Below are 57671 nucleotides of genomic sequence, written 5' to 3' on the forward strand. Positions count from 1 at the left end.
CACGTGGCCGACCTGGTCGCCAGGTACGGCGAGCACTCCGCCGCCGTACCCGACGAACTCACCGACTACATCAAGGCCCGGGAAGGCTACGACTACTCCCACCACGGCCGCGCCGACAACCCCGACACCCGGTTCGTGCCCGACGAGATCGTCGACCGCTTCTGCCTCGTCGGCCCGGTGGACAAGCACATCGAGAAGCTGAACGCGCTGCGCGAGCTGGGCGTCGACCAGTTCGCCCTCTACGACATGCACGACGCGCAGGAGGCCGTCATCGACGCCTACGGCTCCCGGATCATCCCCGCCGTCAACGGCTGACCCGCAGCCGACCGTCTGCCCGCCGTCGACGGCTGACCCACCGTCAACCGTTTGTCCGCCGTCAACGCTCTGCCCGCCGTCGACGGCCGACCTGCCGCCGGACCGGACGCCGGCCCGCCGGCTCCCCTCAGGACTCCCCCTCCCCGCCGTCCGGGGGAGGGGGACCGGGCGCCTTCCCGCGCACCCCCCCTCGGTACCGCCCGCACGGCCTCTCCCGTCCCACCTCGTCCGCGGGTGGGAGGAGCCCCCCCCCGGCGCCCCGTTCCGGCCGGGGCTCAGTTCACCGCGGCGGCCCTCAACGAGGCGACCGCTTCCTTCGCCGCCCTGATCGCGCCCTTGTTGATCTCGTCGGTGCCCGGGGCCTTCTTCGACTCGAAGTCGCTGCCGTTGTAGGTGACGACGACGAGCGCGTTCGCCACCCGCGCGACGACGGTGCCCTCACGGGTCTGCTGCTTGTCCTCCGTGGTCAGGTTCACCACCGAGTAGCCCTCGTCCCCGAGCCCCGGAACGGCCCCGCCGCCGTCCTTCTCCGTCGTGCGGTCCTCGTACGACGTCGCGGCGGCCTCGTCGGACTCCAGCAACTCGAAGGAGACGTCCAGCCAGCGGTATTCGTAGCCCTTGAGCGCGTTCCAGGAGCAGGTGCGGCGCAGGGAGGTGTCCGTCGACGGGATCTCCTTGCCCGCCGTCTTCGCGGCCGGCACCAGCGAGCTCACCGTCTTGGCGGCCACGCTCGTGCAGGGTGCGGGAGCGGCGCCGTACGTCTTCGTGACCGCCGTCGAGGACGGCGCCGACGACTCCGCCTCCGACGACTCCGAGCGGGACTTCTGCGTGTCCCCGGCCGCGGCGGTCTTCCCGGGGTCGGAGGGACCGGACGACAGCGCCCAGCCCGCGCAGGCGAGCACGATCACCGGGGTCAGTCGCGCGGTGAGGGCGAGCGGCAGGGGGAGAGAACGCACGGCGCACTTTCGTGGGAGACGGTGCGGACGGGGACGTCAGTTTCACACGTCTCCCTGTGGGGCGGAAGTGCGAACTCGCTCCGTGGTGGCGCGGTGACGGCGGAGGGAAGGATTTCCGCCACGCCGGCCGGTACGGCCCTCCCGGCCGGGAGCCCGCGGCGATCCCCTGACCGAGCCCGCGGCCCCGGCCCGCAGGGCCGCTCCGGCCTTGCAGCCGCTGCCGACCGACGGCTGCCGAGGACGGTCTTCCGCACGTCGTCGGCAGCTGTCGGATTCCTTCGTCCGGGCGGGCGGGGGCGGAAACCGGCCGGCCGGAAAGCACCGTCCGCCGCGGTCGCGGGGGCGGGAGTAACATCCGGGCGCCGGTCCACCCGTTGTCGCGTCGACGAAGAGGTGAGAAGTGCCGTTCACCACCCGCCCCACCCTCCAGGGCACCTTCGGCATGGTGTCCTCCACCCACTGGCTGGCCTCCCAGTCGGCCATGGCCGTCCTGGAGGACGGCGGCAACGCCTACGACGCCGCGGTGGCCGGCGCCTTCGTGCTGCACGTCGTCGAACCCCACCTCAACGGTCCCGCCGGGGAGGTGCCGATCCTGCTCGCCCCCGCGGGCGGCGAGGTGCGGGTGCTGTGCGGGCAGGGCGTCGCCCCGGCCGGCGCGACCGTCGCCCACTACCGCGGACTCGGGCTGGACCTCGTCCCCGGCACGGGGCCCCTCGCGGCGGCCGTGCCCGGCGCCTTCGACGCCTGGCTGCTCCTCCTGCGCGACCACGGCACCAAGTCCCTCGACGACGTCCTGAAGTACGCCGTCGGATACGCCGAGCACGGGCACGCGCCCGTGGAGAACGTCGGCGCGACCGTCGAGACCGTGCGCGAGCTGTTCGAGACCGAGTGGACGTCCTCCGCGGAGGTCTACCTGCCCGGCGGCCGGGCGCCCCGCCCCGGCCGGCTGCTGCGCAACCCCGCGCTCGCCGCCACCTGGAGGCGGCTGCTCGCCGAGACGGCCGGCGCCGGGGGGCGGGAGGACCGCATCGACGCCGCGCGGGAGGTCTGGCGCAGCGGATTCATCGCCGAGGCCCTCGTCCGGCAGGCCGGGCGCCCCACCCTGGACACCAGCGGCGAGCGCCACGCCGGCACGCTCACCGCCGCCGACCTCGCCGGCTGGTCCGCGTCCTACGAGGCGCCGGCGACGTACGACTGGAACGGCTGGACCGTCTGCAAGGCGGGTCCCTGGAGCCAGGGCCCGGTCTTCCTCCAGCAACTCGCCCTCCTCCCGCCGGAGCTGCCCGCCCACGGCTCCGCCGACCACGTCCACCTCCTCGTGGAGGGCTGCAAGCTCGCCATGGCCGACCGCGAGGCCTGGTACGGCGACGCGGCCGGGGTCCCGCTGGACGAGCTGCTCTCGGCCCCGTACAACGCCGGCCGGCGCGCGCTGATCGGCGACCGGGCGTCGTACGAGCTGCGGCCGGGCCGTCCCGGCGGACGCGAGCCCCGGCTGAGCGCCCACGCACGCGTGGTGACCACGGACGAGCCCGGCCACAGCCCCATGGGCGCCGGTGAGCCGACCGTCGCCAAGGGCCCGGCCTCCCCGGTGCCGGGGGAGCCCGCGACCGCCGCGGACGGGGCCGTCCGCGGCGACACCTGCCACCTCGACGTCGTCGACCGCTGGGGCAACATGGTCGCCGCCACGCCCAGCGGCGGCTGGCTCCAGTCCAACCCGGTCGTGCCCGAACTGGGCTTCCCGCTCGGCACCCGGCTGCAGATGACCTGGCTGGAGGAGGGCCTGCCGAACTCCCTCACCCCCGGCCGCCGCCCCCGCACCACCCTCACGCCTTCGATCGCCCTGCGCGACGGCGTCCCGGTCCTGGCCTTCGGCACCCCCGGCGGCGACCAGCAGGACCAGTGGCAGCTGCACTTCTTCCTGGCCGTGGCCCTGCGCGCGCGGGTGCGCGGCGGCCTGGACCTCCAGGGCGCGATCGACGCCCCGAACTGGCACACCGACGCCTTCCCGGGCTCCTTCTACCCCCGCGGCATGCGACCGGGCAGCCTGACCGTGGAGTCCCGCATGCCGCCGCCCGTCGTCGAGGACCTGCGCGGACGCGGCCACGACGTGACCGTCGCCGACCCGTGGTCCGAGGGCCGGCTGTGCGCCGTCGCCCGCGACCCGGAGACGGGCGTCCTGTCGGCGGCGGCGAACCCGCGGGGGATGCAGGGGTACGCGGTGGGACGCTGAGGCAGGGGCAGGGGCAGGGGCAGGGGCCGGGGCCGGGCCGAGGGGCGCCCCCTGACCTCTTCGGCTTCGGCTTCGTCCTCACCTTCACCTTCACCTTCATCCCGATTCCACCGGGTGTGCACCGGCGCGGCGGGGATTGTCAGTGGGACGTGTTCTGATGGAGGGCATGATCGGAGACACGGAAACCATCGACGAGTTTCTCGCCCACCACGCCGGTGACGTGGCGGACGCGGTCCGTGAGGCCGCCGCCGCGGAGATCCTGCCACGCTTCCGGCAGCTCGCCGCGCACGAGGTGGACCAGAAGACCGGGCCGCACGACCTGGTCACGGACGCCGACCGCAATGCCGAGCTGTACCTCACCAAGGCCCTCGCCGCCCTGCTGCCCGGCTCGGTCGTCGTCGGCGAGGAGGCGGTGCACGCCAACCCGGCCGTCTACGAGGCGATACGGGGCGACGCCCCGGTGTGGATAGTCGACCCGGTCGACGGCACCCGGCAGTTCGTGCACGGCGACGACGGCTTCTGCACCCTGGTCGCCCTCGCCCGGCACGGCGTCGTGCACGCCTCCTGGACGTACGCCGCCGCCCGCGGCCGGCTGGCCACCGCCGTGCGCGGCGGCGGCGCCTTCCTGGACGGTGAGCGGCTGTTCGCCGGCCCGCCCGCACCCGGCCGCGACCTCACGGTGGCGACCTCGCACCCCGACTACACCACCGACGAGCAGAAGCGCGCCCTGCTCGGCCTGTGGACGGACGGCGTCGCCCCGCGCGCCTGCGGCTCGGCGGGCCTGGAGTACCTCGCCGTGGCCCGGGGCGAGTTGGACGCCACGGCCTTCTCCTGGGAAGCGGCCTGGGACCACGCGGCCGGACTGCTGCTGGTCGAGGAGGCGGGCGGCGCCCATCTCACCCTCGGCGGCGAGCCGTTCAGGATCACGGGCGGCAACTCCCTGCCGTTCACGGCGGCCCGGGACGCGGCGACGGCCCGGCGGGTGACCGGCCTGCTGTCCGGGACTCGCCCCTGATCCCGCCCTCCCGCCCTCTCGGCCCCGGGCCTCCGCCCCCCCGGCCCGCCCGTCCCCACTCCCTCCCGGAGCTTCGCCCCGGGCCGTGACGGCGTCCGCGCCGGCGGCGGCCCGCCCCGCGTCCCACCGCGCCGCCTACGCCGTCGTACCCCCGGCATATCCTGATCCCGGAGGCCGCCGGCTGACGAAGGGGTCCAGGTGTCGTCGATGCTCGATGTCGTCGTGGTGGGAGCGGGGCCGAACGGCCTGACGGCCGCCGCGGAACTGGCCCGCCGCGGCTTCTCCGTGGCCCTCTTCGAGGCGAAGGACACGGTGGGCGGCGGCGCCCGCACCGAGGAACTCACCCTCCCCGGCTTCCGCCACGACCCGTGCTCCGCCGCACACCCCCTGGGCATCAACTCGCCCGCCTTCCGCGCCCTGCCCCTGGAGCGGTACGGCCTCGAGTGGCTCCACTCCGAACTCGCCATGGCGCACCCCTTCCCCGACGGCAGCGCGGCCGTGCTGTCCCGTTCGGTCGCCGAGACGGCCGCTTCCTTCGGCCCCCGTGACGCGGGCGCGTACCGCAGGCTGGTCGAGCCGTTCCTGCCCCGGTGGGACGTCCTGGTCCGGGACTTCATGTCGCTGCCGCTGACGGCACTGCCGCGCGATCCCCTCACCCTCGCCCGTTTCGGACTGGCCGGCCTGCCCCCGTCCACCTGGCTGACGCGCCGCTTCCACGACGAGAAGGCCAAGACCCTCTTCGCCGGACTCGTCGCCCACGTCATGGCCCCCCTCGGCGGCTTCGCCACCGGCGCGGTCGGCCTGGTCTTCGCGCTCGCCGCGCACGCCCGCGGCTGGCCGGTGGCCCGCGGCGGCTCCCAGGCCGTCTCGGACGCCCTGGCCGCCTACCTGGAGGACCTCGGCGGCGCCATCCACACCGACTACGAGGTCAAGCGCCTCGACGACCTGCCCCCGGCCCGCGCCTACGTCTTCGACACCTCGCCCACCGCCCTGGCCCGCATCGCCGGCCTCGGCCGCTTCTACGAGCGCTACCGGTACGGCGCCGGCGTCTACAAGATCGACTACGCGCTCGACGGCCCGGTCCCCTGGACCGCCGACGAGGCCCGCCGCGCCACCACGGTCCAGATCGGCGCGGACAGCGCGGAGATCGGTGCCGCCCTGCGCGCCGCCTCCCGGGAGGGCCGCCCCCCGCGGAAACCCTTCATGATCACGGTGCAGCCCGGTGTCGTGGACCCCACCCGGGCCCCGGCCGGCAAGCAGGTCTTCTGGGCCTACGCCCATGTGCCCAACGGCTGGACCGGCGACCTCACCGACACGATGGAACGCCAGCTGGAGCGCTTCGCACCGGGATTCCGCGACCGCGTCCTGGCCCGCGCGATCGCCGGCCCCGCCGAGCTCGCCGCCCGCAACGCCAACTACGTCGGCGGCGACATCGGCACCGGCGCGGCGTCCGGCCTCCAGCTCCTGCTGCGTCCCAGACTCTCCCTGTCCCCGTACTCCACCCCGCACCCGGCCGTCTTCATCTGCTCCTCGGCCACCCCGCCCGGCCCCGGTGTCCACGGCATGTCGGGCCACAACGCGGCCAAGGCGGTCTGGCGCAGGCTGCGGCAGCAGCCGTAGCACCGCTGTCACGCCACCGCTGTCACGGCACCGTCGTCACCGCGTCGCCGTCGCCGCACCGCCGTCGCCGCACCGCAGATCCCGCCTTCGCGGAGAGAGGCCGAGCCGCCATGACCGCCGTCACCTTCGTCCGGGGCGACATCACCACGGAGTCCGTGGACGCCGTCGTCAACGCCGCCAACTCCTCGCTGCTCGGCGGCGGCGGGGTCGACGGCGCCATCCACCGCCGCGGCGGGCCCGCCGTCCTGGAGGAGTGCCGCAAGCTCCGCGCCGGACATCTGGGCAGGGGACTGCCCACCGGCCGGGCCGTCGCCACCACCGCCGGCCGGCTTCCCGCCCGCTGGGTGATCCACACGGTCGGCCCCCGCTACAGCGCCGAGGAGGACCGCTCGGAGCTGCTGGCCTCCTGCTACCGCGAGTCCCTGCGCGTCGCCGACGAACTCGGCGCCCGCACCGTCGCCTTCCCGGCCGTCTCCGCCGGCATCTACGGCTGGCCCGTGGACGACGCCGCGCGGATCGCGGTGCGGACGGTGCGCGCGGCACGGACGTCGGTCGAGGAGATCCGTTTCGTGCTCTTCGACGAGCGGGCGTACGAGGCGTTCGCCGCGCAGCTCCGCTGACCGAACCGCGCTTCGTGCGCCCGGACGGGTCCGGCCCGGGTGGTGGGCGCCGGTGCGCCCTACTCGCCGATCCGGGTCCGGGCCCACGACAGCAGCTCGCCGTCGGCCAGGCTCGCGACCCACAGGTCGGCCTTCCCCGCCACCGGCCCCGACGGGGACGCTCCGACGCCGAGGACGCGAAGGCCCGCCCGGCGGGCCGACTCCATGCCGGTGAGCGAGTCCTCCACGGCCAGGGCTTCCCCGGGAGGTACGGCGCACAGACGCGCGGCCACCCGGTACACGTCGGGTTCCGGCTTCGGCCGTACGTCCCCCTCGGCGACCACGACGTGACCGAAGAAACCGAGGAGGCCGGCCCGGTCGAGGCACGATTCCACCACCTCCCGGGGGCAGTTGCTGGCCACCGCGAGGGGGAGGTGGCGAGCGGCCAGCCGGACCAGCGCGGCGGCCCCCGGCATGGTGGCGGGATCCTGGTCGACGAGGGCGCCGAAGGTGTCGAGGAGCGTGTCCGTCAGGTCCTCCACGAGGTCCGGCTTTCCGGTTTCCTCGGCCATGAGCGCGCCGCACTCGGTGTAGTGCATGCCTTTGGCGCGGTCGGCGAACCCGGCCGGCGGTGTGAGGCTGAACGCCCGGAAGGTGGCGTTCCGAGCCTCCTGCCAGTGCCGTTCCGTGTCCATCAGGGTTCCGTCGCAGTCGAAGACGAGGGCGGAGGGGGACCAGGAGAGGATGCGATGAGCTGTCATGTGAGTGCCGTTCTGGGAGGCTGCGCCGGCCGGTTCGGAGCACGGGCGCAGACGGTGCCGGGACAGGGGCGGTCCACTCGCGGAAAGGAGCGGAAACGGGTGATGCCGCACGGACGCCCGTGGCCGCGTGGCCTGACCGGGCGCTCCGTGGGTGCCTCATGGCGGGCGCGACGGGTTGATTCCGGCCGCGCCGAAAACATCGTGGTCATTACGTTAATTTCGCTTCCGCGTTTTCCACAATCACCGATTCGAGTGCATGTGAATGTCCCGGCCGAATCCGGTGGACTCCGGGAAGCGGAGGGGCGGGGAAGGGGGAGGTGCCCGCAATACCGCCAAGAGGCCTGATGAAAGGCCCTTTCGGAGCCGGTGCGATACCGCTCGGCGCGGTTCTCGCGTCCGTCCGCGACGAATCCGCACGGCAGGGAGGTGTGTTGCGTGCAGTCACCCGTGCGGCGCACACGACCCATGAATAATAAGATCTTCGCGCGCCGCGGCCCTGCCTCCGGGGTGCTCGGACTTTCCTGTCGTGGCGTTGGCGCGTTTGAGCGAAGGTGGAACACAAGTGCAGGACAGGGCGCGGGAAACCCGCAAGGTACTGCTGGAATCAGCGGCACACATGTTCGTCGAACGGGGTTATGCGGGCACGAGCGTCAATGGCATAAGCGACCACTCCGGGAGGACCAGCGGAGCGATCTATTTCCACTACTCCAGCAAGGAGAAGCTGGCGTTGGCCGTGGTCCGCGAGCAGTTCGCCACCTGGCCCCAGCTCACGGCCGCCTACACCGCGCGCGGAGTTCCTCCGCTGGAGAAACTGGTCGGCCTCAGCCTCCGTGTCGCGCAGTCCCTCAGCGAGGACGTCGTGGCACGTGCCGGTGCCCGCCTGTGGGCGGAGCGCCGCGCCATCGAGTCCGCCGTGCCCGCACCGTTCGACGCCTGGTCGGTGGCTGCCACCCGGCTTCTCGCCCAGGCCCGTGCGAGGGGCGAGCTCGCGGAAGGGATCGAGCCGTCGACCGCGGCCGTGACGCTCGTCAGCGCGTTCTTCGGGTTCTGCACCCTGATCGACGAGATGCCGGGCGGGCGGTGCTGGAGGGAACTGCTGGAGCAGTGGTGGACCTTGACGCTGCGGTCCCTCCAGGCCGACCCGGACCCGGCCGCCCTCCTGGCCCGCGTGCGGGCGAGGAGCCCCGCGCGGAGGGGGAGCGCGGCCCCGTGCCCCACCTGACACGGCCCGCCCGCCCGACGGGGGCGGGTGGGCGACGGACGGGCCGACGGGACCGCGGAGGTCCCGCGCCCCGGTGCCGTACCGCTGTCATCGCGGGTTCGGGGGTGTGGTCGCCGAGGGGACGGGGGCGTGCGGTGCGTGGGGGAACACGTCCAGCAGGAACGGCTGTACGCCGGCGACGATCATCGCTCCGACACCGGTGGCCAGAGCGACGGCGACGGAGGACCACCAGGCCGTGATGAAACCGAGGTTGTGGATGTCGACCAGGCGAGCAGGCCTCATGCGGTTCTCCCCGAGCACCGAGGCGTCGGCCCAGAACCCGAGTGTCATGGTGAACGCGAGGGCCTGGAACGCGTACAGCAGGGTGCCGGTCCACGATGCCCAGTGGGCGGGATCGCGTGAGGTGACGGTCTGGAGAGCGGCGGGGACGACCATGGCGCCGCACATCCACAGGGCCTTGGCGAGACCGGTCCGACCCCGCAGCAGGGGAAGGAAAAAGCCGTACAGCAGACCGAACCCGGCCCAGGTCAGGAGGCTGGGAACGACGTCCGCGAGGAGGGACAGGACCGGGTGGGAGGCATGGGCGGCCGACGTGCGAAGGGTCCCCCCGGCGAGGGACAGCAAGGTCCACGGGGACCCGATGAGGGCGGCCGGGCCGGCGGCCCGCAGCCCGCGCCTCCAGGGAGTGCCGCCGACGAAGGCGCCGAACGCGAGTTCCCGGGTGGTGACGTCGTCGCGCCCTCGGACGGGCCCCGCCGCGAAGGACATCCGCTCGACCGTTCTGAGCCGGCCCTGGGCGGCCTCGTAGGGCTTCGTCCCTTCGACGATCCTCTCGCGGGCCGCCTTGCGCAGGGTGGGCAGGGCCCGGCGGGCGGCACCCGACCGGACACTGGCCAGGACCGCGCTCCCGCGCTCCCGCGTGTTCTGCCCGAGCACCACGGCGGCACGTCGGATCTGTTCGTGGGGGAAGACGAACCAGACCGCGACCGCGGAGGCGACCACCACCACGGGGGAGGGCCGGTTCAGCAGGAGGAAACCGTGCGTCGCCATGGTGAAGGTGAGCACCATGCCCAGGGTCCGGTGTCCTCGCAGGACTCCCGGCGCCGTCACTGGGGCGCGTCCGAGCACCTGCAACGCGCGCACGGCCGCCGCGAGGGCCACCAGGCCGAGGAGGGCGTCCAGGTTTCGGGTGAGGCCGATCAGGTCCCACCAGCCGGGAGCGGCCGTCCCGTCGCGGTTCCAGGGAACCGCCAGTGCCGCCGCGATCGGGAAGACCAGGAACAGCGCCTTGGCGTCGGGCCGGGACCGGGCCGCGCCCCACCAGGCCACCCAGCCGGTCGCCAGTACGGCGAACGCGCCGGCGACCAGCGGACCGGACCAGCGCACCACGACGGGCAGCATGCCTCCCTCCCCGTGGATCACCGCGGCCACGGCGAGCACGGGCGTGCACGCGCTCACCCACAGCAGGGAGGACAACCGCAGGTGCCACTTCGCCCGACGGGCGACGAACGCGCCGGCCGCCGAGAGGACGGCCAGGACCGCGAAGAGCAGCGCCGGCATCAGATACGCCACGAACCCGGCTTCCCCGTTCCCGTCCCGCGCGTACCGCTGCTGGTACCCGGCGAGTTGCGAGAGCGCCACCCCCGCGGCGACCAGGGCCGCCGCGCAGAGCAGGGGGAGAGCCGCCCACCGGAACGTACGCCGGCCGGGTGCGGACGCGCCGCCGCCTCCTCCGCCGGTCCACGCCGTGTCCCGGGCGAGCGCACGGACCGTCCTCGGCAGCACGACCAGACCCGCGGCCGTCATCAGGACGACCGATCCGAAAACCGGCGGGAACCCCATGACGTCCCAGCCCAGCAACCGGTGCCAGGAATCCCTGAAGTGCGGGCTCGTGGTGGTTCGGACGACTTGTTCCGGCACGAAGATCCAGGGAGCCACCAGGACGGTGACATGCGCCAGCAGCACGGCGCCGACGACGCGGACGAGCCGGCCCGGTTGTCCGCCGGTGTCCAGGCAGTCGAGTCTGTGGTCACGGTGGGCCAGCAGCAGCGCCCACCACCCCGCCGCCGACAGCAGCGCCCACCACCCCGCGGCGAGGATGTTCTCGATCCAGCCCGCGTACCGGTCGATGCGCGGCCACCACTGCATGACCAGTGAGTCGCCGGGATAACCCGCCTGGGACACGGCGGATCCCGCCGGAACCACGGTCACCCGCACACTGCCGCCCTGCCCGCCGGTCCGGGCGGAGAGCGAGTCGGGTCCCTGTGCGGTGACGCGCCACGTGGTCTCCACCGCCCGGAAGCGCAGGGAGGGCAGCGTCATCCGCATGGTCGTCGGCCCCTCGGAGAACAGGGTCACGGTGCCCGGCCGAACGGGCACCCGGCCGGTCACCACGATCTCGGCCCGCCGGTGCGCCGGGGTCAGCGAGTACTCGGGAACGTTCCACTCGGGCCAGTGTCCCGAGAACAACGGCACACCCCATACCGCGTCGACGAAGGGCTGCACCTCGTCGGCCGCCTCCCCGTTGCGGACCTTCGTCGCGAACGTGCTGTCCGACGGCACGGCAACGCTCAGACGGACACGGGCCGAGCCCTTCTCGGTTTCCCTGACGTCCACCACGCGTGTGAGGGGGACGGCGGACCGGTCGGCGGCGCCGGGGACCGGCCCGCCCAACTCCCGCTGCCACACGCACACTCGCCTCTGGTATTCGGAGACGCGCAACAGGACCTGTGATCCGTCAGCGGTGCCGTCCGCGGTCGAACAGCCGTATCCGGACACGTAGGGGCCGAGGAGCAAGAAGGTGTCCGTGGCGAGTGAGGCGAGACAGCCCAGAACGACGAGAGCCAGCACCCACACCGTCTGCCCGACGCCCAGAACCCATCGCCTCAGCAGCACCGTTCCACTCACTCCGTCACCTTGCCACGGGGTCCGCGGGCGAACCGGGCCATTCACCCGCGCGCGGTTCGCGTGTCCCGCGACGACCGGTCCCGAGGGCACCGCCCGGCACGGGCGTGCGGCCTCCGACGGTGAGGGCGGGGCCGGGCACCGGCGCGGCCCGTTCGCCGGCTTCCCGGGGGAGCGCCGGGCGCGCGGCCACCGGGCCCCGGCCGGCGCCCGCCTCCGCGGCCGCGGGGACGCCTCCCGCACGGCCGGGGGCACCCACGAGGCCCCGCGGGACATCGCCGTCGTCCACGGCGGTCCCGGGAGCAGGGGCGGCCGCGTGCGCCAGGCGGGCGGTGGCCGGCGAACGGTACGTACGCGACGTCCACCGACCGCCGGTCACCCACGGTGATCTCCGTCAAGTCGGGTTGCGCCGAGTTGAGTTGATATTGAGCCAATATCGGCGCGCCCCTGTTCGGTTTGTCAACACCGACGGACAAGATCTGACACGCCCTCCGTCCCGTGCAGCCGCACGGTTCGCCCCGAGGAAGGTCGTGGTCATGCCGCACCCGCACGTGTCGTCCATGGACCGGCCGGACCGCCCCCCGCGGGCGGTCGTCAGCCGTCGTCGTCTCCTCGAGGGATCGGCCGCCGTCCTCGGCGCGCTCGCCCTCTCCGCCCCCGCCGCCGACCGCCGCGCCGCCGCCGCGGAGGCGGCCCCGGAGACGGCCCCGGAGTGGAACGGCCGGATCGACGTCTTCCGGCTCGGCACCGAACCGCCCCACACCACCCTCATGCCGTACGCGGACCTCACCCAGGCCCTCGCCGCCGACCGCACCCGCTCCCCCTACCGGATCGGCCTGGACGGGACCTGGAAGTTCGCGTACGCCGACCGCCCCGACGACCGCGACCCCGACTTCCACCGCACCGACCTGGACGACAGCGCCTGGGACACCGTCCCCGTCCCGTCGGTCTGGCAGCTGCACGGGTACGACCGCCCGATCTACCTCAACATCACCTACCCGTACTGGGGGCCCAACGGCCACGGCGAGAACCCGCAGCCGCCCGCCGCGCCCACCCGCCACAACCCCGTCGGCCAGTACCGGCGCACCTTCACCGTGCCGGCGAACTGGGCCGGGCGACGGACGTTCCTGCACTTCGAAGGGGTCAAGTCCGCGCACTACGTGTGGATCAACGGCCGGCTCGTCGGCTACCACGAGGACTCCTGCACGCCCGCCGAGTACGACATCACCGACCACCTGAGGCCCGGCACCAACCAGATCGCCGTCGAGGTGTACCGCTACTCCGACGGCGACTGGCTGGAGGACCAGGACATGATCCGGCTGAGCGGCATCTTCCGCTCGGTCCACCTCTTCTCCACCCCGGCCGTCCACCTGCGCGACTTCAAGCTGGACACCCCGCTCGGCGCCGGCCACACCACCGCGGAGCTGGCGGTGACGGCGAGCGTGCGGGACTACGCCGGCGGGTCCGGCGGGCGGTACACTGTCGACACCATGCTGTACGACGCCGACGGGCACCCCGTCTGGTCCCGGCCGCTGCGGCAGACCGTCGACCTCGACTCCGGCGGCGAGACGACCGTACGCGCCGCGAGAGCCGTCCCCTCGCCCCGCCTCTGGTCCGCCGAGGACCCCTACCTCCACACCGCCGTCCTGCGCCTGCGCGACCCCGCCGGAAAGGTGATCGAGACCCTCTCCCACCGGGTCGGCCTGCGCGAGTTCGCCATCAGGGACGGGCTGATGCGCATCAACGGCCGGCCCGTCTCCTTCCGCGGCACCAACCGGCACGAGATGCACCCCGCCCGCGGCACCGCCCTCACCCGCGCCGACATGGTCGAGGACATCAGGATCATCAAGCGGCTGAACATGAACTCCGTCCGCACCTCGCACTACCCCAACAACCCGCAGTGGTACGAACTCGCCGACGAGTACGGCCTCTACCTCGTCGACGAGACCAACCTCGAGACCCACGGCATCCGCGACCGGTACCCCGGCGACCACCCCGACTGGACGGCCGCCTGCGTGGCCCGCGCCCAGAACATGGTCCACCGCGACAAGAACCACGCCTCGGTCGTCATCTGGTCCCTCGGCAACGAGGCCGGCGGCGGCAGCACCTTCACCGCCATGCACGACTGGATCCGCTCCTACGACCCCACCCGCGTCATCCAGTACGAGGGCGACGACCGCCCCGGCGTCAGCGACATCCGCTCCGAGATGTACGACAGCCCCCAACGCGTCGAACAGCGCGCGAAGGACACCGCCGACACCCGGCCGTACGTCATGATCGAGTACAGCCACTCGATGGGGAACTCCACCGGGAACTTCAAGAAGTACTGGGACCTCGTCCGCCGCCACGACGTCCTCCAGGGCGGCTGGATCTGGGACTTCGCCGACCAGTCCCTCCACTGGCCCACACCGGCACGCACGTTGTTCACCGAGACCGGTCCCGCCCGGCTCCGCGGTGAACTCATGGCGGCCGGCGGCACCTTCGACCGCGCCCGGGGCGTCCGCGGGGCCACCGTCTTCGCCCGCGACCCCGGCCTCGACCTCACCGGCTCCCTCACCCTGGAGGCCTGGGTCACCCCCCGCTTCACCGGATACCACCAGCCGATCATCGCCAAGGGCGACACCCAGTACGCCCTGAAGCAGAACGACCGGACCCTGGAGTTCTTCATCCACGGCGGCGGCCAGTGGATCGCCGCCAACTGGACCGTCCCCGAGGACTGGACCGGCCGCGAACACCACGTCGCGGGCGTCTTCGACGCGGACGCCGGCACCCTCACCCTGTACGTCGACGGCGTGGTACGGGCCACCCGCGCCACCACCCGCCGCCCGGACGTCAACACCGCGCCCCTCGCCCTCGGCAACGACACCGACAACCCCACCCGCGAGTTCAGCGGCAGCATCCGCCGCGCCCGCGTCCACGCCCGCGCGCTGACCGCGGCCGAGCTCGCCGACGACGACCGGGGTCCCGACGGCGACGGCGTGCGGTTCTGGTTCGACGCGGCGACCGTCGCCGTCGAGGAGGAGCAGCCGCGCGCGAAGACCTTCCTCGCCTACGGCGGCGACTGGGGCGACCTGCCCAACGACGGGGCCTTCGTCGCCGATGGCATCGTCACCGCCGACCGCGGCCACACCGGCAAGGCCGCCGAGGTCAAGCGCGTCCACCAGGCCGTCCAGGTCGCGCCGACACCCGGCGGCGTCCCCGGCGCGGTCACGCTGACCAACGAGCACCTCTTCACCAACCTCCGTGCCTTCGACGGAAGCTGGGCTCTCGTCACCGACGGGAAGGTCACCCGGAAGGGCAGGCTGACGCGTGCTCAGCTCGACGTCCCGCCGCTGACCCGCAAGGACGTCACCGTCCCCCTGAAGCTGCCCACCGCCCCGGCGCCCGGCAGCGAGCACTTCCTCGAACTGTCCTTCACCCTGCGGGAGTCCACCCCCTGGGCCGAGGCCGGCTTCGAGGTGGCGCGGCAGCAACTCCCCCTGGACGCGGGCAGTCCGGCCGTCACCCCCGTCCCCCTGCGGAACGTGCCCGCCCTCACCCACGAGGACGGCGACACGACGGTCACCGTCACCGGCCGGGACTTCTCCGTCACCGTCGACAAGCGCACCGGCGTCATCACCTCCTACGAGGCGGACGGCGCCGCCCTTCTCACCTCGGGCCCCGCGCCCAACTTCTGGCGGGCGCCCACCGACAACGACCTCGGGAACGGCCAGCACACCCGCAACCGCACCTGGCGCGACGCGGGCACCCTCCGCACGGTCACCGGGGTCGGGGTGCGGGCCCTGCGCGACCGGGCCGTGGAGATCGAGGTCACCGGCACCCTGCCGACCACGACCCCGTCGGCGTACACCACCACCTACACCGTGTTCGGGAACGCCGAGATCAAGGTCGACCACACCCTGCACCCGGGCGCGAAGGACCTGCCGTACATCCCGGAGGTCGGCAGCATCCTGTTCCTGCCGGCCCGTCTGGAGCACGTGCACTACTACGGCCGCGGCCCCGAGGAGAACCACTGGGACCGCAACGACGGCACCGACGTGGGCCTGTACTCCGGGACGGTGAGCGGCCAGTGGACGCCGTACATCCGCCCGCAGGAGAACGGCAACCGGACCGACGTGCGCTGGATCGCCCTGACCGACCGCCACGGCGCCGGCCTGCTGGCGACCGGCGAACCCCTGCTGGAGGCCAACGCCTCCCACTTCACGCCCGAGGACCTGTCGGTCGGCGCCCGCCACGACCACCAGCTCACCCCGCGCCCCGAGGTCGTCCTGCGCCTGAGCCACCGGCAGATGGGCGTCGGCGGTGACAACAGCTGGGGCGCGCACACCCACGACGAGTACAAGCTCCTCGCCGACCGCGACTACGCCTACACCTACCGGCTGCGTCCCCTGCGCCGCGTCGCGGACGCCACGGCGGCCTCGCGCCGGCCGACGGCGACGGAGTAGGCGCCGGACCCGCACCCACCGCGGACGGGGCCCGTCGGCAGCCGTCGCCGACGGGCCCCGTCCGCAGCGGCCCCACCGGGGCCTCACCGGGGCCTCACCGGGGCCTCACCGGGGCCCCACCGCGGCCTCACCGGGGCCCCACCGCGGCCCCACCGCGGCCCCGCGGCGGCCCCGCGCCGGCCCGCAGCGATCCGGCACCGATCCCGCAGTGATCCGACAGCGATCCCGGACACACCGAGACGATCTCTGTGGCGGCGGGCGCGGGGGAGCGGAACAATCCCTCACGGAAAGGGTCATGCCGAGCAAGGACGAGCAAGGAAGAGGAACCTCCCATGGTGGAGCAGGACGAGCACTTCGACGTCGTCGTACTCGGCGCCGGGCCCGGCGGCTACGTCGCCGCGGTGCGCGCGGCCCAGCTGGGCAAACGCGTCGCCGTCGTGGAGGAGAAGTACTGGGGCGGCGTCTGCCTGAACGTGGGCTGCATCCCGACCAAGGCCCTCCTGCGCAACGCCGAACTCGCCCACATCTTCACCCGTGAGGCGAAGACGTTCGGGATCAAGGTTGACGGAGAGGTCTCCTTCGACTACGGCGAGGCCTACCGCCGCAGCCGCAAGGTCGCCGACGGGCGCGTCAAGGGCGTCCACTTCCTCATGAAGAAGAACAAGATCACCGAGTACGACGGCCGCGGCACCTTCCTCGACCCGCACACGCTCCAGGTGGCGGGTTACGACGGCGAGACCCGCACCATCGGGTTCACGCACTGCATCGTCGCCACCGGCGCCACCCCGAAGCTGCTGCCCGGCACCAAGCGCAGCTCCCGGGTGGTGACGTACGAGGAGCAGATCCTCGCGGAGGACCTGCCGGAGTCGATCGTCATCGCGGGAGCCGGCGCGATCGGCATCGAGTTCGCCTACGTCCTGCACCACTACGGGGTGAAGGTCACGATCGTCGAGTTCCTGGACCGGATGGCGCCGCTGGAGGACGCCGAGGTCTCCGCCGAACTGGCGAAGCAGTACCGCCGGCTGGGCATCGACGTGCTCACCTCGACGCGCGTCGACGCGATCGACGAGTCCGGCCCGCGGGTCCGGGTCACCGTCACCGGCAAGGACGGCGCCGAGCAGGTGCTGGAGGCCGACAAGGTCCTCCAGGCCATCGGCTTCGCCCCGAACGTGACCGGTTACGGCCTGGAGAACACCGGCGTGCGGGTCACCGAGCGCGGCGCCGTCGACGTGGACGGCCGCTGCCGCACCTCGGTCCCGCACATCTACGCCATCGGTGACGTCACCGCCAAGCTGATGCTCGCGCACGCGGCCGAGGCAATGGGCGTCGTCGCCGCCGAGACGATCGCCGGCGCGGAGACCATGGAACTCGACTACGCGATGATCCCCCGCGCCACCTTCTGCCAGCCCCAGATCGCCAGCTTCGGCCACACCGAGGCCCAGGCCCGTGACCTCGGGTACGACGTCAAGGTCGCCAAGTTCCCCTTCACCGCCAACGGCAAGTCGCACGGGCTCGGCGACACCACCGGCTTCGTGAAGCTGATCAGCGACGCCAGGTACGGCGAGCTGCTCGGCGGCCACCTCATCGGCCCCGACGTCACCGAACTGCTGCCCGAGCTGACCCTGGCCCAGCAGTGGGACCTCACCGTCCACGAGGTCGCCCGCAACGTCCACGCCCACCCCACCCTGAGCGAGGCCGTCAAGGAGGCGGTGCACGGCCTGGCCGGACACATGATCAACATGTGAGGAGGGCGGCGGGTCCGTTCACCCGGACGGCCCCGCCGCGCTCGCCCTCGCCGCGGACCCGCGGTGTCCTGGCAACCGGCGGACCGCGCCGGCGGACCGCATCGGCGGACCGCGTCCGCGGACGAGGGAGGGCGCCATGGCGGACGGCGGCACCCCGCCGGGAGACACGGGCCGCTCGGCCGGCACGGGTGGTGAGGGGGGGACGGGCGGCACGAGCGCCGCGGGTGGTTCGGGGGGCGAGGGCGGCCCGGGAGGCGCGGGCCGTGAGCGGGCCGGGCGCGGGCGGGCGGGGCGCGAGCCGCCGCCGGAGGACCGCCCCCGGGGCGGCCCGCCGGGTGAGATCGGCACCGCCTGGTCCGTGCCGCGCGGCGGACCCCGCCCGCCCGACGGGCCCGTCACCGGGACCACCGACCGGCTCCGCCCGCCCGACGGGCCCGGTGACGGGACCAGCGGTCCGCCCGGCACCCGCGTCACCACCACCGGCGGCGTGACCCGCGCGGGCACCCTGCTGCTGTGCGGCGGATTCCTCGCCCTCCTCCAGGGCGTCGCCGCGATCGCCGGGGACGACGTCCACGCCGACGTCGGCTCGTACGTCTACGGACTCGGCCTCACCGGCTGGGGGTGGATCCACCTCGTCCTGGGGGTCCTGGCCGCCGTCACCGGCGCGAGCCTCCTCCGGGGCTCCTCCCGGGCCCGCGTCCCGGGCGTCCTCCTCGCCTCGCTCGGCCTCGTCGCCCAGTTCCTCTTCCTGCCGTACGAGTTCCTGCCGTACGAGCCCGTGCGGTCGGCGGTGGTGATGGCGGTCGACGTGCTCGTGATCCGGGCCCTGGCGTCCTGACGGGCAGTGAGGACCGGCTGACGGGGGAGGGGCCCCGGGGCCCGGTGGCGGACGGGGGTCAGGTCACTCGGAGGTGTCGCTGATGCCCAGGCGCAGGTGCTCCACGTGGTAGACGGCCTGGTCGAGGAGTTCGGCGACGTGGTGGTCGTGCAGTGCGTAGACGACCGAACGGCCGCGCCGCTCGCCGACCACGAGGCCCAGGTTGCGCAGCAGCCGCAGCTGGTGCGAGCACGCGGACTGCTCCATGCCCACCGCGGCGGCCAGCTCCGTGGCCGGGAGGGGACCCTCACGCAGGCGCGCGAGGATCAGCAGCCGGGAGGGGGTGGAGAGGGCCTGGAGGGTGGTGGCCACCTTCGCCACGTTGTCCGCGTCCAGGCGCACGCGCTCGGTGGCTGTGGTGGTGACGGCTCCATGACCCATGCGGGTATCTTACCCACGCGTCATGAACGAATGAACGAGTCTTCATGTGTTCCTGTATGGTGAGGCGGGTGTCCACGACCCTCACCTCCCCCGCCACCGCCGCGCGTCCGGCTGCACCCCGCCGCCGCACCCGCCTCCTCGCCCTCCCGGAGGCCCGCTGGGCCCTCGCGGCCACCGTCGCCTTCCTCGTCGGCCTGGGATGCGACGTCGGCGGCGCACCGCCGTGGGTGTACGGCACCCTGTACGCGGTCGCCTACGCGACGGGCGGCTGGGAACCGGCCCTCGAAGGCCTGCGGGCCCTGCGCGAGAAGACCCTCGACGTCGACCTGCTGATGATCGTCGCCGCGCTCGGGGCGGCCGCGATCGGGCAGGTCCTCGACGGAGCCCTGCTGATCGTCATCTTCGCCACCTCCGGCGCCCTGGAGGCGCTGGCCACCGCCCGCACCGCCGACTCCGTCCGCGGCCTCCTCGACCTGGCCCCGGACACCGCCACCCGTCTCACCGACGACGGGGAGGAGACCGTCCCGGCCGCCGAACTCCGCGTCGGCGACCTGCTGCTGGTCCGCCCCGGCGAACGCATCGGCGGCGACGGCCGCGTCGTCGACGGGGTCAGCGAGGCCGACCAGGCGACCGTCACCGGCGAACCGCTGCCGGTGGTCAAGCGTCCCGGCGACGACGTCTTCGCCGGCACCCTCAACGGCACCGGCGCCCTCCGCGTCCGCGTCGAACGCGACCCCGCCGACTCCGTCGTCGCCCGCATCGTCACCCTCGTCGAGGAGGCCTCCCGCACCAAGGCGCCGACGCAGTTGTTCATCGAGAAGATCGAGCAGCGCTACGCCGTCGCCGTCGTGGCCGCCACCCTCGCCGTCTTCGCCCTGCCGCTCGCCTTCGGCGCGGACCTCACCGGCGCCCTGCTCCGCGCGATGACCTTCATGATCGTCGCGTCGCCGTGCGCGGTCGTCCTGGCCACCATGCCGCCGCTGCTGTCCGCCATCGCCACCGCCGGCCGGCACGGCGTCCTGGTCAAGTCCGCCGTCGCCATGGAGCGCCTCGGCGAGATCGACACCGCCGCCCTCGACAAGACGGGCACCCTCACCGAGGGCGCGCCCGAGGTCACCGACGTGCGCCCGCTGCCGGACTCCGGCCTCGACGCCGACGCCCTCCTCGCCCTGGCCGCGGCCGCCGAGCACCCCAGCGAACACCCGCTGGCGCGGGCGGTCGTGGGAGCGGCCCGCGCCCGCGGACTGCGGATCGCCCCGGCACGGGAATTCGTGGCGACCCCGGGCCGCGGGGTCAGCGCGGTGGTGGAGGGGTGCGTGGTGGAGGTGGGCAGGGTCGGGGACGCCGGCCTGCCGGCCGACGCCGACGACACGCACGATCCGGCCCGCGCCCGCTCCCCCCTCGGCTCCCGCCCCCACCCCTCGGCCGGCACCACCGTCCTCGTCAGCCGCGACGCCACCCCCGTCGGCACCCTCGTCCTGACCGACCGCCTCCGCCCCGCGGCCCCGGCCGCCACCGCCGCCCTCGGTGCCCTCACCGGCACCACCCCGGTCCTCCTCACCGGCGACAACGCGCCCGCCGCCGCCCGGGTCGCCGAGGCCACCGGCATCACGGACGTCCGGGCGGACCTCCTCCCCGAGGACAAGGTGAACGCCGTCCGCGACCTCCGACTCGCCGGACGCAAGGTGCTGTTCGTCGGCGACGGGGTCAACGACGCGCCCGCGCTCGCCGCCGCCCACGCGGGTCTCGCGATGGGCCGGGCGGGCTCCGACCTCGCGCTGGAGACGGCCGACGCCGTCGTGGTCCGCGACGACCTCGCGGCCGTACCGGCGGTCGTACGGCTCTCGCGGACCGCGCGCCGGCTGGTGCTGCAGAACCTGGTGATCGCCGGCACGTTCATCACCGGCCTCGTCCTGTGGGACCTCATCGGCCACCTCCCGCTGCCGCTCGGTGTGGCCGGTCACGAGGGGTCGACCGTGCTGGTCGGGCTCAACGGGCTGCGGCTGCTGCGGGAGCGCGCCTGGCAGGAGTGAGCGGCGGGGCGATCGGTGGGGGACCGGCGGGGTGATCGGTGGGGGACCGGTGGGGGCGCAGCCCACGCGAGGCTGATGTCGGATTCCCGCCAGCGTGCGGGGGCCCGGTGCCCGATGCTGGACGCATGCTGAACGGGATCCACACCGACCGGGAGCGCTGTGTGCGCGCCGTGCGGTCCAAGGACGCGCGGTTCGACGGCTGGTTCTTCACCGCGGTCCTGACCACCGGCATCTACTGCCGGCCGAGCTGCCCGGTGACGGCGCCGAAACCGGAGAACATGGTGTTCCACGCGAGCGCCGCCGCCTGCCAGCAGGCCGGGTTCCGGGCCTGCAAGCGCTGCCGGCCCGACACCAGCCCCGGCTCCCCGGAGTGGAACCGGCGCGCCGACCTGGTGGCCCGTGCCATGCGCCTGATCGCCGACGGCGTGGTCGACCGCGAGGGCGTGCCCGGCCTCGCCGGCCGCCTCGGCTACAGCACCCGCCAGGTCGAGCGCCAGCTCCTCGCGGAACTCGGCGCGGGCCCCCTCGCGCTGGCCCGCGCCCAGCGGGCCCAGACCGCCCGGCTGCTCGTCGAGTCCACCGAACTGACCATGGCCGACGTGGCGTTCGCGGCGGGCTTCGCCTCCGTCCGCGCGTTCAACGACACCGTGCGCGAGGTCTTCGCCCTCTCCCCGACCGAGCTGCGCGCCCGCGTCCCGAAGCGCGCCGACGCCGCCGCGGCGGCACCCCACCCCCGTACGCCCCCGCTCCCGCCGTACCGGACCGGGCCGACGCCGGGCACGCCGCCCGCCGGGACGACCGCGGCACCCGCCGCCCCCGTCACCCTCCAGCTCCGCCTGCCGTTCCGCGCCCCCCTCAACCCCGACAACCTCTTCGGGCACCTCGCGGCGACCGCCGTGCCGGGCGTCGAGGAGTGGCGGGACGGGGCGTACCGGCGCACGCTGCGGCTGCCGTACGGGTACGGGATCGTGGGGCTCGCCCCGCGCCCCGACCACATCGCCTGCCGGCTCACCCTCGCCGACCTGCGGGACCTCACCGTCGCCATCAGCCGCTGCCGGCGGATGCTCGACCTGGACGCCGACCCCGTGGCCGTCGACGACCGGTTGCGGACCGACCCGCTGCTCGCCCCGCTGGTGGACAAGGCGCCGGGCCGCCGCGTCCCGCGCACCGTGGACGAGGCGGAGTTCGCCGTGCGCGCGGTCCTCGGCCAGCAGGTGTCCACGGCGGCGGCCCGCACCCACGCGGCCCGTCTGGTCGCCGCGCACGGGGACGCCGTCGACGACCCGGAGGGCGGCCTCACCCACCTCTTCCCGACACCCGAGGCGCTCGCCGCCCTCGACCCCGCCTCCCTGGCGATGCCCCGCACCCGCCGTACGACGTTCACCACCCTCGTCGCCCGACTCGCGGACGGCGGGCTGCGCCTAGGCGTGGAGTCCGACTGGGAGCAGGCCCGCGCCCGACTGCTGGCGCTGCCCGGTTTCGGTCCCTGGACGGTCGACGTCATCGCGATGCGCGCGCTCGGCGACCCCGACGCCTTCCTCCCCACCGACCTCGGAATCCGGCGCGCGGCCGAGGAGTTGGGGCTACCGTCCACCCCGGCGGCGCTGACCGCCCGCGCGGCGGCGTGGCGCCCCTGGCGGGCGTACGCCGTCCAGTACCTGTGGGCGACCGGCAACCACCCGATCAATCACCTGCCGGCCTGAGCACGTTCACGAAGGGACGCACCTTGAAGCGGCACACCGTCATCGACAGCCCGTACGGACCCCTCACGCTCGTCGCCGACGACGGCGTCCTGTGCGGCCTCTACATGACCGAACAGCGCCACCGCCCGGTCGAGGAGAGCTTCGGCTCCCGCGACGACACCCTCTTCGGCGCCGCCGAGGAGCAACTGGAGGCCTATTTCGCGGGAGAGCTCAAGGAGTTCGCGCTCCCGCTCCGGCTGCACGGCACCCCGTTCCAGCGCACGGTCTGGGAGGCCCTGCGACAGATCCCCTACGGTGAGACCCGCACCTACGGCGAGCTCGCCGAGGCCCTCGGCAACCCGACCGCCTCCCGTGCCGTGGGGCTGGCCAACGGCCGCAACCCGGTCGGCATCATCGTGCCCTGCCACCGCGTCGTCGGCGCGAACGGCAGCCTCACCGGTTACGGCGGCGGCCTGGAACGCAAGCGGCGGCTGCTGGACTTCGAGAGCGGGAGGAGTGCCGCGGGGCTCTTCTAGGTCGGGCCGCCCCCGTCCACGGAGTTCATGAATCTGAACAACAATCACATCCGCAGTCGTTGACGCGCTCATGGCAAGCGCTTACCTTCCAGGGGCAAGCGCTTTCGCCCTCCGTGTGCCGAGCCCGGTCGTCCGCCGTGTCCACCTCGTCGAACTAGCCGTACGGTCGCACCGGGCCCGCCGCAGGGCAAGGGGGTCAGCCGACCCCTCCCGTCGGTAGAGCCGCAACCACCTGGAGAGAGAACGATGCAACGGAGCCCCGTCATCGCGTGCGTCGGCCTGCTGGCCGGCACACTCGTCACGTTGTCCGGCAACACGGCACAGGCAGCGTCCACCCGCTACGAGGCGGAGACCTCGCCCGCGGTCTGCACCGGCACCATCGACTCCGACTGGGCCGGCTACTCCGGCAGCGGATTCTGCAACGCCACCAACGCGGTCGGCGCGTCGGCGCAGTTCACCGTGAACGCCTCCGCCGCCGGCACGGCGACCCTGGGCGTCCGCTTCGCCAACGGGACCACCGCCGCCCGGCCCGCGACCCTCACGGTGAACGGCTCGTCGGCCACCACCGTCTCCTTCGAGAGCACCGGCACCTGGGGCGCCTGGACGACGAAGACGCTGACGGTGCCGGTGACGCCGGGCAGCAACATCATCCGGTTCAGCCCCACCACGGCCGCCGGACTGCCCAACATCGACCACCTCGACGCCGAGACCGGCGGCACCACCACCCCGCCCCCGGCGTCCGCCCTCTACGTGGCGCCGAACGGCACCGACGGCGCCGCCGGCACCCAGACGGCGCCCACCACGCTCACCTCGGCGATCAGCCGCGTCACCCCCGGCGGCACCATCTACCTGCGCGGCGGCACGTACCGCCACGCCCAGACGGTCACCATCCCGACCGGCAACGACGGCACCGCCGCCGACCGCACCGAACTCCTCGCCTACCCCGGTGAGACGCCCGTCCTGAACTTCTCCGCCCAGACCGAGGACCCCGCCAACCGCGGCCTCGCCGTCAACGGGTCGTACTGGCACGTCAAGGGGCTCGTCGTCGAACGCGCCGGGGACAACGGCATCTTCGTCGGCGGCAGCAACAACGTCATCGAGCGCACGGTGACCCGCTTCAACCGCGACACCGGCCTGCAGCTCTCCCGGACGCTGTCCAGCACCCCCAGCAGCCAGTGGCCGTCGAACAACCTCATCCTGAGCGCGGAGTCGCACGACAACGCCGACTCCGACGGCGAGGACGCCGACGGCTTCGCCGCCAAGCTCACCACCGGTCCCGGCAACGTCTTCCGCTACGCCGTCTCCCACCACAACATCGACGACGGCTGGGACCTCTACACCAAGTCGGACACCGGCGCGATCGGCCCGGTGACCATCGAGGACTCCCTCGCCCACGACAACGGCACCCTCAGCGACGGCTCCCAGGCCGGCAACGGCGACCGCAACGGGTACAAGCTCGGCGGCGAGGACATCGCGGTGAACCACGTCGTCCGGCGCAGCATCGCCTACCACAACGGCAAGCACGGCTTCACCTACAACAGCAACCCCGGCTCCATGACGGTGTCGGACAACCTCAGCATCGACAACGCCCAGCGCAACTTCAACTTCGACGCCGGCACCTCGGTGTTCCGGGGCAACACCTCCTGCCGCAGCGGCAGCGGCACCAACGACCGGATCATCGGCAACGCCGACGGCACCAACCAGTTCTGGTCCGGCACGAACGGCTCCCGCTGCGCGTCCTCCACCGGCGCCCTGCACTGGTCCTACGCCTCGGACGGCCGGCTGGTCGTCACCTTCGGGTAACCGCCCCCCACGGCGGGCCGGCCGCCCACGCTCCCGAGCGCCCACGCGCCCGCTCCACCCCGACGCCCCGACGGCCACCACCGGCCGCCGGGGCGTCGGCGCCGCCCGGCGCGGAAGCCGCGAACCCGTGCCGGGCGGCCCCGTTCGGTGCTACCGTCCGGCCATGGCCAAGGTCGATATCCCCCTCGACGCCGATCTCGTCGTCGAGGTCATGGTGCTCACCGGGGTGGGGAACCCCCGGGACGCCGTCGAACTCGTGGTGCGCGACTACATCGAGCGCGGTCACCGCACCGAGGCGCGGACCGCCACCCGCGACGAGGCGCTGCGCGCGGTGGACGTCAAGCCGCGTGACGTGGAGGGCTGAGACCCCCGGGCCCCGGCCCCCGAGCACCCGGCCTCCCGCGGAACCGGCTCGGCGGGCACCCCGCGGAGCCGCCCGTCACGCCACCCGTCGGCCGTCCTCCAGCTCCGCCGGCCCCGAGCCGTCGGCCAGCACGTCCAGCGCGGCCAGCACCCGGTGACCGAGGGTGCCCAGGAGGTGGTCGGCGAGCTCCTCGCGCGGCACCAGCCGCCAGGACAGCAGCTCCTCCTTCTGGAGGCGGATCGCCTTGAGGTCCTCCTCGTCGAGGATCCCGCCGTCGTACACGTACGCCACCAGCGGGGGCCGGTTCTGCCCCCGCACCCAGTCCACGGCGAGCAGCCGCCCCGGCTCGCGGTCGAGGCCGATCTCCTCCAGCGTCTCGCGGCGCGCGCCCCGGCGCGGGGTCTCGCCGTCGTCGGACTCGATCGTGCCGCCCGGAAGCACCCACCCGGCGCGGTAGTTGGGCTCGACCAGCAGCACCCGTCCCCGCGCGTCCCGGAAGAGCGTGGCGGCGCCGGCCAGGACGCGGGGCAGCGAGGCGATGTACGCGGCGTAGTCAGTGGTGGTCATCCCCGAAGGGTATCCAGCCGTCGCGCCCGCCGACGCCGCGCGCGGGAACGGGGGACCGCCCTGCTCACGGGGCGTCCGCCCCCACCAGCCGCAGCGTGCGCTCCGCCAGCTCGCTGATCCGCACCCCGTCGAAGCCGAACACGGCGCTGCGCACGGTGTCCTCCAGCGGCTCCGTCCACTGCGAGGGGATCGCGGCAGCCCCGGTCATCACCCCGGCCACGGACCCGGCCGTCGCCCCGTTCGAGTCGGTGTCCAGGCCGCCGCGCACGGTGAGGGCGATGGTGCGGGTGAAGTCCCCGTCGCCGTACAGCAGCCCGGCGGTGAGGACGGCGGCGTTCGGGACCGTGTGGATCCAGCCCAGGCCCGCCGTCTCCGCCGCCACCGTGCCGAGCGTGTCCTCCCAGCTCAGGCGGGCGCCGTGGAGGGAGGCGACCCGGCGCACGGTCCGGGCCAGGCGGCTGCCCGCCGGGATCACCGCCAGCGCCTCGTCCACGGCGTGCCGCACCGACGGCGCGGTGAAAGCGGCCGACACCAGCGCCGCCGCCCACATCGCGCCGTAGACCCCGTTGCCGGTGTGCGACAGCACCGCGTCCCGGCGGGCCAGCGCGGCGGCGCGGCGGGGCAGACCCGGGCTGGTCCACCCGTGGATGTCGGCGCGGATCAGGGCGCCGATCCACTCCTGGTACGGATTGTCGTACGTCGCCGTCAGCGGCGGCTTCAGCCCGTTCGCGAGATTGCGGTAGGCCGCGCGCTCCGCGGTGAACGTCTGGAGGTACGGCAGCCGCAGCAGCCACAGGTCGCCGACCTGCTCCGTGCTGAAGCCGAAGCCGTGGGTCTCCAGGAGGTCCAGGCCGAGGACGGCGTAGTCGACGTCGTCGTCGCGGCAGCTGCCGTGGACGCGGCCGCGGACGCACCGGCGCCACTCGGGGCGCAGCGGCGGCCCGTCGTGGCCGGGGGCCGGTTCGGGCAGGTAGTCGGTGAGCGGCAGGGCGTCCGCCCGCCGCAGATAGCGGTCGATGCGCTCGCGCGTCCACAGGTCGCCCTGCTCGACCGGCTTGCCCAGCATGTTCCCGGCGATGCGGCCCAGCCAGCCCCCGAGGACGCGGTCGGCGAGTCCGGGCTCGTTGCCCACAGCGGTCATGCCTTCGGTCTACCCGATCCCGCGGCCGTCCGCGCCCGCGCGCCGCCCCTCCGCGACCGGCCGGGAACGGGGCGGCGGCCCGCGGGCGGCGCCGTCGTGGCTGTTCACGGCCCGGACAGGGCATGACGGCGGGGGCGCCCGCCGGTTAAGGTCGCAGCGGCGCGACTGGCCCCGATGCGCGTGGGCCCGGGAGAGCAAGGGGATGGAAGTGGCGGACGCTGGAGCGCGGGGCACCCGCAGGGTGCTCGTGGCCGCGGACAAGTTCAAGGGCTCGCTGACGGCCGTCGAGGTCGCCGAGCGGGTGACGGCCGGACTGCGCCGGGCCCTGCCGGAGGTCGAGGTCGAGGCCCTGCCGGTCGCCGACGGCGGCGACGGCACGGTCGCCGCGGCGGTCGCGGCCGGGTTCGAACGCCGGGAGGTGCGGGTCGCCGGTCCCCTCGGGCAGGAGGTCACCGCCGCGTTCGCGCTGCGCGGCGGCACCGCCGTGGTGGAGATGGCCGAGGCGAGCGGACTGCAACGGCTGCCGGCCGGCGTGTTCGCCCCGCTGACGGCCTCCACGTACGGCTCGGGTGAGCTGCTGCGGGCCGCGCTGGACGCGGGGGCGCGCACGATCGTGTTCGGGGTCGGCGGCAGCGCCACCACGGACGGCGGCGCGGGCATGCTGTCCGCGCTGGGCGCCCGCTTCCTGACCGCGGACGGCGAGCCCGTCACCCCGGGCGGCGGCGGCCTCGCGGACCTGGCGAGCGCGGACCTCTCCGGCCTCGACCCGCGCCTGGCCTCCGTGGAACTCGTCCTGGCCAGCGACGTCGACAACCCGCTGACCGGCCCGAAGGGCGCCCCGGCGGTCTACGGCCCGCAGAAGGGCGCCTCGCCGGACGACGTGGCGGCGCTGGACTCGGCGCTCGCGCACTACGCCGAGGTGCTGGAGGCCTCGGCCGGGCCGCGCGCCGCCGAGTACGCCGCCGCTCCGGGGGCGGGCGCCGCGGGCGGCATCGGGTACGGCGCCCTGCTGCTCGGTGCCCGGTTCCGGGCCGGCATCGAGGTCATGCTCGACGTCCTGGGGTTCGCGCCGGCGCTGGAACGGGCCGAGCTGGTGATCACCGGCGAGGGCTCCCTCGACGAGCAGACCCTGCACGGCAAGGCGCCGGCCGGGGTCGCCGCGGCCGCCCGCGCGGCCGGCAAGGAGGTCGTCGCGGTGTGCGGCCGCCTGACCCTGCCCCCCGAGGCCCTGGGCCGGGCCGGGATCCGGCGGGCCTATCCGCTCACGGACGCCGAGCCGGACGTCGCCCGGTGCATCGCGGAGGCCGGCCCGATCCTGGAACGGGTCGCGGAGCGGATCGGCCGGGACTTCCTGACCTGAGCCGGGTTCGCCTGACCGGGCTGGGCCGGGCTGGGCCGGGCTGGGCCGAGCCGGGTCGGCCTGAGCTGAGCCGACCCGGGCTGGGCCGGTTCGGGGTGACCTGAGCCGGCCTCCTGGGCCGAGCCGGCCTGACCCGACCTGCGCCGGGCTGTGCAAGCCTGGGCCGAGCCGGGCCGGTCTGACCTGGACCGGGCTGACGTGACCCCGTCCGACCCCGGTCCGGCGCGCGGCGCGAGCCCCTGCACGCGAAACGGGTGTGGCCCGGACCTTCGAGGTCCGGGCCACACCCGTCGGCGGTGGAGGAGCGTTACGGCAGCTGGGCCGCGCGGGCCTCGCGCCGGTTGCCGCGGAAGGTGTTCACCCGGCGGGCCGTGGCGAACAGCGGGATGACCGCGCCCATGACCAGCTGGAGCGCGCAGCCCGTCTGGAGCAGTAGCTGGCCGCCGGGGGCGTCGAAGGCCCAGGCGGTCAGCAGGCCCATCGACAGCACGATCCAGCCGAGCATCGCGCCGGCCAGGCGGCCCCGCGGCTTCGGGTACTCCACCCGGCTCACCATCAGCCAGGCGGTGCCCAGGATGGCGAGGAGCGTCGCCACGAAGGGCAGCTCCAGCAGCACGATCGAGACCACCGTCAGCGCCCCGAACGGTGACGGCATCCCCTGGAACATGCCGTTCGTCGGTGTCACGCAGGAGAAGCGCGCGAGTCTGAGCACCACCGCCAGCAGGACGACGATCGCCCCGACCGCGGCCACCCGCTGGTAGGCGTCGTCCGCCACCATGCCGTAGACGAGGACGAAGTACGCCGGTGCCAGGCCGAAGCTGATCAGGTCGGAGAGGTTGTCCAGCTCCGCGCCCATCGGCGACGAGCGCAGCTTGCGTGCGACCAGGCCGTCGAACAGGTCGAAGACCGCCGCGCAGAGCATCAGGATGACCGCCGTGGCCGCGCTGTTGCGCGCCATGCCGGACTCCTGGCTGTCGGTGAGGTGCGGGATGAGGATGCCGGTGGTGGTGAAGTACACCGCCATGAATCCGCACGTGGCGTTGCCGAGGGTGAGGGTGTCGGCTATCGACAGGCGGAGGGAGAGGGGCATCTCCTCCTCTTCGTCCACCTCGTCGGCCTCGGGCACCCAGCCACCCTGGGTCTCCGGGTCAATCACGGTCAATGCGAGTCACCCCCGCCACGGTCTTCTGTCCCACCTCGACCGCGACGTCCACGCCCTCGGGCAGGTAGATGTCGACGCGGGAGCCGAAGCGGATCAGGCCGATCCGCTCGCCCTGCTCGACCTTCGTGCCCTCGGGGATGTAGGGGACGATGCGGCGGGCGACGGCTCCGGCGATCTGGATCATCTCGATGTCACCGAGCTCGGTGTCGAAGTGCCAGACGACGCGCTCGTTGTTCTCGCTCTCCTTGTTGAAGGCCGGCACGAACCCGCCCGGGATGTGCTCGACCGACGTCACCGTGCCGGCCAGCGGGGCGCGGTTGACGTGGACGTTGAGCGGGCTCATGAAGATCGCGACCCGGGTCCGTCCGTCCTTCCACGGCATGATGCTCTGCACCACACCGTCGGCGGGGGAGATGACCCTGCCGGACGCGATCTCGCGCTCGGGGTCGCGGAAGAACCACAGCATGCCCGCCGCGAGAGCGGTGGCGGGCACGGCGACGGCCTTGGCGACACCCGAGCGGCGGGCGCGGACCAGGCTGACGGCGGCGGTGGCGACGGTCGGGAGGAGCCACGGCGATGCTCCGCGCGCAAGGCGTACGCCGGCCAGGCTGTCGCGAGGTGCAGAGGTTTGGCTGTGGGGCATGGATGACCTTCGTAGCGAATGATGCCGCGCTTCGACAGGGGGACGGCGGCTTTCCCGCGATCGTAGCGGTTCTGGGCCGTAACTGGGTAAGCCAGGAAGCCGAGTCGACGGCGAGGGGTGGTTGACGGGGTGTGATCTTCTTCTCGAAGAAAACACCCCCAACCGGACATCTAGCCCTGGAATCGATACTCTTCGAGCAGTCTGCGCCCGATGATCATCTTCTGGATCTCGGCCGTACCTTCGCCGATGAGCAGCATCGGGGCCTCCCGGTAGAGGCGCTCGATCTCGTACTCCTTGGAGAAGCCGTAGCCGCCGTGGATCCGGAAGGCGTCCTCCACGACCTCCTTGCAGTACTCGGAGGCGAGGTACTTCGCCATCCCCGCCTCGAGGTCGTTTCGCTCCCCGGAGTCCTTTTTGCGTGCCGCGTTCACCATCATGGCATGGGCGGCCTCGACCTTGGTAGCCATCTCGGCCAGTTTGAACTGGATGGCCTGGTGCTGGGCGATCGCCTTGCCGAAGGTGTGCCGCTGCTGGGCGTAGCCCACACCCAGCTCGAAGGCACGCTGGGCGACGCCGCAGCCACGCGCGGCGACGTTGACGCGGCCGACCTCCACGCCGTCCATCATGTGGTAGAAACCGCGGCCGGTGACCCCGCCGAGCACCCGGTCCGCGGGAATCCGCAGGCCGTCCATGATGAGCTCGGTGGTGTCGACACCCTTGTAGCCCATCTTGTCGATCTTGCCCGGGATGGTGAGGCCGGGGCGGACCTCGCCGAAGCCGGGCTCCTTCTCCACCAGGAAGGTCGTCATCGACTTGTGGGGCGCGGTCCCCTCGGGGTGTCCTTCGTCACTTCGCACGAGAACGGCCACCAGCGACGACGTGCCGCCGTTCGTCAGCCACATCTTCTGGCCGTTGAGGACGTACTCCTCGCCGTCCCGCACCGCCTTCGACGTGATCGCCGACACGTCGGAGCCGAGCCCCGGCTCCGACATCGAGAACGCGCCCCTGATGTCGCCGGCCGCCATCCGCGGCAGGAAGTGGTCCTTCTGCTCCTGGGTGCCGTGCTGCTTGAGCATGTACGCCACGATGAAGTGCGTGTTGATGATGCCGGAGACGGACATCCAGCCGCGGGCGATCTCCTCGACGCACAGGGCGTAGGTGAGGAGCGACTCGCCCAGGCCCCCGTACTCCTCGGGGATCATCAGGCCGAACAGCCCCAGTTCCCTCAGGCCGTCGACGATCGCCTGCGGGTACTCGTCGCGGTGCTCCAGCTCGGTGGCGACCGGAATGATCTCCTTGTCCACGAAGTCGCGGACGGTCGCGAGGATCTCCTGCTGGACGTCGGTCAGACCGGCGGTCTGGGCGAGTCGCGCCATGGCTACTTCTCCGTCTTTTCCGAAGGGTCGTTCAGCTCCGGGCGGCCGGGCTGCTCACCGCCGCGCTCCTTGATGTACGTCTCCGTGGGCACCATGACCTTGCGGCGGAACACGCACACCAGCGTGCCGTCCTGCTTGTAGCCCTTGGTCTCGACGTGGACGATCCCGCGGTCGTTCTTCGACTTCGACGGCCACTTGTCGAGCACGGTCGTCTCGCCGTAGATCGTGTCGCCGTGGAAGGTCGGCGCCACGTGCCGCAGCGACTCGATCTCCAGGTTGGCGATCGCCTTGCCGGAGACGTCCGGCACGGACATGCCGAGCAGCAGCGAGTAGACGTAGTTCCCCACCACGACGTTCTTGCCGAAGTCGGTCGTGTGCTCCGCGTAGTTGCTGTCCATGTGGAGCGGGTGGTGGTTCATGGTGAGGAGGCAGAAGAGGTGGTCGTCGTACTCCGTGACCGTCTTTCCGGGCCAGTGCTTGTAGACCGCCCCGACCTCGAACTCCTCGTAGGTGCGTCCGAACTGCATCGCGCTCAGCGCTCCTTAGTTGACGGGGGTCTCGAACTTCGTGGTGCGCCGCATGCCGGCCGCGCGCCCCTTGCCGGAGATGACCAGCGCCATCTTGCGGCTGGCCTCGTCGATCATCTCGTCGCCGAGCATCGCGGAGCCCTTCCTGCCGCCCGCCTCGGACGTGTAGTAGTCGTACGCGTCCAGGATCAGCTCGGCGTGGTCGTAGTCCTCCTGGGACGGGGAGAAGATCTCGTTGGACGCCTCGACCTGGCCCGGGTGCAGCACCCACTTGCCGTCGAAGCCGAGCGCGGCGGCGCGCCGCGCGACCTCGCGGTAGCCGTCGACGTTGCGGATCTGCAGGTAGGGGCCGTCGATGGCCTGGAGGTCGTTGGCGCGGGCGGCCATCAGGATCTTCATCAGGATGTAGTGGTAGGCGTCCGCCGGGTAGCCGGGCGGCTGCTCGCCCACGACCAGCGACTTCATGTTGATCGACGCCATGAAGTCGGCCGGGCCGAAGATGATCGTCTCGATGCGCGGGGAGGCCTGCGCGATCTCGTTGACGTTGTTGAGGCCCTGGGCGTTCTCGATCTGCGCCTCGATGCCGATGCGGCCGACCTCGAAGCCCATCGTCTTCTCGATCTGCGTCAGCAGCAGGTCGAGGGCGACGACCTGCTGGGCGTTCTGCACCTTCGGCAGCATGATGCAGTCGAGGTTCGGCCCCGCGCCCTCGACGACGGTGACGACGTCGCGGTACGTCCACTCGGTCGTCCAGTCGTTGACGCGCACGACCCTGGTCTTGCCCGTCCAGTCGCCCTCGTTGAGGAACTTGACGATGGTGTGCCGCGCCTCGGGCTTGGCGAGCGGGGCGCACGCGTCCTCCAGGTCGAGGAAGACCTGGTCCGCGGGGAGGCCCTGGGCCTTCTCCAGGAAGCGCGGGTTGCTGCCCGGTACCGCGAGACAGGAGCGGCGGGGACGCAGACGATTGACGGTGTGTGCGGCGGAGCCGCCCGTCGGAAGGGCGGTGGCGGGTGACGGGTGGGCGGTCATGCGGGGACCTCCAGGGGGTCGAGCTTGTTCGCTTTCCGGATCTCGTCGACGATGCGGCCGATGATCCCGGTGATGTCGAAGTCCTTCGGGGTGAACACCGCGGCCACTCCGGCGGCCCTGAGCTGCTCGGCGTCCCCACCGGGGATGATGCCACCGGCGATCACCGGAATGTCTGTGGCACCGGCCACACGCAGCCGTTCGAGGACGTCGGGCACCAGCTGGGCGTGCGATCCGGACAGGATCGACAGGCCGACCGCGTGCACGTCCTCGGCGACGGCCGCGTCCACGATCTGCTCCGGCGTCAGCCGGATGCCCTGGTAGACCACCTCGAAGCCGGCGTCGCGCGCGCGGACGGCGATCTGCTCGGCGCCGTTGGAGTGCCCGTCCAGGCCCGGCTTGCCGACCAGGAAGCGCAGCTTGCCGACGCCGAGGTCCTCGGCCGTCAGCTCCACCCTGCGGCGCACCTCGGACAGGGCCGAGCCCGCCTCGGCGGGGATCGCCACGGGTGCCGAGGAGACGCCCGTCGGGGCGCGGAACTCGCCGAACACCTCGCGCAGCGCCCCGGCCCACTCGCCGGTCGTGACGCCGGCGCGGGCGCACTCCAGGGTGGCCTCCATGAGGTTGTCGGTGCCCTTGGCGGCCTCCTTCAGCCTCTCCAGCGCCTTGCAGGGGCGCGGATGGTTGAAGGGCGGCTGGTAGCGGGTGTCGCGCCAGTGCTGGAGGGAGGCGATCACGCGGGCCTCGACGGCCGGGTCGACCGTCTGGATCGCCGTGTCGAGATCGGCGGTCAGCGGGTTCGGCTCGGTCGTCTCGAAGACGTTGACGCCGACGATCTTCTCCTGGCCGGACTCGATGCGGGCCCGGCGCTCGGCGTGCGAGGACACCAGCTGCGACTTGAGGTAGCCGGACTCGACGGCGGCCATCGCGCCGCCCATCTCCTGGATCCGCTCGATCTCCGTGAGCGACTCCTCGACCAGCTCGTCCACCTTCGCCTCGATCACCTTCGAGCCCTCGAAGATGTCGCCGTACTCCAGCAGGTCGCTCTCGTAGGCCAGCACCTGCTGCATGCGCAGCGACCACTGCTGGTCCCAGGGGCGGGGCAGGCCCAGCGCCTCGTTCCAGGCCGGCAGCTGCACCGCACGCGCGCGTGCGTCCTTGGACAGGGTCACGGCCAGCATCTCCAGCACGATCCGCTGGACGTTGTTCTCCGGCTGCGCCTCGGTCAGTCCGAGGGAGTTGACCTGGACGCCGTAGCGGAAGCGGCGGTGCCTGGGGTCCTCGATGCCGTACCGCTCGCGCGTGACGCGGTCCCAGATGCGGCCGAAGGCGCGCATCTTGCACATCTCCTCGACGAAGCGGACGCCCGCGTTGACGAAGAAGGAGATGCGGCCGACGACGTCGCCCATGCGCTCCCGCGGCACCTGGCCGCTGTCGCGGACCGCGTCCAGCACGGCGATCGCCGTCGACATCGCGTACGCGATCTCCTGGACCGGCGTGGCGCCCGCCTCCTGCAGGTGGTAGCTGCAGATGTTGATCGGGTTCCACTTGGGCATGTGGGAGACCGTGTACGCGATCATGTCGGTCGTCAGGCGGAGCGACGGCCCCGGCGGGAACACGTGGGTGCCCCGGGACAGGTACTCCTTGACGATGTCGTTCTGGGTCGTGCCCTGGAGCCTGGTGAGGTCCGCACCCTGCTCCTCGGCGACGACCTGGTAGAGCGCCAGCAGCCACATGGCGGTGGCGTTGATGGTCATCGAGGTGTTCATCTGCTCCAGGGGGATGTCCTGGAACAGCCGGCGCATGTCACCGAGGTGGGCCACCGGCACGCCGACCCGGCCGACCTCGCCGCGGGCGAGGACGTGGTCGGAGTCGTAGCCGGTCTGCGTCGGCAGGTCGAACGCCACCGACAGGCCCGTCTGGCCCTTGGCGAGGTTGCGCCGGTACAGCTCGTTGGACGCCTCCGCCGTGGAGTGACCGGCGTACGTGCGCATCAGCCACGGCCGGTCCTTCTGACGCTCAGTCATCTGTGACCTCAGACGTTCCGGAAGCGGTTGATGGCGTCGACGTGCTGGGCGCGCTTCTCCGCGTCGCGCACGCCCAGGCCCTCCTCGGGGGCCAGGCACAGCACGCCGACCTTGCCCTGGTGGAGGTTGCGGTGCACGTCGTAGGCGGCCTGGCCGGTCTCCTCCAGGGAGTAGACCTTCGACAGGGTGGGGTGGATCTTGCCCTTGGCGACGAGGCGGTTGGCCTCCCAGGCCTCGCGGTAGTTCGCGAAGTGCGAGCCGATGATCCGCTTCAGCGACATCCACAGGTAGCGGTTGTCGTACTCGTGCATGTAGCCCGAGGTGGAGGCGCAGGTGGTGATGGTGCCGCCCTTGCGGGTGACGTAGACGCTCGCGCCGAAGGTCTCGCGGCCGGGGTGCTCGAAGACGATGTCGATGTCCTCGCCGCCGGTCAGTTCGCGGATGCGCTTGCCGAAGCGCTTCCACTCCTTCGGGTCCTGGGTGTGCTCGTCCTTCCAGAACCGGTAGTCCTCGGCGTTGCGGTCGATGATCGCCTCGGCGCCCATGGCCCGGCAGATGTCCGCCTTCTGGGGGCTGCTCACCACGCAGATCGGGTTGGCGCCGCCGGCCAGCGCGAACTGCGTGGCGTAGGAGCCGAGCCCGCCGCTGGCGCCCCAGATCAGGACGTTGTCGCCCTGCTTCATGCCGGCGCCGTTGCGCGAGACGAGCTGCCGGTAGGCGGTGGAGTTGACCAGGCCCGGGGCGGCGGCCTCCTCCCAGCTGAGGTGGTCCGGCTTGGGCATCAGCTGGTTGGACTTGACCAGCGCGATCTCGGCGAGGCCGCCGAAGTTGGTCTCGAAGCCCCAGATGCGCTGCTCGGGGTCGAGCATCGTGTCGTTGTGGCCGTCGCTGGACTCCAGCTCGACCGACAGGCAGTGCGCGACGACCTCGTCACCGGGCTTCCAGGAGTTGACGCCGGGGCCGGTGCGCAGGACGACGCCCGCGAGGTCGGAGCCGATGATGTGGTACGGCAGGTCGTGGCGCTTGGTCAGCTCGCTGAGCCTGCCGTAGCGCTCCAGGAAGCTGAACGTCGACACCGGCTCGAAGATCGACGTCCACACGGAGTTGTAGTTGACCGAGGAGGCCATGACGGCCACCAGGGCCTCGCCCGGGCCGAGTTCCGGCACCGGCACGTCGTCCAGGTGGATCGACTTTCGGGGGTCCTTGTCGCGGGTGGCGAGCCCCGCGAACATCTCCGTCTCGTCCTTGTGCACGGTGATCGCGCGGTACGACTCGGGGAGGGGCAGGGCGGCGAAGTCGGCCGGCGTCGAGTCCGGCGACTGGATCGCGTCCAGGATGTCCTTCACGGTCACGGTGTTGCCTCCGGCGGTGAGCGCCCTGAGGGAGGGGCGCCGATGGTTACGTCGGTGCTGCTGAGGGTGGGTGGGAGGTGCCGTCGGTTCGGCGGGTGGTGCGGTACGGCGGCGCTTTGTGGCGCGGGAGGTTGCCTGTGACGCAGGCGTCCGGGCGCGCGAGCCGGGGGTCCCCCCGGCCTTCGGTGTGCCGGGGGAGGGCTTGCGGGGACAGCCGACGTACGAAAGGTCTCTGCACGTCGGCCGCCCGGACTCCTTCAACGTATGACACCGCGTGTCACCTCGCAAGGCACTGAGTGCCAGAACTTCCTCTCAGGTGAAATCTTTACGTGACAAATGAGCGATGATCGATCGAACGGGCTCGGAAATCCGCGGGAAAAGGTGCCCTGACGTGCCAAAACGGCCACCCGGTGGGGTGGCCGTCGTCACAGCGTCAGTGGCTCGCGAGGAGCTCGTCAGTGGCTCGTGAAGGGCTCGCGAGGGGCTCGCGAGGGGCGGTTCAACGCTCCTTGAGCGCCTGCTCGATGGTCCGCATGACCTCGTGCAGCGGGGCGTCGGTGCGGGCGACCGTCACCAGGACCTCGCCCTGCTCGGAGACCGCCGCGGCGGCCGGACGCGCCCCGGCGGTGCCGCGCCCGGCGCCGATGCCGGTGCCGAACGTCTTCCGCACGATCCCGAAGGCGTGGTCGAGCTGGGCCTCCACGTCGCCCTGGCCGCCGGCCCGCAGCCAGCGCCGCAGGACGTGGTTGTGGGCGGTGACCACCGCGGAGGCGGCGACCTCGGCCAGCAGCGGGTCGTCGTTGGCGTCGTCGTCGTGGGCGTGCTCGTCGAAGTGCCCCAGCAGGTAACGGGTGAAGAGGCGCTCGTAGCGCGCCACCGACGCGATCTCCGCCTCGCGCAGGGTGGGCACCTCGCGGGTGAGCTTGTAGCGGGCGACCGAGATCTCCGGCCGGGCCGCGTACATCCTCATCACTTCCTTGATGCCGCGGCACACCGTGTCGAGGGGGTGCTCGTGCGCGGGGGCCGCGTTCAGCACCGCCTCGGCGCGGATCAGGGTGTCGTCGTGATCGGGGAAGATCGCCTCTTCCTTGGAGCGGAAGTGGCGGAAGAAGGTCCGGCGGGCGACCCCGGCCGCGGCCGCGATCTCGTCGACGGTGGTGGCCTCGTACCCCTTGGTCGCGAACAGCTCCATCGCGGCGGCCGCCAGTTCACGGCGCATCTTGAGCCGCTGGGCCGCCGCGCGGGAGCCGGCGGCACTCTCCGGCGCGTCGGGCGTGGCTGGTGTACGTGAGGACCTGGCGGGCTGGGGCATGCCCTGAACGTACTGCATGTGCGCAGCTCGGTGCGCGTGTCCGGGACCTCCCCCGCCCCACGCGGGCGGGGGAGGGGCCGCCGGTCCGAGCAGCCCGCCCCAGTCCTCGCGGGCCCCGGACCGGTCGCCGGGGCCGTCAGCGGCGGGCATGTTCGCGGAAGCCACGGCCCGTCTTGCGGCCGAGGCAGCCCGCGGCCACCAGGTGCTCCAGGAGCGGCGCCGGGGCCAGCCCCGGGTCGCGGAACTCGCGGTGCAGGACCTTCTCGATCGCCAGCGAGACGTCCAGCCCGACGACGTCCAGCAGCTCGAAGGGGCCCATCGGGTAGCCGCCGCCCAGCTTCATCGCCGCGTCGATGTCGTCGAGCGAGGCGTAGTGCTCCTGCACCATCTTGATCGCGTTGTTGAGGTACGGGAACAGCAGGGCGTTCACGATGAAGCCCGCCCGGTCGCCGCAGTCCACGGCGTGTTTCCTGATCCTGCCGCAGACCTCGTGGACCGTCGCGTGCACGTCCTCGGCCGTCAGCACCGTGCGGACGACCTCGACCAGCTTCATCGCGGGCGCCGGGTTGAAGAAGTGCATGCCGATCACGTCCTGCGGGCGCGAGGTGGCGCGGGCCAGCGCGACGACCGGCAGCGAGGAGGTGGTCGTGGCCAGCACCGCACCCGGCTTGCACACCTTGTCCAGCGCCGCGAACAACTGCCGCTTGACGTCCAGGTCCTCGGCGACCGCCTCGACGGCCAGGTCGACGTCGGCGAAGGCGTCGTAGGAGCCGGCCGGGGTGATCCGCTCCAGCGTCTGCGCGGCGGCCTCGGCGGTGAGCCGGCCCTTGTCCACGGAACGCGCGAGGGACTTGCCGATCCGGGCCTTCGCCGTCCGCGCCTTCTCCTCGCTGCGGGCGGCCAGGACGACGTCGTGACCCGCCTTCGCGAACACCTCGGCGATGCCGGAGGCCATCGTGCCCGAGCCGGCGACGCCGACGGTGCGCACCGGACGGCCGGGGACGCCGGAGGCGCCGGCGACGGGCGTCAGGGCGTCCGGCACGACGGTCGCGCTGCCGGGGGCGTCGTAGGTGTAGAAGCCGCGGCCCGACTTGCGGCCGGTCAGGCCCGCCTCGCCGAGCTGCTTGAGGATCGGCGCGGGGGCGTGCAGCCGGTCGTGGGACTCGGCGTACATGGCCTCCAGGACCGTCCGCGCGGTGTCGACGCCGATCAGGTCGAGCAGGGCGAGCGGGCCCATCGGCAGACCGCAGCCGAGCCGCATCGCGGCGTCGATGTCCTCACGGGAGGCGTACTTCGCCTCGTACATCGCGGCGGCCTGGTTGAGGTAGCCGAACAGCAGCCCGTCCGCGACGAAACCGGGGCGGTCCCCGACCGCCACCGGCTCCTTGCCCAGGTCGAGGGCGAGGTCGGTGACCGCGGCGACGGCGGCGGGGGCGGTCAGCACCGAGGAGACGACCTCGACCAGCTTCATCGCCGGTGCCGGGTTGAAGAAGTGCAGGCCCAGCACCCGCTCGGGGCGCGCCGAGTCGGCGGCGAGCCGGGTGACGGACAGCGCGTTGGTGCCGGTCGCCAGGATCGCCTCGGGGCGCACGATCCCGTCCAGTTCCCGGAAGATCTGCTGCTTGATCTCGTACGACTCCGGCGCCACCTCGATGACCAGGTCGGCGTCGGCCGCCGCCGCGAGGTCGGTGCCGGTGCGGACCCGGGCGAGGACGCCGGCGCGCTCCTGAGCGGTGAGGCGGCCGCGCTCCACGGCACGGGCGGTGGCGGCCTCCAGGGCGGCGAGCGACCGCGCGGCCTGGGCCTCGCTGACGTCGATGCCGATCACCGTGCGGCCGGCCTTGGCCAGCACCTCGGCGATACCGGTGCCCATGGTGCCGAGACCGACGACGGCGATCGTCCGCAGGTCGGAGAGGGGGGCGGGGGACAGGGGAGTGGCCATGGCGGGACTCCAGGAATGAGGGTGACGACTGGAAGCGGCCCCGGGTGCGCCCGGCGGCCCCGAAGGACGGTCCGGACGCACCGGGGGTGCGTGAAGAGGAGTGCTCGGTGCGGGTGTTGACGGGCTGCGAGCGCACACGCCCGGTACCGTCGCCGCGGACGTGCACACGTCCGGGGAACGGTGATGACCGACCGGCCCTGTCCCGTGGCCGGGTCGTGCGAAGCGATACCTGAGGTACCGAACCGACTCCGCCGCGGCGGCTGCGTCACCAGGCCGTCGCGAACGGGGGTGCGGGTGGGTAACCCGCTCGTATGAGCTTAACCGGTGGGTAACGAGCGCGCCAGCCCCCGTGTTGGTGATGTGCGTCCCGACGTCGGTCCCACCGTTCTAGGCTCGCCCCCATGGACGAGGAGTTGCGATCGCTCACGGAACGCTTACGGCGGGAGTCGGGAGGGGGCGCCGCCTTCGAGGAGTTGGCGGCGGCCGGGGACCACGACGCGCTCGCGGACGTGCTCACCGCCGCCGGGCAGCCCCTGTGGGCGAGGGAACTGGCCGCGTTCCGCCTCGGGCTGGCCGGGGACCGGCGCGCCTTCGAGACCCTCGTCCTCCTCCTGAACCACCGCGACCCGCCCCGCTGCGCCTCCGCCGCCCACGCCCTGGCGCGCCTGGGCGACCCGCGCACCGCGCGGGCGGCGGCCGCCCTCGCGACCAACGAACTGCGCGTCGCCTACGCCCTGCACCCCGTCCGGCTCCTGGTGGAGCTGCGCGCGCCCGAGGCGGTGCCCGCGCTGATCACCACGCTGCGGCGGCGGCTGCGCCCGCACGACCCGCACCGGCGGGTCGCCCTCGCGTGCGTGGAGGGCCTCGGAGCCCTGGGCGACGACCGCGCCCGCCCCGTCCTCGACGACGCCCTCGCCCATCCCCTCCTCGCGGAGGCGGCGGTACGCGCGCTGGCGCGCATCCCCCGGCAGCGGTGAGCGGTGAGCGGCGGGACGGGGCGGCGCGCGCGGGGCGGGCGTCGCGCCGGCGGTGGCCGGTGAGACTGCGGACTGCCGGGCTGCGGTCTCCTGACTGCTGACCGCGGGCTCCTGGGGCGTGGGCCGGTCGGGGCGCCGGTCGCCGGGGGCGGTTGCCGGGCTGCCGGGCCGGGCCATGGACGGCGGTCGGTCCCCGGCCCCGGCCCCCGGTCGTCCGTCGACCGCCGGGCGATCCGGCCGTGGGCGCCAGGGCCGCCGGGACGCCAGGGCTGCGGGGCGCCAAGGGCCGGGGTGCCACGGCCGGGATGTCAGACCGTCAGGAACCGGGTGTAGCGGACCTCCGGTATCCGCTCGCCGGCGACCTCGAAGGGTTCCTCCGTGCCGTCCGCCCGGAAGTCCGCGTGCTCGTAGAAGCGGCGGGCCGGGGTGTTCTCCTTGAGCACCCACAGGTGCATGCGGCGGTGGCCGGCGGCCGTGCTCCGCCGTACCGACTCGGCCAGGAGCGCCCCTCCGATGCCTCCGCCGACATGGGCGGGATCGACGTAGATCGCGTACAACTCGGCGTCCTCGGTGCGCACTTCGCCCTCCCGGTAGGCGCCGTGCGCGGCCCAGCCCACCACCTCGCCGGCCCGCTCCGCGACCAGATTCACCACGCCGCCGTCGCCGCGCGCGAACCAGCCGCGGCGCCGCTCGGCGTCCTCGGTCACGCTGAGGGCGTCGAGGTGGGACTGCGGCACCAGGCCCCGGTAGGCGCTCTGCCAGCCGCGGACGCGGATCTCCGAGACCCGGTCGCAGTCGCCGAGGGCCATCTCGCGCACCCGGAGAGCCGTCATGCGCCGGTCACCGCGAACGCCTCGATCTCCATCAGGAACTCCGGCCGGACCAGCGCGGCCACCTGCACGGCCGAGGCGGCCGGCAGCCGGTCGTCGGGTATGTGCGCGGCGCGGGCCTCGCGGACGGCCGGCATGTGCGCCATGTCGGTGACGAAGTAGGTGAGTTTGACGACGTCGTCGAAGGTCGCCCCGGCGGCGGCCAGGCAGCGCCGCAGGTTCTCGAAGACCTGACGGGCCTGGGCCCGCGGATCGCCCTCGCCGACCGTCCGGCCCCGCTCGTCCAGGGGCAACTGGCCCGAGACGGCCACGAGACGGCCCGTGCCCAGCACGACGTGCGTGTACTGCGCGGCGGCGGCGACCCCGTCGGGGGCGGGGATCCTGGTCAGTCCACTCATGCCTCCATGGTGGACCACGGGTGTGACAACGCCCCGACGAGGTCGCCCCCCCGACGGGGCGCGGCCGGCGGGGGCGCGGCCGGCGGGGCGTCAGCCGCGGAAGCCGAGCAGCCCGTGCAGCGTCGTGCCCTGTGCCGTGCCGGAGCCGACCTTCGCGCTCAGCGGCTCCGGGTCCGGCAGCGCCTCGCACACCGCGTCGGCCCGGCCGGTCCCGCGCGGCACCGTGCCGTCGGTCAGGTAGGCCGCCAGGTGGGCGTCCAGGCAGGTGTTCCCGCTCAGGGTGATGCCGTGGTTGCCGCCGCCCTCCTCGACGACGAGGCTGGACCCGCCGAGCAGGGCGTGCATCGTCGCGCCACCCTCGTACGGGGTGGCCGCGTCGTCCGTCGCCTGGAACAGCAGCGCCGGTGACAGCCGGCCGTTCGCGACGTTCACCGGGTTCCGCGGGCGGACCGGCCAGAACGCGCACGGCGCGTTGTACCAGGCGTTGCTCCAGGTCATGAACGGCGCCTTCCGGTGGGCCGACCAGTTGTCGGAGCGCCACGCGTCCCAGTCGCGCGGCCAGCGGGCGTCGCGGCACTGCACCGCCGTATAGACGCTGTAGCCGTTGCCCCCGGCGGCGTCGACCGCGCCGAAGTCCTCGTACGTCTCGACCAGCGGACCGGCGTCGCGGTCGTTGACGTACGCGGCGAACGCGTCGGCCAGGTACGGCCAGTAGCCGTTGTAGTAACCGCCCGGCATGAAGGTGTCCTCCAGTTCGGCGGCCCCCACCTTGCCGCCCGCCGGTTTCTCCGCCAGGGCGGCCCGCATGGCGTACCACTTCGCCTCGACGCGGGCCGGGTCCGTGCCGAGCCGGTAGGCGGCGTCGTGCCGCGCGATCCACGCCATGAGGGCGCGGTGACGGTCGTCGAAGGCCAGGTCCTGGGTGAGGTTGTCGTCGTACCAGACGCCGGTGGGGTCGACGACCGAGTCGAGGACCAGGCGCCGCACCCGCTCCGGGTACAGCTTGGCGTAGACCGCGCCCAGGTAGGTGCCGTAGGAGTAACCGAAGTAGTTCAGCCGCGGCGCGCCGACGGCCCGGCGGATCGCGTCCATGTCCCGGACCGTGCTCAGGGTGTCGATGTGCGGCAGCACGCGCGCGTACTTCTTCCCGCAGTCCTCGGCGAAGGCCCTCACCCGCGCGAGGTTGGCGCGCTCGACCTCGCCGGTGGAGGGGACGGAGTCCGGGCGCACCGGGGCGAAGTGGCCCGGCCGGCAGTTCAGGGCCGGCGTGCTCCGGCCCACCCCGCGCGGGTCGAAGCCGATGACGTCGTACTGCGCGGCCACCTCCTTCGGCAGCGACGACGCGACGAACCCGGCGAGTTTCAGTCCGCTGCCGCCGGGCCCGCCCGGGTTGACGAGCAGCGGCCCCTGGTACGTCCCGGCGGTGTGCGGCACCCGGGACAGCGCGAGCGTGATCCGCTCCCCGCCCGGGTCGGCGTGGTCGAGCGGCACCTCCAGGGAAGCGCACTGGAGCGTCGGGTGGTCGGTGGTGCCGCACTTCTTCCAGGCGGGTCCGGCGGCCGGCGCGGCCTTCGCGGCGGGCGACGGGCTCGCGTCGGCGGGCACGGCGGCCAGCGCCCCGGCCACGACGGCGGCGGCACCGCACAGCGCTGCTGCGCGTTTCCTCATGGGGTCCTCCCAGGACGGAGGTCGACGGACCGCGTGGATCACGGTCCTCGGCGCATCGTCCCGGGGCCGGCGCCCGGAAGAACCTGTTCTGCCGATACTTGACCCGATCGGGCCGCCGGTTGCCCACGAACGCGCTCAGAGCAGGCCGAGCCGGCCCGGTCCGGTCGCGGCGGGCTCGGTCACCGGCCCGGGCGGCGGGAGCCGGCGGGGCATCCCCACGCGCCCGGGGCCGATCCCGTACTCCCCGGCCAGGTCGTGGACCTGACGGGTGATCCGGCGCTGGTACCACTTCGGCGCGTAGGCGCCGTCCGCGTACAGCCGCTCGAAGCGGCGCACCAGATGCGGGTGGTGCCGTCCGAGCCAGGCCGTGAACCACTCGCGGGCGCCGGGCCGCAGGTGCAGCACCAGCGGGGTGACGGAGGTGGCCCCGGCCGCCGCGACCGCCCGGACGGTGGCGCGCAACTGGTCCGGCCGGTCGCCGAGGAAGGGGATCACCGGCGCCATCAGCACCCCGCAGCCGATGCCGTGCGCGGTCAGCGCGCGGACCACGTCCAGGCGCCGCTGCGGGGCCGGGGCGCCCGGCTCGACGGTGCGCCACAGCTCCGTGTCGGTGAAGCCGACCGACACGGAGACGCCGACGTCGGTCACCTCGGCGGACTGCTTCAGCAGGTCGAGGTCGCGCAGGATCAGGGTGCCCTTGGTCAGGATCGAGAAGGGGTTCGCCCGGTCGCGCAGGGCGGTGAGGAGGCCCGGCATCAGCCGGTAGCGGTCCTCGGCGCCCTGGTAGCAGTCCGCGTCGGTGCCCATCGCGACGTGCTCGCCGTGCCAGCGCGGCGAGGCCAGCTGACGGCGCAGCAGTTCCGGCGCGTTCACCTTCACGACGATCCGGCTGTCGAAGCCGACGCCGGTGTCCAGGCCGAGGTGGCCGTGCGTCCGGCGGGCGAAGCAGTACACGCACGCGTGCGCGCAGCCCCGGTAGGGGTTCACCGTCCACTCGAACGGCATCCGGGAGGCGCCCGGCACCCGGTCGAGGATCGTGCGGGCCCGGATCTCGTGGAACGTGATCCCGGCGAACTCCGGCACGTCGAACGTCCTGGTGGTGACCGCGTCCGCGCCGAACAGCGCGGCGTCCGGCGACCGGTCGTGGCGGGGCGCCGCGGCGGATCGCACGGCGGGTGTCGCGGCGGACTCCGCGGCGGGGTTCTCCCAGCGCATGGCGCCTCCTCGGTAGCACTGGACTCACAATAGAACATTTGTTCGCATGATCGTGCGAAGGTGCTTTCCGACCGGCCCGCGACCGCTTCCGCACCCCCGATTTGGGCGGCCGGGGACCGGGGTGGTTGGCTTGCCCCGATCCGAGGAACCACCGAGCAACAAGGACCTGGAGGAACCCCATGGCGCAGGTCGAGGCCACCACCGAGCGGGTCGTCGCGGCGGCCCCTGACACGGTGTTCGACACGATCGCCGACTACACCGGCACGCGCGCGAAGCTGCTGCCGGAGCAGTTCAGCGAGTACGAGGTGCGCGAGGGCGGCGACGGAGAGGGCACCCTCGTCCACTGGAAGCTCCAGGCCACCAGCAAGCGCGTCCGCGACTGCCTCCTGGAGGTCACCGAACCCACCGACGGCGAGCTGGTCGAGAAGGACCGCAACTCCTCCATGGTCACCGTCTGGCGGGTCACCCCGGCCGGGGAGGGCAGGTCCCGCGTCGTCGTGACCACCACCTGGACCGGCGCGGGCGGCATCGGCGGCTTCTTCGAGAGGACCTTCGCCCCCAAGGGCCTCGGCCGGATCTACGACGCGATCCTCGGCAACCTCGCCACCGAGGTCGAGAAGTAGCACGCCGCGGGTCAAGGGCCCGACGGCTCCTGACCGTTGCTCCCCCTCACCGGTTCGGGTGGTTCTCCCTTCGGACCGGGTCGGTGCCGTAACTCGTCGCGCTTGCCCGGAGTTGTCGCTTCACGCGGGACGTGGGCGGCAGGCGCGACGAGGGGAGCGGCAGGTGGGTGGGACCACTCTGGTGCAGGAGGACCTGCACGACGGAGCGCGGAGCGCACCGGCGACGGCACCTCCACCGCCCGCCGCGCCCGAGACCGCCCGGCATGCCGGGCCGAGCCCCCGCCGGGTGCGGCTGGTCTTCTTCGCGCTCATGCTCGCGCTGCTCCTCGCGGCGCTGGAGCAGATGATCGTCGCCACCGCCCTGCCGAGGATCGTCGGTGAATTGCACGGCCTGGACAGGATGTCCTGGGCGATCACCGCCTACCTGCTCACCGCCACCGTCGGACTGCCGGTCTACGGCAAGCTCGGCGACCTCCTCGGCCGCAAGGGCGTCTTCCAGTTCGCGATCGTCGTCTTCGTCCTCGGCTCCGCGCTGGCCGGACGGGCGCGGACCATGGACCAGCTGATCGCCTTCCGCGCCGTGCAGGGCGTCGGCGCCGGCGGGCTCATGATCGGCGTGCAGGCGATCATCGCGGACATCGTGCCGCCCCGGCGGCGCGCCCGCTTCATGGGCCTCATCGGCGCCGCCTTCGGCCTCGCCTCCGTCGCGGGACCGCTGCTCGGGGGCTACTTCACCGACCACCTGTCCTGGCGCTGGTGCTTCTACATCAACGTCCCCTTCGGCCTGCTCACCCTCGCCGTCGTCGCCGTCGTCCTCGAACTGCCCAAGCCGCGCACCAGGCCCCGCTTCGACGTGCTCGGCACCCTGCTGCTCGCCGCCGTCTCCACCTGCCTGGTCCTGCTGACCAGTTGGGGCGGCACCGAGCACGCCTGGGACTCGCGCACCGTGCTGGCCCTCGGCGCGGGCGCCGTCCTGGCCACCGTCCTCTTCGTGGTCGTCGAGCGCTTCGCCGCCGAACCCCTCATCCCGCTGCGGCTGTTCCGCGACTCCGTCTTCACCCTGACCAGCCTCGTGGGGCTGGTGACCGGCGTCGCCCTCTTCGGCGCCGCCGGCTACCTGCCGACCTTCCTCCAGATGGTCGACGGCGCCTCCGCCACCGAGTCCGGGCTGCTCATGCTGCCCATGATGGGCGGCATCGTCGTCACCTCGGTCGTCTCCGGACACCTCATCGCCCGCACCGGCCGCTACCGGACGTACCCCGTCCTCGGCGGCGCCCTCGCCGTGCTCGGCATGTGGCTGCTGTCCCGGCTCGAGGCCGGCACGCCCCGGCCGCACTACAGCCTCTGGATGGCGGTCCTCGGCGCCGGCATCGGGCTGGTGATGCCCGTCCTCGTCCTCGCCGTGCAGAACTCCGTGCGCCCCGCCGACCTCGGCACCGCGACCAGCGCCCACAACTACTTCCGCCAGATCGGCGGCAGCGTCGGCGCCGCCGTCTTCGGCACCCTCCTCGCGAACCGGCTCACCGACTCCCTGCGCGAGCGCCTCCCCGGCGGCGCGGACGCCGGCGCCGGCCTGCCCGACCCCGAGTCGGTCACCCCGCAACTCGTCCACACCCTGCCCCCGGCGCTGCGCGACGCCTACGTCGGCGCGTACGCCGACGCCATGCCGAGGATCTTCCTGTACCTGGTACCGGTGCTCGTCCTCGGCCTCGTCCTCGCCTTCTTCCTCAAGGAGAAACCGCTGGTGTCCCACCACGCCACCGAAACGGAGCCCGCGCCCGTGACCCCCACCGTCCCGCAGGCCCGTACCGCGTACACCGCGGGTGTCCCCGTCTGCGGCACGGTGCAGCACCCCGACGGAACCGCCGTGCCGCGCGCCGCGCTCACCCTCATCGACGTGGCCGGGCAGCAGATCGGCCGCGGCGCCAGCGGCGAGGACGGACGGTACGCGCTGGCCACGCCCGGCTCGGGGTCGTACGTCCTGATCGCCGCCGCCGGCGGGCACCAGCCGCAGGCGGTCTCCGTGACCGTCGGCGAGCGCCCCGTCGAGCTGGACGTCGTCCTCGGCGGCGCCGGCCGCCTCGCCGGGGCCGTCGTCACCGCCGACGGCACGCCCGTGCGGGACGCCGCCGTCACCCTCACCAACGTCCACGGCGAGGTCGTCGCCAGTACCCGCAGCGGGCGCGAGGGCGGGTACGTCATCACCGAGCTGGTGGCCGGCGAGTACACCCTCGCCGCCAGCGCCCCCGCCTTCCGTCCCGCCGCGCTGCCGGTCACCGTGCAGGCCTCGCGGGAGACCCGCCAGGACGTCGAACTCGCCGGCGGCGCCGTGCTGCGCGGCACGGTCCGGGCCGGCGGCGGGAGGCCCGTGGAGGACGCGCGCGTGACGCTCCTGGACGCCGCGGGCAACGTGGTGGACACCCTCACCACGGGCCCGGACGGCACCTTCCGCTTCGTCGACCTGTCCTCCGGCGAGTACACCGTCATCGCCGCGGGTTACCCGCCGGTCGCCACCGTGCTGCACATGGCCGGAGGCGGCCGCACGGAGCGTGATCTGCAACTGGGCCACGAGGACTGAGGAAACGCCGGGGAAGCCCGTTACCCAGCACTTCCCCGGTGAAACCAATTCCAGAATTGCCGCACATCCCGAGCGGCGGGCGCCGTACGGTGGGGACGGCGGGGGAGATCATGTGCAGCTCTGGGGAGAGAGGTTCTGGGCCATGGACCGTGGCACCGAGAGGCACACACCTCCCAGCCGCGGAGCGGCGAGCGGTGCGCCACCCGAGCACGCGGACAGCGGACGGGTCCCGCTCGCCGTGGTCGTCGTCGACCGGGCCGGCCTCGTCTCGCACTGGAGCAGCGGCGCCCGCCGGCTGTTCGGCGTCCCGAGGGAAGAGGCGATCGGCGAGCCCGCCATCGACCTGCTGCCCGTCTCGGGCGCCCTCCCCGACATCGACGACCACCCGCCGTACGACGACCACCTGTCATACGGCTCGTACGACGGCCGTGCGCCGTACGACGACGACCCGTCGTACGACGGCCATGCGCCCCACGACGGCCTCGGGCCCGGGCTGGGGAACTCCCTCGACCGCGGGCTGGGTTACCCGGCCGCCGGGCGGGCCCGGCTGACCGTGCCCGAGCGGGCCGGTACGGCGCCCCGGCCCGCGGGAGGGGAAAGACGCCGCGTCGACGTGCTGTGGTGGGCCTACCCCCTCGTCGGACCGGGCAACGAGCGGCTGCTGGTGCTGGCCGCCGACGCCGAGGCCCTGCACCGGCCCGACCGGGACGACGGCCCGCACGTCGAGCGCATCGCGCCCGGCTTCGCCCTGCACACCGACTTCCCCGGCGCCGAGGACCTCGCCCGCCGGCTCCCCGAGATCCTGCCCAGCATGAGCGTCGGCGAGAGCGCCCGCATCGTCGCCCAGGTCCTCGAACTGGGCTATCCGATCCTGGAGTTCAGCCAGAACGACCGGGTTCCCGTCACCCCCGACTGGGGTGTCGCCCGCCGGGTCGGGCGCAGGGCCCGCCGCGAGCGGGCCGCCCGCGCCGCGGCCGCCGGCCGGCCCGCGCCCGAGGACGAGGGTGAGGGCGACGAGGGCGACGACCTCGAGCACGCCGCCGTCCGCGAACGCCTGGAGTTCCTCAACGAGGTCAGCGGGAGGATCGGCACCTCCCTCGACCTGACCCGCACCGTCGGCGAGGTCAGCAGGGCCGTCGTGCCGCGCTTCACCGACGTCGCCTGCACCTATCTGCGCGAACAGGTCGTCGCCGGCGAGGAGTTCCCCGAGGGCGTGCCGGACACCACGACCATGTGGCACCGGGTCGCCCTGGAGCACACCGACGAACCCGGCCGCTGGGACGACGTCGTGCCCCTCGGCGAGGCCATGCCCTTTCCGGAGCACACCCCGTTCTTCCAGTGCATGACCAGCGGCGAACCCGTCCTCGTCCCGCGCATCAGCGAGCAGCTGGGCCACGCCGTCGCCTCGCAGTTCGACAAGCGCGACCTCCGGCCCCTGATCACGGGCCGGTCGATGCTCGTCGTCCCGCTGAAGGCACGCGACGTCGTCCTCGGCTTCATGGTCCTGCTGCGCCACCCCGAGCGCGGCGAGTTCGACGACATGGACCGGGTCACCGGCGCCGAACTCGCCGCCCGCGCGGGCCTCGTGCTGGACAACGCGCGCATGTACACCCACCAGGAGAGCGTCGCCGAGACCCTCCAGGACAGCATGCTGCCGCGGATACCGCCGCGGATGGCGGGCTGCGACATCGCCACCCGCTATCTGCCCGGCACCCTGCTGGGACGGGTCGGCGGCGACTGGTTCGACGCCGTGAAACTCCCCGGCGCCCGCACCGCGTTCGTCGTCGGCGACGTGATGGGCCACGGCCTCCACTCCGCCGCCATGATGGGCCAGTTGCGCACCGCCGTGCAGACCATGGCGGCGCTCGACCTGCCGCCCGCGCAACTCCTGCGCAACCTCGACGACCTCGCCCGGCGCCTCGGCGACACCTATCTCGCCACCTGCCTGTACGCCGTCTACGACCCGATCGCGGGCGAGCTGCACCTCGCCAACGCGGGCCACATCCCGCCCGTGCTGGTGCGCGCCGACGACGGCCGCAGCGAACTGCTCGCCCTGCCCGCCGGCGCCCCCGTCGGCGTCGGCGGGGTGCCCTTCGAGGCGGTGCGCGTGCGCGTGGCCCCCGGCGACCGGCTCGTGATGTGCACCGACGGACTCGTCGAGATGCGCGGCGAGGACATCGGCGTGGGCCTCGCGGCCCTGTGCGAGTCCGCCGCCCACCCGGCCGCTTCCATGGACGACGCCTGCGACACCATCGTCCGCGCCCTCGCCGCGACGTTCTCGAAGGCGGGCCGGGGCAGCCGCAAGGACGACGTGGCGCTCCTGATGGCCCGCCTCAACGGCATCGCACCCGGCGACGTCGCCGAATGGTCCCTCCCCCTCGAGCCCGCCCAGGTCGGCCGGGCCCGCGCCGCCGTCCGCGAACAGCTCCACGACTGGCGGCTCGCGCAGCTGGCCGGCCCGGCCGAGCTGATGGTCAGCGAGGTGGTGACCAACGCCGTACGGCACGCGCACGGACGGCCGCTCACCCTGCGGCTGGTGCGCGGGGAGACGCTGCTGTGCGAGGTGGACGACGACGACCACGGGCTGCCGACCCTGACGAGCGCCGGACCCGACGACGAGTCCGGGCGCGGGCTGCGGGTGGTGAGCACGCTGGCCCGGGAATGGGGCACCGGCCGGACCGCCGCGGGCAAGTCCGTCTGGTTCGAACTCACCCTCCCCGGGCGCTGACCGGCCTCCCGCGGCCGAGGGGCGCACGGCGGCGTACGCCGTCCGCGCGAAGCGTGCGGGAACGCGCACGGCGCCTGTCCGCGCCACCGGCGGGCGACACACCGTACGGGCCCGCCGCCGGGCAGGGTGTCCCGGTGCCGGCCGCCGGGGCCGCCGTGCGCCCGTCCCGCCGGGGAGGCCCTCCGGCGGCCGCCCGGTGGACCGTTAAGCTCAGGGGGTTTTCCGGGAGAGGACGGACGCGGGCATGAAAATCCTGATCAGCGCCGACATGGAGGGCGCCACCGGCGTCACCTGGCCGGCCGACGTGCTGCCGGGGACGCCGCAGTGGGAGCGGTGCCGGGCGCTGTTCACCTCCGACGTCAACGCGGCCGTCCTCGGGTTCTTCGACGGCGGCGCCGACGAGGTCCTCGTCAACGAGGCGCACTGGACGATGCGCAACCTGCTCCTGGAGCGGCTCGACGAGCGGGCGCAGATGCTCACCGGGCGGCACAAGTCGCTGTCCATGGTGGAGGGCGTCCAGCACGGCGACGTCGACGGCATCGCGTTCGTCGGCTACCACGCCGGCGCCGGCGCGGAGGGCGTCCTCGCCCACACCTACCTCGCCAACTCCATCACCGGGGTGTGGCTGAACGACGTGCGGGCCAGCGAGGGGCTGCTCAACGCGCGGGTCGTCGCCGAGTACGGGGTGCCGGTCGTGCTGGTCACCGGTGACGACGTGGCCTGCGAGGACGCGCTCGGGTACGCGCCCGGGGCGCTGAAGGTCGCCGTCAAGGACCACGTGTCGCGGTACGCGGCGGTGTGCCGGACCCCGGCCAGGACCGCCGCCGACATCCGGGCCGCGGCGAAGGAGGCCGCCGCTCTGGCGGTGCGCGGGGAGCCGGTGGAGGCGGGACCGTTCACCGTCGCCGTGGAGTTCGACGCCGAGCACCTGGCGATGGCCGCGACCGTGGTGCCGGGCGTGGCGCGGACCGGTGAGCGCCGGGTCGCCTACACCAGCGGCACCATGTACGAGGGCATTCGCACGTTCAAGGCGGTCACGACGGTCGTCTCGGCCGCGGTGGAGGAGCAGTATGGCTGACGCGCAGGCGAGGGACGAGGTCGTCCGGTTCACCTCCGACCTCATCCGGATCGACACGACCAACCGGGGCGGCGGGGACTGCCGGGAGCGGCCCGCCGCCGAGTACGCGGCCGAACAGCTCGCCGGGGCGGGCCTGGAACCGGCGCTCCTCGAACGCGTGCCGGGCCGCACCAACGTGGTCGCCCGCATCGAGGGCACCGACCCCTCCGCGGACGCCCTGCTCGTCCACGGGCACCTCGACGTGGTGCCGGCCGAACCCGCCGACTGGCGCGTGCACCCCTTCTCCGGGGAGGTGCGCGACGGCGTCGTGTGGGGGCGCGGCGCCGTCGACATGAAGAACATGGACGCGATGATCCTCGCCGTCGTCCGGTCCTGGGCCCGCCGCGGCGTCCGGCCCCGGCGCGATCTCGTCATCGCCTTCACCGCGGACGAGGAGGCCAGCGCCGAGGACGGTTCCGGCTTCCTCGCGGACCGGCACCCCCACCTCTTCGAGGGCTGCACGGAGGGCGTCAGCGAGTCGGGCGCCTTCACCTTCCACGACGGCACCGGGCGCGAGATCTACCCCATCGCGGCCGGGGAACGCGGCACCGCCTGGCTGAAGCTGACCGCGCGCGGGCGCGCGGGGCACGGCTCCAAGGTCAACCGGGAGAACGCGGTGACCCGGCTGGCCGCCGCGATCACCCGCATCGGCGAGCACGAGTGGCCGCTGCGGCTCACCCCCACGGTGACGGCCGCGCTCACCGAGATCGCCGCCCTCTACGGCATCGAGGCCGGCCTGGACGACGTGGACGGCCTGCTGGCCAAGCTCGGTCCGGCGGCCAAACTGGTCGAGGCGACCGTCCGCAACAGCGCCAACCCGACCATGCTGGACGCCGGTTACAAGGTCAACGTGATTCCGGGAGAGGCGGTGGCGTACGTCGACGGGCGGTATCTCGCGGGCTGCGAGGACGAGTTCCGCGCCACCCTCGACGCGCTGACCGGGCCCGACGTGAGCTGGGAGTTCGAGCACCGCGAGGTCGCCCTCCAGGCGCCGGTGGACTCGCCGACGTACGCCCGGATGCGGGCGGCCGTCGAGGAGTTCGCGCCGCAGGGGCACGTGGTGCCGTACTGCATGTCCGGAGGCACGGACGCCAAGCAGTTCTCGCGGCTCGGGATCACCGGCTACGGCTTCGCCCCGCTGAGGCTGCCGGAGGGCCTCGACTACCAGGCCCTCTTCCACGGCGTCGACGAACGGGTCCCCGTCGAGGCGCTGCACTTCGGCGTCGACGTCCTCGACCGTTTCCTGCGCACGGCCTAGAGGAGCGAGACATGCAGATCCTGCCCCACGGCGCCTGGCCCTCCCCCCTCGACGCGCGTCTCGCCGCCGCGCACGACGGGCGTCCCGAGTACGTCGGCTTCGTCGGCGACGAGGTGTGGTGGACGGCGCCCCGGCCCGCCGAGGACGGCCGGCGCACCCTGGTGCGACGGCGCGAGGACGGCACCGAGGAGCCGGTCCTGCCCGCTCCGTGGAACGTGCGCAGCAGGGTCCTGGAGTACGGCGGACAGCCCTGGGCGGGCCGGGTGCGGGACGGCCGGACCCTGGTGGTGTTCACGCACTTCGCCGACCAGCGGCTGTACGCCTGCGAGCCCGGCGGCGAGCCCCGTCCGCTGACCCCGGTGTCGGAGGTGGGCGGCGGACTGCGCTGGGCGGAACCGCAGTTCCCGCCCGGACGCGACGAGGTGTGGTGCGTGCTGGAGGAGTTCACCGGCGACGGACCCACCGACGTGCGCCGGGTCCTGGCCGCCGTGCCGCTGGACGGCTCGGCGGCCGCGGACCGCGCTGCCGTGCGCGAACTCACCGACGACCGGCGGCGGTTCGTCACCGGGGCCCGGCTGTCGCCCGACGGCCGGCGGGCCGCGTGGCTGGCCTGGGACCACCCGCGGATGCCGTGGGACGGGACGGAGGCGCTGGTCGCCGAGGTCGGCGCCGACGGGACCTTCGGGGAGCCCCGCGTGGTGGCCGGCGGTCCCGAGGAGTCGATCGCGCAGGTCGACTGGTCGACGGACGGCGGTCTGCTGTACGCGAGCGACCGTACGGGCTGGTGGAACCTGTACCGGGACCACCGGCCCGTGTGCCCGCGCGAGGAGGAGTTCGGCGGCGCGCTCTGGAAGCTCGGCCACCGCTGGTTCGCCCCGCTGGCGGACGGCCTCGTCGCCGTCGTGCACGGCCGCGGGGCCGCCGCGCTCGGCGTCCTCGACCCCGAGACCGGTGAGGTCGTCGACGTGGCCGGGCCCTGGACCGAGTTCGCCCCCACCCTCGCCGTGCACGGGGAGCGGGTCGTCGCCGTCGGCGCCGGCCCGCACAGCGCCCACGAGGTCGTCGAACTGGACGTGCGCACCGGCCGCGCCCGGGTGATCGGCGCCGGGCACGAGGACGCCGTGGACCCGGCGTACTACCCCGAACCGCGGATCCGCACCTTCACCGGCCCCGACGGCCGCGAGGTCCACGCCCACGTCCACCCGCCGCGCCACCCCGGCTGCGCCGCCCCCGACGCCGGACCGCCGCCCTACGTGATCTGGGCGCACGGCGGCCCCACCGACCGCTCCCCGCTCGTACTGGACCTGGAGATCGCCTACTTCACCTCCCGCGGCATCGGCGTCGCCGAGGTCGACTACGGGGGGTCGACCGGATACGGGCGCGCGTACCGGGACCGGCTGCGCGGGCAGTGGGGGGTCGTCGACGTCGAGGACTGCGCCGCCGTCGCCCTCGCCCTCGCCGACGAGGGCACCGCCGACCGCGGCCGGCTGGCGATCCGCGGCGGCAGCGCGGGCGGCTGGACCGCCGCCGCGTCCCTGGCCGGCACCGACGTCTACGCCTGCGGCACGATCAGCTACCCCGTCCTCGACCTCACGGCCTGGGCGACGGGGGAGACCCACGACTTCGAGTCGCGCTACCTCGACACCCTGGTCGGCCCCCTCGACGAGGTGCCCGCCCGCTACGCGGAACGTTCGCCCGTCGAGCACGCCGACCGGATCGGCGTACCGTTCCTGCTGCTCCAGGGCCTCGACGACGTGATCTGCCCGCCCGCCCAGGCCGAACGGCTCCTCGCCCGCATCGCGGGACGCGGGGTGCCGCACGCCTACCTCGCCTTCGAGGGCGAGGGGCACGGCTTCCGGCGGGCCGAGACGGTGGCGCGCGCCCTGGAGGCCGAACTGTCCCTGTACTCGCAGGTGTTCGGGCTGAACACGCCCGGCATCCCCACCCTGGAGCTGGTCAGGTGAAGGAACTCGTGCGGCCGCCCCGGCTCGCCCCCGGCGCCCGGGTGGCGGTCGTCGCGCCCAGCGGACCCGTCGCCGAGGAACGCCTCCAGGCGGGCCTCGACCTGCTGCGCGGCTGGGACCTCGATCCGTTCGCCGCCCCCCATGTCCTCGACGTGCACGGCGCGCTGCCCCACCTGGCCGGCACCGACGCCGACCGGGCCGCCGACCTCCAGCGCGCCTGGTGCGACCCGTCCGTCGACGCGGTGATCTGCGCGCGCGGCGGGTACGGCGCCCAGCGCATGGTGGACCTGCTCGACTGGGACGCCCTGCGGGCCGCCGGGCCGAAGGTGTTCCTCGGCTTCAGCGACAGCACCACCCTGCACGAGGCGTTCGCCGTCCGCCTCGGCCTGGTCACGCTGTACGGCCCCGTCGCCGCCGGCGTCGACTTCGTGAAGAACGCCCGCGCCCAGGAGCACCTCAGGGCCACCCTGTTCGCCCCGGAGACCGTCCGCACCCTCACCTCCACCGGCACCGCCCTCGCCCCCGGCCGGGCCCGCGGCGTCACCCTCGGCGGCTGCCTCACCCTCCTCGCCACCGGGTACGGCACCCCGCACACCCGGTCCGGCGCCCGTGGCGGGCTGCTGCTCCTGGAGGACGTCGGGGAGCGGCCGTACCGCGTCGACCGCACGCTCACCCACCTCCTGCGCACGGGCTGGCTCGACGGCGTCGCCGGGATCGCGCTGGGCTCCTGGGCGCAGTGCGGCCCCTACGAGGAACTGCGGCCCGTGCTGGCCGACCGGCTCGGCGGGCTCGGCGTGCCGGTCGTCGAGGAACTCGGCTTCGGCCACTGCGACGGCGCCCTGACGGTGCCCTTCGGGATCGCCGCCGAACTCGACGCGGACACCGGCACGCTCACCCTCGCCACGCCCGCCCTGAGCTGATCCCCCGGACCGGTCCCCGCCGGCCGGCTCCCCGGGCCGGCCCCGGCCGGGGTTCCCGGCTGCGGGGGGCACCGCCGACCGGGGCGGGCGGTCCGGGGCGGTCCGGGCGCGTCACCCGTGGGCAGTGCTCCGCCGCGCGGGCGGGTGCCGGCGGGCCCACCCTGGGCGTATGAGTCAGAAGACCTCCGAGAGCGGCGGGAAGACCAGCGGGACGGGCGGGGCGCCGACGCCCACCCGGATCACCGTCCTGGCGCTCGCCCTCCTCGCCCTGATCTTCATCTTCGAGAACACGGGCGCCACCCGGATCAGGCTGCTGGTCCCCGACATGACGGTGACGGTGCCGCTGTGGACGGCGATGCTCGCCACGGGGGCCGTCGGCGCGCTGTGCGGCGCGTACGCCGTCAGACGGCGCGACTGACCGCGTCGTACGCTGGCCCGATGCCGCACACCACATCCCGCCACCTCGCCGAGGGCCCCCGCGTGGGCATACGCCACTTCTCCCGCGCCGACGCGGAGGAGTTCACGGCCCGGGTCCGCGAGAGCGAGGCCCTGCACCGTCCGTGGCTGTTCCCGCCGGCCACCACCGGGGCGTACGACGCCTACGCGGGACGGCTCATCGAGGACCCGACGAAGGCCGGGTTCCTCGTGTGCACCCTGGACGACGGGGCCGTCGCCGGGTTCATCAACATCAACAACATCGTCGGGGGCGGTTTCCAGTGCGGCGCGCTCGGCTACGGCGCCTTCGCGCACGCCGCCGGGCGCGGACTGATGCGCGAGGGGCTCGACCTCGTGGTGGCCCACGCCTTCGGGCCGATGCGGCTGCACCGGCTGGAGATCAACGTGCAGCCCGGCAACGCCGCCTCGATCGCCCTCGCGCGGGCCTGCGGGTTCCGGCTGGAGGGCTTCTCGCCGAAGATGATCCACGTCGACGGGGAGTGGCGCGACCACGAGCGGTGGGCGCTCACCGCCGAGATGCGCTCCCCGCGCCAGCCGGTCGCCCCGCCCGCCCCGGCTACGCCCGAGGCGCCCGGGCCCGGCCGCCCTTCCGGTTGATCTTCATCGTGTCCAGGTCCGTGACCGTCGACTTCAGACCGGTGAAGCCATAGCCCAGCTCCCGCAGCGTCGTCTCGGCGCGCTCCTCGGCGAGCGCGCCCGCCATCTCCTCGCCGTCCGCCGCGTCCGAGACCACCACGTAACGCAGCGAGAAGTGCTTCAGGGGCGACCGCTCGTACGTCAGCGAGCCCTCCTCGGTGAACCGCATGCTCGTCAGGCCGTGCTCGGCGGCCTCGGCGAGCAGCCGCGCACGCGCCGCCTCCGTCAGACCGTCCCAGGTGCCCCGGACGATGACCCGGTAGGTGTGCCGTTCGATCGCCCGCTCGGCCGTCTGCTCGCTCACCGCGTCCGCTCCTTCGTGACCCGCCTGTCCGGCGGGAAATCCGTCGACCGCCCGACTGTACGTCCGCGGGGGCGCC

Annotated in this window: 45 protein-coding genes (1 of these 45 cut by a window edge); 25 read left to right on the forward strand and 20 right to left on the reverse strand. The window is 73.5% G+C overall.

Going from position 1 to position 57671, the window contains the following annotated elements; translation table 11 throughout:
- A protein-coding gene (locus ACF09K_RS22050) for a TIGR03842 family LLM class F420-dependent oxidoreductase (protein ID WP_392245904.1) crosses the window boundary here: on the forward strand, positions 1-315 show its end. It extends 705 nt beyond the left edge of the window; the window shows 315 of its 1020 coding nt (coding positions 706-1020); its start codon lies beyond the left edge, outside the window; it ends in the stop codon at positions 313-315.
- A 275-nt stretch (positions 316-590) separates the two neighbouring features.
- On the opposite strand, the gene ACF09K_RS22055 is transcribed toward ACF09K_RS22050, so the two are convergent.
- Complete coding sequence (locus ACF09K_RS22055) at positions 591-1271, reverse strand: hypothetical protein (RefSeq protein ID WP_392245906.1); 681 nt, start codon at positions 1269-1271, stop codon at positions 591-593.
- A 442-nt stretch (positions 1272-1713) separates the two neighbouring features.
- Here ACF09K_RS22055 and ACF09K_RS22060 point away from each other — a divergent pair, with 442 nt between their 5' ends.
- From ACF09K_RS22060 to ACF09K_RS22075, 4 genes are all read left to right on the forward strand, one after another.
- Entirely contained in the window at positions 1714-3501 is a 1788-nt protein-coding gene (locus ACF09K_RS22060) for a gamma-glutamyltransferase family protein (protein WP_392246019.1), read from the forward strand.
- A 166-nt stretch (positions 3502-3667) separates the two neighbouring features.
- On the forward strand, positions 3668-4516 hold the full coding sequence (locus ACF09K_RS22065) for an inositol monophosphatase family protein (protein ID WP_392245908.1): 849 nt from the start codon (positions 3668-3670) through the stop codon (positions 4514-4516).
- 207 nt (positions 4517-4723) lie between these two features.
- Positions 4724-6136 (forward strand): phytoene desaturase family protein, encoded by a 1413-nt coding sequence (locus ACF09K_RS22070; RefSeq protein WP_392245909.1) that lies wholly within the window; start codon positions 4724-4726, stop codon positions 6134-6136.
- A 110-nt stretch (positions 6137-6246) separates the two neighbouring features.
- Positions 6247-6756 carry an O-acetyl-ADP-ribose deacetylase gene (locus ACF09K_RS22075; protein ID WP_392245911.1) on the forward strand — a complete coding sequence of 170 codons (510 nt, stop codon included), beginning with the start codon at positions 6247-6249 and terminating at the stop codon, positions 6754-6756.
- 59 nt (positions 6757-6815) lie between these two features.
- On the opposite strand, the gene ACF09K_RS22080 is transcribed toward ACF09K_RS22075, so the two are convergent.
- Positions 6816-7496: an HAD family hydrolase gene (locus ACF09K_RS22080; protein ID WP_392245913.1), complete on the reverse strand. Its 681-nt coding sequence runs from the start codon at positions 7494-7496 to the stop codon at positions 6816-6818.
- Between the two features lie 562 nt (positions 7497-8058).
- Between ACF09K_RS22080 and ACF09K_RS22085 the strand changes: the two genes are divergently transcribed.
- Positions 8059-8718, forward strand: coding sequence for a ScbR family autoregulator-binding transcription factor (locus tag ACF09K_RS22085; RefSeq protein ID WP_392245914.1), 660 nt, complete (start codon positions 8059-8061; stop codon positions 8716-8718).
- Between the two features lie 87 nt (positions 8719-8805).
- Here ACF09K_RS22085 and ACF09K_RS22090 read toward each other — a convergent pair whose 3' ends face one another.
- Positions 8806-11625, reverse strand: a complete 2820-nt coding sequence (locus ACF09K_RS22090) for a hypothetical protein (RefSeq protein WP_392245915.1) — start codon at positions 11623-11625, stop codon at positions 8806-8808.
- A gap of 533 nt (positions 11626-12158) precedes the next feature.
- Between ACF09K_RS22090 and ACF09K_RS22095 the strand changes: the two genes are divergently transcribed.
- The 3 genes from ACF09K_RS22095 to ACF09K_RS22105 all read left to right on the forward strand — a co-directional run bounded on the left by ACF09K_RS22095 (position 12159) and on the right by ACF09K_RS22105 (position 18650).
- Positions 12159-16067, forward strand: a complete 3909-nt coding sequence (locus ACF09K_RS22095; RefSeq protein ID WP_392245917.1) for a glycoside hydrolase family 2 TIM barrel-domain containing protein — start codon at positions 12159-12161, stop codon at positions 16065-16067.
- A 332-nt stretch (positions 16068-16399) separates the two neighbouring features.
- On the forward strand, positions 16400-17812 hold the full coding sequence (gene lpdA, locus ACF09K_RS22100) for a dihydrolipoyl dehydrogenase (protein WP_392245919.1): 1413 nt from the start codon (positions 16400-16402) through the stop codon (positions 17810-17812).
- Between the two features lie 136 nt (positions 17813-17948).
- Positions 17949-18650, forward strand: a complete 702-nt coding sequence (locus ACF09K_RS22105; RefSeq protein ID WP_392245921.1) for a hypothetical protein — start codon at positions 17949-17951, stop codon at positions 18648-18650.
- Between the two features lie 63 nt (positions 18651-18713).
- Here the strand turns inward: ACF09K_RS22105 and ACF09K_RS22110 are convergent, their stop codons facing one another.
- On the reverse strand, positions 18714-19070 hold the full coding sequence (locus ACF09K_RS22110; protein ID WP_366058014.1) for a metalloregulator ArsR/SmtB family transcription factor: 357 nt from the start codon (positions 19068-19070) through the stop codon (positions 18714-18716).
- 56 nt (positions 19071-19126) lie between these two features.
- Between ACF09K_RS22110 and ACF09K_RS22115 the strand changes: the two genes are divergently transcribed.
- The 5 genes from ACF09K_RS22115 to ACF09K_RS22135 all read left to right on the forward strand — a co-directional run bounded on the left by ACF09K_RS22115 (position 19127) and on the right by ACF09K_RS22135 (position 25488).
- A complete protein-coding gene (locus ACF09K_RS22115) occupies positions 19127-21103 on the forward strand; it encodes a heavy metal translocating P-type ATPase (RefSeq protein WP_392245923.1) in 1977 nt (658 codons plus the stop codon).
- 125 nt (positions 21104-21228) lie between these two features.
- A complete protein-coding gene (locus ACF09K_RS22120) occupies positions 21229-22806 on the forward strand; it encodes an AlkA N-terminal domain-containing protein (RefSeq protein ID WP_392245924.1) in 1578 nt (525 codons plus the stop codon).
- A gap of 23 nt (positions 22807-22829) precedes the next feature.
- The gene (locus ACF09K_RS22125) at positions 22830-23321 is read left to right on the forward strand and encodes a methylated-DNA--[protein]-cysteine S-methyltransferase (protein WP_392245925.1); all 492 of its coding nucleotides are present in this window, start codon (positions 22830-22832) and stop codon (positions 23319-23321) included.
- Between the two features lie 246 nt (positions 23322-23567).
- Entirely contained in the window at positions 23568-25124 is a 1557-nt protein-coding gene (locus ACF09K_RS22130) for a right-handed parallel beta-helix repeat-containing protein (RefSeq protein WP_392245927.1), read from the forward strand.
- 163 nt (positions 25125-25287) lie between these two features.
- The gene (locus ACF09K_RS22135) at positions 25288-25488 is read left to right on the forward strand and encodes a type II toxin-antitoxin system VapB family antitoxin (protein ID WP_392245928.1); all 201 of its coding nucleotides are present in this window, start codon (positions 25288-25290) and stop codon (positions 25486-25488) included.
- A gap of 75 nt (positions 25489-25563) precedes the next feature.
- Here the strand turns inward: ACF09K_RS22135 and ACF09K_RS22140 are convergent, their stop codons facing one another.
- The gene (locus ACF09K_RS22140; RefSeq protein WP_392245929.1) at positions 25564-26055 is read right to left on the reverse strand and encodes an NUDIX domain-containing protein; all 492 of its coding nucleotides are present in this window, start codon (positions 26053-26055) and stop codon (positions 25564-25566) included.
- Between the two features lie 64 nt (positions 26056-26119).
- Positions 26120-27196: an ADP-ribosylglycohydrolase family protein gene (locus ACF09K_RS22145; RefSeq protein WP_392245930.1), complete on the reverse strand. Its 1077-nt coding sequence runs from the start codon at positions 27194-27196 to the stop codon at positions 26120-26122.
- 241 nt (positions 27197-27437) lie between these two features.
- Between ACF09K_RS22145 and ACF09K_RS22150 the strand changes: the two genes are divergently transcribed.
- Positions 27438-28556 (forward strand): glycerate kinase, encoded by a 1119-nt coding sequence (locus tag ACF09K_RS22150; RefSeq protein ID WP_392246021.1) that lies wholly within the window; start codon positions 27438-27440, stop codon positions 28554-28556.
- A 307-nt stretch (positions 28557-28863) separates the two neighbouring features.
- Here the strand turns inward: ACF09K_RS22150 and pssA are convergent, their stop codons facing one another.
- From pssA to ACF09K_RS22195, 9 genes are all read right to left on the reverse strand, one after another.
- Positions 28864-29718: a CDP-diacylglycerol--serine O-phosphatidyltransferase gene (gene pssA, locus ACF09K_RS22155; protein WP_392245932.1), complete on the reverse strand. Its 855-nt coding sequence runs from the start codon at positions 29716-29718 to the stop codon at positions 28864-28866.
- Positions 29705-30361 carry a phosphatidylserine decarboxylase gene (locus ACF09K_RS22160; RefSeq protein WP_073496205.1) on the reverse strand — a complete coding sequence of 219 codons (657 nt, stop codon included), beginning with the start codon at positions 30359-30361 and terminating at the stop codon, positions 29705-29707. The genes pssA and ACF09K_RS22160 overlap by 14 nt, the downstream gene beginning before the upstream one ends.
- Before the next feature lie 170 nt (positions 30362-30531).
- Positions 30532-31737 (reverse strand): acyl-CoA dehydrogenase family protein, encoded by a 1206-nt coding sequence (locus tag ACF09K_RS22165; protein WP_392245934.1) that lies wholly within the window; start codon positions 31735-31737, stop codon positions 30532-30534.
- A 2-nt stretch (positions 31738-31739) separates the two neighbouring features.
- The gene (locus ACF09K_RS22170; protein WP_392245937.1) at positions 31740-32264 is read right to left on the reverse strand and encodes a MaoC family dehydratase; all 525 of its coding nucleotides are present in this window, start codon (positions 32262-32264) and stop codon (positions 31740-31742) included.
- Between the two features lie 15 nt (positions 32265-32279).
- Positions 32280-33293, reverse strand: coding sequence for an HpcH/HpaI aldolase/citrate lyase family protein (locus ACF09K_RS22175; RefSeq protein WP_392245939.1), 1014 nt, complete (start codon positions 33291-33293; stop codon positions 32280-32282).
- Complete coding sequence (locus ACF09K_RS22180; protein WP_392245940.1) at positions 33290-35317, reverse strand: protein meaA; 2028 nt, start codon at positions 35315-35317, stop codon at positions 33290-33292. The genes ACF09K_RS22175 and ACF09K_RS22180 overlap by 4 nt, the downstream gene beginning before the upstream one ends.
- An 8-nt stretch (positions 35318-35325) precedes the next feature.
- On the reverse strand, positions 35326-36663 hold the full coding sequence (ccrA, locus tag ACF09K_RS22185) for a crotonyl-CoA carboxylase/reductase (protein WP_392246023.1): 1338 nt from the start codon (positions 36661-36663) through the stop codon (positions 35326-35328).
- 505 nt (positions 36664-37168) lie between these two features.
- Complete coding sequence (locus ACF09K_RS22190; protein ID WP_392245942.1) at positions 37169-37981, reverse strand: TetR family transcriptional regulator; 813 nt, start codon at positions 37979-37981, stop codon at positions 37169-37171.
- A 136-nt stretch (positions 37982-38117) separates the two neighbouring features.
- Complete coding sequence (locus tag ACF09K_RS22195) at positions 38118-39923, reverse strand: 3-hydroxyacyl-CoA dehydrogenase family protein (RefSeq protein ID WP_392245943.1); 1806 nt, start codon at positions 39921-39923, stop codon at positions 38118-38120.
- 401 nt (positions 39924-40324) lie between these two features.
- On the opposite strand from ACF09K_RS22195, the gene ACF09K_RS22200 reads away from it, so the two are divergent.
- The gene (locus ACF09K_RS22200; RefSeq protein WP_392245945.1) at positions 40325-40900 is read left to right on the forward strand and encodes an adenylosuccinate lyase; all 576 of its coding nucleotides are present in this window, start codon (positions 40325-40327) and stop codon (positions 40898-40900) included.
- A 308-nt stretch (positions 40901-41208) separates the two neighbouring features.
- Here the strand turns inward: ACF09K_RS22200 and ACF09K_RS22205 are convergent, their stop codons facing one another.
- The 4 genes from ACF09K_RS22205 to ACF09K_RS22220 all read right to left on the reverse strand — a co-directional run bounded on the left by ACF09K_RS22205 (position 41209) and on the right by ACF09K_RS22220 (position 45011).
- Positions 41209-41733 (reverse strand): GNAT family N-acetyltransferase, encoded by a 525-nt coding sequence (locus tag ACF09K_RS22205; RefSeq protein ID WP_392245946.1) that lies wholly within the window; start codon positions 41731-41733, stop codon positions 41209-41211.
- Positions 41730-42128, reverse strand: a complete 399-nt coding sequence (locus ACF09K_RS22210; RefSeq protein WP_392245948.1) for a RidA family protein — start codon at positions 42126-42128, stop codon at positions 41730-41732. Before ACF09K_RS22210 ends, ACF09K_RS22205 begins: the two co-directional genes overlap by 4 nt.
- Positions 42129-42218: 90 nt before the next feature.
- Positions 42219-43796 (reverse strand): alpha/beta hydrolase, encoded by a 1578-nt coding sequence (locus ACF09K_RS22215; RefSeq protein WP_392245949.1) that lies wholly within the window; start codon positions 43794-43796, stop codon positions 42219-42221.
- A 135-nt stretch (positions 43797-43931) separates the two neighbouring features.
- The gene (locus ACF09K_RS22220; protein ID WP_392245951.1) at positions 43932-45011 is read right to left on the reverse strand and encodes an Rv2578c family radical SAM protein; all 1080 of its coding nucleotides are present in this window, start codon (positions 45009-45011) and stop codon (positions 43932-43934) included.
- Between the two features lie 179 nt (positions 45012-45190).
- Here ACF09K_RS22220 and ACF09K_RS22225 point away from each other — a divergent pair, with 179 nt between their 5' ends.
- The 9 genes from ACF09K_RS22225 (at position 45191) to ACF09K_RS22265 (ending at position 57252) form a co-directional block, all read left to right on the forward strand.
- Entirely contained in the window at positions 45191-45634 is a 444-nt protein-coding gene (locus ACF09K_RS22225; protein WP_392245953.1) for an SRPBCC family protein, read from the forward strand.
- A gap of 163 nt (positions 45635-45797) precedes the next feature.
- Complete coding sequence (locus ACF09K_RS22230) at positions 45798-48212, forward strand: MFS transporter (RefSeq protein ID WP_392245955.1); 2415 nt, start codon at positions 45798-45800, stop codon at positions 48210-48212.
- 142 nt (positions 48213-48354) lie between these two features.
- A complete protein-coding gene (locus ACF09K_RS22235) occupies positions 48355-50940 on the forward strand; it encodes a SpoIIE family protein phosphatase (protein WP_392245956.1) in 2586 nt (861 codons plus the stop codon).
- A 244-nt stretch (positions 50941-51184) separates the two neighbouring features.
- Positions 51185-52018 carry a M55 family metallopeptidase gene (locus tag ACF09K_RS22240; RefSeq protein ID WP_392245958.1) on the forward strand — a complete coding sequence of 278 codons (834 nt, stop codon included), beginning with the start codon at positions 51185-51187 and terminating at the stop codon, positions 52016-52018.
- Positions 52011-53315 (forward strand): M20/M25/M40 family metallo-hydrolase, encoded by a 1305-nt coding sequence (locus tag ACF09K_RS22245; RefSeq protein WP_392245959.1) that lies wholly within the window; start codon positions 52011-52013, stop codon positions 53313-53315. The genes ACF09K_RS22240 and ACF09K_RS22245 overlap by 8 nt, the downstream gene beginning before the upstream one ends.
- A gap of 11 nt (positions 53316-53326) precedes the next feature.
- A complete protein-coding gene (locus ACF09K_RS22250; protein ID WP_392245960.1) occupies positions 53327-55279 on the forward strand; it encodes an LpqB family beta-propeller domain-containing protein in 1953 nt (650 codons plus the stop codon).
- Positions 55276-56199: an LD-carboxypeptidase gene (locus ACF09K_RS22255; protein WP_392245962.1), complete on the forward strand. Its 924-nt coding sequence runs from the start codon at positions 55276-55278 to the stop codon at positions 56197-56199. Before ACF09K_RS22250 ends, ACF09K_RS22255 begins: the two co-directional genes overlap by 4 nt.
- A 169-nt stretch (positions 56200-56368) precedes the next feature.
- Entirely contained in the window at positions 56369-56617 is a 249-nt protein-coding gene (locus ACF09K_RS22260; protein WP_392245963.1) for a DUF1049 domain-containing protein, read from the forward strand.
- Positions 56618-56637: 20 nt separating this feature from the next.
- Entirely contained in the window at positions 56638-57252 is a 615-nt protein-coding gene (locus ACF09K_RS22265; protein ID WP_392245965.1) for a GNAT family N-acetyltransferase, read from the forward strand.
- On the opposite strand, the gene ACF09K_RS22270 is transcribed toward ACF09K_RS22265, so the two are convergent.
- Positions 57212-57595 (reverse strand): DUF6204 family protein, encoded by a 384-nt coding sequence (locus tag ACF09K_RS22270; protein ID WP_392245967.1) that lies wholly within the window; start codon positions 57593-57595, stop codon positions 57212-57214. The genes ACF09K_RS22265 and ACF09K_RS22270 overlap by 41 nt on opposite strands.
- Between the last annotated feature and the right edge of the window lie 76 nt (positions 57596-57671).

Origin of the sequence: Streptomyces sp. NPDC014882 (assembly GCF_043081325.1) — a bacterium.
GTDB lineage: Bacteria > Actinomycetota > Actinomycetes > Streptomycetales > Streptomycetaceae > Streptomyces.

What these genes read in the sequence shown, in the direction of transcription:
- ACF09K_RS22060 (WP_392246019.1), top strand. Translation starts at nt 1,714, where the DNA reads ATGGTGTCCTCCACCCACTGGCTGGCCTCCCAGTCGGCCATGGCCGTC.
- ACF09K_RS22065 (WP_392245908.1), top strand. Translation starts at nt 3,668, where the DNA reads ATGATCGGAGACACGGAAACCATCGACGAGTTTCTCGCCCACCACGCC.
- ACF09K_RS22070 (WP_392245909.1), top strand. Translation starts at nt 4,724, where the DNA reads ATGCTCGATGTCGTCGTGGTGGGAGCGGGGCCGAACGGCCTGACGGCC.
- ACF09K_RS22075 (WP_392245911.1), top strand. Translation starts at nt 6,247, where the DNA reads ATGACCGCCGTCACCTTCGTCCGGGGCGACATCACCACGGAGTCCGTG.
- ACF09K_RS22080 (WP_392245913.1), bottom strand. Translation starts at nt 7,496, where the DNA reads ATGACAGCTCATCGCATCCTCTCCTGGTCCCCCTCCGCCCTCGTCTTC.
- ACF09K_RS22095 (WP_392245917.1), top strand. Translation starts at nt 12,159, where the DNA reads ATGCCGCACCCGCACGTGTCGTCCATGGACCGGCCGGACCGCCCCCCG.
- lpdA (WP_392245919.1), top strand. Translation starts at nt 16,400, where the DNA reads ATGGTGGAGCAGGACGAGCACTTCGACGTCGTCGTACTCGGCGCCGGG.
- ACF09K_RS22105 (WP_392245921.1), top strand. Translation starts at nt 17,949, where the DNA reads ATGGCGGACGGCGGCACCCCGCCGGGAGACACGGGCCGCTCGGCCGGC.
- ACF09K_RS22110 (WP_366058014.1), bottom strand. Translation starts at nt 19,070, where the DNA reads ATGGGTCATGGAGCCGTCACCACCACAGCCACCGAGCGCGTGCGCCTG.
- ACF09K_RS22115 (WP_392245923.1), top strand. Translation starts at nt 19,127, where the DNA reads ATGGTGAGGCGGGTGTCCACGACCCTCACCTCCCCCGCCACCGCCGCG.
- ACF09K_RS22120 (WP_392245924.1), top strand. Translation starts at nt 21,229, where the DNA reads ATGCTGAACGGGATCCACACCGACCGGGAGCGCTGTGTGCGCGCCGTG.
- ACF09K_RS22130 (WP_392245927.1), top strand. Translation starts at nt 23,568, where the DNA reads ATGCAACGGAGCCCCGTCATCGCGTGCGTCGGCCTGCTGGCCGGCACA.
- ACF09K_RS22135 (WP_392245928.1), top strand. Translation starts at nt 25,288, where the DNA reads ATGGCCAAGGTCGATATCCCCCTCGACGCCGATCTCGTCGTCGAGGTC.
- ACF09K_RS22140 (WP_392245929.1), bottom strand. Translation starts at nt 26,055, where the DNA reads ATGACCACCACTGACTACGCCGCGTACATCGCCTCGCTGCCCCGCGTC.
- ACF09K_RS22145 (WP_392245930.1), bottom strand. Translation starts at nt 27,196, where the DNA reads ATGACCGCTGTGGGCAACGAGCCCGGACTCGCCGACCGCGTCCTCGGG.
- ACF09K_RS22160 (WP_073496205.1), bottom strand. Translation starts at nt 30,361, where the DNA reads ATGCCCCACAGCCAAACCTCTGCACCTCGCGACAGCCTGGCCGGCGTA.
- ACF09K_RS22165 (WP_392245934.1), bottom strand. Translation starts at nt 31,737, where the DNA reads ATGGCGCGACTCGCCCAGACCGCCGGTCTGACCGACGTCCAGCAGGAG.
- ACF09K_RS22170 (WP_392245937.1), bottom strand. Translation starts at nt 32,264, where the DNA reads ATGCAGTTCGGACGCACCTACGAGGAGTTCGAGGTCGGGGCGGTCTAC.
- ACF09K_RS22175 (WP_392245939.1), bottom strand. Translation starts at nt 33,293, where the DNA reads ATGACCGCCCACCCGTCACCCGCCACCGCCCTTCCGACGGGCGGCTCC.
- ACF09K_RS22180 (WP_392245940.1), bottom strand. Translation starts at nt 35,317, where the DNA reads ATGACTGAGCGTCAGAAGGACCGGCCGTGGCTGATGCGCACGTACGCC.
- ACF09K_RS22190 (WP_392245942.1), bottom strand. Translation starts at nt 37,981, where the DNA reads ATGCCCCAGCCCGCCAGGTCCTCACGTACACCAGCCACGCCCGACGCG.
- ACF09K_RS22195 (WP_392245943.1), bottom strand. Translation starts at nt 39,923, where the DNA reads ATGGCCACTCCCCTGTCCCCCGCCCCCCTCTCCGACCTGCGGACGATC.
- ACF09K_RS22200 (WP_392245945.1), top strand. Translation starts at nt 40,325, where the DNA reads ATGGACGAGGAGTTGCGATCGCTCACGGAACGCTTACGGCGGGAGTCG.
- ACF09K_RS22205 (WP_392245946.1), bottom strand. Translation starts at nt 41,733, where the DNA reads ATGACGGCTCTCCGGGTGCGCGAGATGGCCCTCGGCGACTGCGACCGG.
- ACF09K_RS22210 (WP_392245948.1), bottom strand. Translation starts at nt 42,128, where the DNA reads ATGAGTGGACTGACCAGGATCCCCGCCCCCGACGGGGTCGCCGCCGCC.
- ACF09K_RS22215 (WP_392245949.1), bottom strand. Translation starts at nt 43,796, where the DNA reads ATGAGGAAACGCGCAGCAGCGCTGTGCGGTGCCGCCGCCGTCGTGGCC.
- ACF09K_RS22220 (WP_392245951.1), bottom strand. Translation starts at nt 45,011, where the DNA reads ATGCGCTGGGAGAACCCCGCCGCGGAGTCCGCCGCGACACCCGCCGTG.
- ACF09K_RS22225 (WP_392245953.1), top strand. Translation starts at nt 45,191, where the DNA reads ATGGCGCAGGTCGAGGCCACCACCGAGCGGGTCGTCGCGGCGGCCCCT.
- ACF09K_RS22235 (WP_392245956.1), top strand. Translation starts at nt 48,355, where the DNA reads ATGGACCGTGGCACCGAGAGGCACACACCTCCCAGCCGCGGAGCGGCG.
- ACF09K_RS22240 (WP_392245958.1), top strand. Translation starts at nt 51,185, where the DNA reads ATGAAAATCCTGATCAGCGCCGACATGGAGGGCGCCACCGGCGTCACC.
- ACF09K_RS22245 (WP_392245959.1), top strand. Translation starts at nt 52,011, where the DNA reads ATGGCTGACGCGCAGGCGAGGGACGAGGTCGTCCGGTTCACCTCCGAC.
- ACF09K_RS22250 (WP_392245960.1), top strand. Translation starts at nt 53,327, where the DNA reads ATGCAGATCCTGCCCCACGGCGCCTGGCCCTCCCCCCTCGACGCGCGT.
- ACF09K_RS22260 (WP_392245963.1), top strand. Translation starts at nt 56,369, where the DNA reads ATGAGTCAGAAGACCTCCGAGAGCGGCGGGAAGACCAGCGGGACGGGC.
- ACF09K_RS22265 (WP_392245965.1), top strand. Translation starts at nt 56,638, where the DNA reads ATGCCGCACACCACATCCCGCCACCTCGCCGAGGGCCCCCGCGTGGGC.